This window comes from Escherichia sp. S10b, from assembly GCF_028421345.1.
Taxonomy (GTDB): Bacteria; Pseudomonadota; Gammaproteobacteria; order Enterobacterales; family Enterobacteriaceae; genus ECMA0423.
Map to the genome: position 1 here is coordinate 1 of NZ_JAHZSO010000036.1, position 57,671 is coordinate 57,671.

Genomic DNA, 57,671 nt, shown 5'->3' on the forward strand with positions numbered 1-57,671 from the left:
GCGCCTGACGGCGCTGTGTCTGGCATGCCTGCAATCCGGGAAACCGGACCAGGAAAAAACTTGCAGGCCATAACAGTATCTACGAAAGCTAATCATCACGCGCTGGTAATGTCGTAATCCATTTGGCGCAGTGCGTCTAATGTGGCTTTGGCTTCATCTTCGTCGATGATGCTCATGGCAAATCCGACGTGTACCAGCACCCACTGGCCCAGTAGATCGGCAGGGTTACCTTCACAAATCAGGGCGATATTCACATCGCGCTTGATACCACATACTTCAACCTGCGCAAGCTGGTGAATATCTTCACCGACAGCCAGCACCTGGCCTGGAACGCCAATACACATTATTAACTCCGGTTATTCAACTTCAATACTTTTGACGATCAGCGAATCGCCGGTATCGACACGCAACCGCTCGCCGTGACAGAGCGGACACTGCGCATCGTGCTGATGAATCTCCACCACCTGGCTGCAATCCCAGCACCAAGCCTGGGCGGGTTTATAGACGATATGTAAATCGCACCCTTGCGCCACCGTTCCGTGGCAGACAATTTCAAAACTAAAACGGACGGCGCTCTCCTCAACGCAGGAGAGCGCGCCAATTTCCAGCCACACGGCGGTGACGCGCTTAACATCGTGCTGCTCCGCCTGCCGTTGGATAATTTCAACGGCGCTCTGGCAAAGCGACAACTCATGCATTTTCGCCACTCCTGCGACCAAACAGCAGGGCGCGACGCCCTGCGTGTGGTACATCCGGATTCGTGACTGGCAGCGAAAGGATCATTCGTGCGCAGTCATCCGTCAGACGTTGGCCCTCTTCAATCGACATACTGTGCGAAAGCGGTGACATCAGCGAACAGGAGAGGTATTGCGAAACACCGTCCAGTTCGCCAACGGTAAAGGTCATGGTGCCATACGGCAGTTGCAGACCAATTTTTTCACTCACTTTGCGCAGCGGCCAGAGTTGATCCGGGCCGGGGAAGATAACTGCACTCAGCATCCACGGGGTGATCACACACCCCGTCCACTGACCTTCGAACAGCGTAAAATCAGAAACATACACCGGCATTGAAGGATGCAGAAAAGAGAGATCGTGCATCGAACGCCGGGCAATTTCTTCAAACGCTGCCTGTACTTGCGCCTTCGGGGAGGTCTGGAAACCTGCTATCTCTTCAGTCATGAATCGCCTCCCGTGGGATGGCTTCCACGCCTGATTCGCGCAGCGCAGCCAGAACCTGCTCAAGCGCAGGTTCAATCATTGCTTCAACCGTCGGCGTTAAGCCGATGTGTGGCTCCAGCGATTCCGGGATCACGCCGACCAGGGTCAGCTTTTTCGGAAACTCGCCGGTGAAGCGCAGGGCCGACAAGACGTCGGCCAGGCCAAGCTGATGCGGAGAGATTTTGTTGGTAAACAACGCCGGAACTTCTTCATCCCGCAGGATCATCATCGTTCCCGGCGCGCTCTTCTTCGACACAATGGCATCCGCAATAATCAGATGATCGCGATTTGCCATGTCGCCAAGCAGCTCCATTCCCGCCGTGCCGCCATCGAGGATCTCAACATAATCCGGCAGAATGTATCGTTGCTCTAACGCTTCGACAATCCGCACACCGATGGCTTCATCGGTCAGCAAAATATTGCCGACCCCTAAGACTAAAATACGCATTACAGAACCTTCACTGAAACCACTTCGTTGCCGTCGGCATCCACTACGTGTACCGCACAGGCCATGCACGGGTCGAAGGAGTGAATGGTACGCACCACTTCCAGCGGTTTATTCGGATCAGCAACCGGTGTACCCACCAGCGACTGCTCGTAAGGACCGACGTCATCATTGAAGTTACGCGGACCAGAGTTCCAGGTTGATGGAACAACTGCCTGGTAGTTGCTGATGATACCGTCTTTGATCACCATCCAGTGAGAGAGCATACCGCGCGGCGCTTCGAGGAAGCCAACACCTTTGAACTCACCCGTTGCCGGAATGTTCGGCTTCACAAAGGTGGTATGATCGCCTTTACCGATATTGGTGATCAGTGCACTGTATTGATTTTGCAGGATATCCTGCAATTCGCAGCAGTGAACGGTACGACCAATAATACGGCCCAGCGTAGAGTGCAGCTGTGCCACTTCAAGCGTGTTACCAGTCAGTTTCTGATAAATCGCAACGATTTCATTCAGTTTGTTCTGGGTAGACTCGCGTCCTGCCGCCAGTTTCACCAGCATGTTAGCCAGCGGACCCACTTCTACCGTTTTGCCGTAGAAAGTCGGTGATTTCACCCAGGAATATTTCCCGTCGTCAGACCAACCATCATAAGCCGGAATGGTGGTACCTTCCCACGGCGCCTGTGGCGCTTCGTCTTTATACCAGGAGTGCTTCGCGCTTTCCTGAATGCCTTTGATCAGGTATTCATCGGAATGAGAAGTGATCGGACGATACGAGGACAGATCCGCATTCTCAATGTAGCCGCCCGGGAACAGGAAGCTGCCGTTTTTGCTGTCGGTCGGGAATTCCGGCACGCTCAGGTAGTTCACCGCACCTTTACCGCGCGTCAGCCATTCCGGGTAGAACGCGGCGATAACCGCGGTATCAACCTTATAAACCTGCTCAACAAAGTCGCTCAGTTTGTCGATGAAAGACTTGATGTACATCAGGCGCTCAAGGTTCAACACGCCCAACCCGTCGAGGTTGATTGGGTTCGCGACACCACCCACTGCCAGGTTCTGAATGTGCGGCGTTTTACCGCCCAGCAGCGCCACGACGCGGTTAGCGTCACGCTGGCACTCCAGCGCCTGCAGGTAGTGCGCTACCGCAATCAGGTTCACTTCCGGCGGCAGTTTCATCGCTGGGTGACCCCAGTAGCCATTAGCGAAAATACCCAACTGACCGCTGGCAACCAGATCTTTGATCTTGTTCTGAACTTTGGTGAACTCTTCCGGGCTGTTCAGATGCCAGGTCGAAACGCCTTTCAGCATTTCGGAGGCTTTGGTTGGGTCAGCTTGCAGTGCAGAAGTGATATCCACCCAGTCCAGCGCCGAAAGCTGATAGAAATGAACGATATGGTCATGCGTGGTGTGCGCAGCCAGAATGATGTTACGGATGTATTGCGCGTTAACCGGAACGTCGATATTCAGCGCACTTTCTGCCGCACGAACGGAAGACAGCGCGTGAGTGGTAGTACATACGCCACAGATACGTTGCACAATCATCCATGCATCGCGCGGATCGCGGTTTTTCACGATCTCTTCCATGCCGCGCCACATGGTACCGGAAGCCCATGCTTTCGAAACGACGCCATTTTCGATTTCGCAATCGATGCGTAAATGCCCCTCAATACGGGTTACCGGATCAATAGTAATTCTCTGGCTCATGCTTTGCTCGCCTCATGACGATTATGATCGTTTTGTTTTAAAGGAGGAAGTATCGGCAGTAGACGAATGAGTACGATGTAAGCGCAAATCTCAATAGCCACAAAACCAATAGAAATCAACAGTTCTTCCCAGGTCGGGAAGTAGGCGTAACCGCCGCCCGGGTTGAATGCCACCAGCGAATAGGTCAGACGCCAGGTTGCACAACCTAACAGTGCGCTCAGTGCTGACAGGAACAGCATGCGGGAATCATTACGCAGCTTCGCCACACGCAGAACCACCAGCGGGAAGAGCATCAGCAGGACTTCAATCCAGAACATCACGGAGTAGAAGTCACCGGCAAACGCTAACGACAGCTTGTCGCGATAGATAAGCTCGCCAAAGCGCAGCACGATGAAAATCGCCAGCAACACACTGATGGTGTTGGTCAGCTTGACGAACAGACTCTTTTCATCCGGACCGTTGCCACGCAGACCCGCCTGCACCAGCGAACCTTCAAAGATGACAATCGAGAAGCCCATGATGAACGCCGTCAGCAGCGAGAACAGCGGCAACATTTCATAGCTCTGCCACAACGGATGCACCTTGTAGCCCGCCGAGATCATCAGTGACCCCATTGAAGACTGGTGCATGGTCGGCAACAGCGCGCCAAGTGCAATGATGAAGAACATCACCTTGTTCAGACGCTTGAGAGAAACCTTCCAGCCCAGACGTTCAAACAGTGCCGGAGCAAACTCCAGTGCCATCACGCCGATATAGATGGTCATACAGACCGCCGTCTCGAACAGTACCGAGTTCACGTTGAAGTGACCCGGAATGTAGAAGTACGGCAGGTTCCAGTAGCGACCCACGTCGATAGTGATCGACAAGCCCCCCAGTGAGTAACCAAACAGACTCGCCAACAGCGCCGGACGCACCAGCGGATGGTATTGCCCACGGTTAAAGACGTATACCGCCCACGCCAGCGCCCAGCCGCCACAGGCAAAGCCGGTACCAATCAGCAGGTCAAACGCGATCCACACGCCCCACGGGAAGCCGCCGTTCAGGTCAGAGACAGAGCCCAGACCGAACACCAGACGCTTCACAATCAGGAGCATACAGATGACGATTAACGGTCCAAAAATCATGACCGGTTTACTGATGATTTTGCCGCCCAGCGGTTGTGGATCATGACTCATGATCGTCTCCTCCGTCGTGATGGTCGTTTTTGGTGTTGCGACGAACCAGCACGGTTAAGCCCGCCAGCACAGCCAGTGGTAGCATCATGCCTTTATACAGGGTGTGTTGAATATTTTCGGAACGCGCACCGGTAGAAAGATCGTCCAGTTTCGGCAGGTCGAGATTTTCATAAGGCACACCCGTCAGTACCAGAACCTGAGTACCGCCGCCCTCTTTCTCGCCGTACAGATGCGGATAATATTTCGGCACCGTATGCAGGTAAGTGTCGCCAGATTTCAGCGTCTGACGCGGATAGTGGTATTCGCTGCCAGGCTTCAGCGCCAGACGTTTTTTCGCCTCCGCCATCAGCTCTTCACGCGTACCAAAAATTACCGCGCCCGCCGGGCACACTTCTACGCAGCCAGGCAAACCGCCTTTATCGAGACGTTCCACACCTTTCTGGTTGCACAACTCGCACTTATGCAGCGCACCAAACGGGTTGTTGTAGTCGTACTTCGGCACGTTGTATGGGCAGGCGACCATGCAGTAACGGCAACCGGTGCACACATCTTTGTCGTAATGGACAATGCCGGTTTTCGGATCTTTTTTCAGCGCAGAGACCGGGCACACAGAGACACAGTTCGGATCGACGCAGTGCATACACTGTTTCTTAATGTACGCGTAGCCGTTCTCCTCCTGGTCTTTGTTGACCCCTGTGCCGCTGGTCCACACCTGAATGATGTTATTGGTATACGGCGACAGTTTGTCGTTGTTCGACCAGGTCTGTTCCCCTTGCGGGTTACGTTCAGGGAAGTTGATATCCTGACACTTGGTGACGCAAGCCTGGCAGCCTACGCACAAGGTCGAGTCGTACAACATCCCCAGCGATCCCGGAATTGGCGGGCGGTTTTCAGCAGCCGCATGACTGACAGACGGCAGCGCGCCCGTCAGCAATGCCCCGCAGGAGGCTGCTTTAATAAAATTACGTCTGTTCACGGTTATTCTCCCCGTGAGTCAGCGTTATCTTTCTTTTGCTGACGACCCAGTTCACGCACCGCCATCACGCTGACACCGGCAACCAGCCCAACCACACCGCCGAGCAAACCAATAGCGCCTGCAGAGACGTTGCCGCCCTCTTTAGCGTTAACATCCGGTTTCTGTGAACGCGGAGTCTGATTTTCGACGTTGGCAAGCTGATGGATGCCTTTATGGAAGCCGATACCTTCTTCGTTACAGCCATAGCATGGGTGACCAATCGCTACCGGCCACACGCCGCCAACATCGCAGAATTGCAGCGTTGAGCAGTTGCCGTAAGTTTCTGGCCCTTTACAGCCGAGGTGGTACAGGCACCAGCCTTCACGGTGGCCTTCATCACCGAACTCTTTGGCAAAACGACCAGCATCGAAGTGCGGGCGACGTTCGCAGTGTTCGTGAATCAGACGGCCATAGGCGAAGGTCGGACGATTTTTGTCATCCAGTTTCGGCGGTTTGCCGTAAGTGATGATGTGCGCAACGGTCGCGAGGAAGTTGTGCGGGTTCGGCGGGCAGCCCGGAATATTGATAACGGTTTTGCCTGGCAGAACTTCTTGCAGGCTGACTGCGCCAGTTGGGTTAACTCCAGCTGCGGCAACACCGCCCCACGCAGAGCAGGAACCGATAGCGATAATCGCTGCTGCGCCTTCTGCCGCTTTGCGGATGTGATCCACAATCGGCTCACCAGCAACCATGCAATAAATACCGTTATCTTTTAATGGGATGGAACCATCCACAACCAACACATACTGCCCTTTGTACTTCTCAAGTGCGTTATGTTTGTTCTCTTCGACCTGATGACCGAAGGCGGCGGAAAGCACTTCGTGATACTCCAGAGAGATAGTCTCCAGCACGAGGTTTTCTACCGTTGGATGCGTTGCACGAAGCAGAGATTCCGTACAACCGGTGCACTCCTGCGCGCCAATCCAGATAACTGGCGGACGCTGCGGGTTAGTAACCGATTCGGCCATCTCTGCAGCGGCTTTGCTACTTAACCCCATGGTGGCGGCTAATGCTGCACAAAGCTTCATGAAATCACGACGGTTAATGCCGTGAGAATGGATGAGGGTGTTATCTCCAGTCATTTATAGTTATTCCGTTGCGAAGACCTGGCATATATTTTGCCTCAATCGCAAAATCAATAATGCGATCGATGCGCCATTTACCACACATTTATTATGGTTATCGATATCATGATACTGCGGCGGGGCGCTAAAACGAAGGGAAGAAGCATTAGTGTAATTAATTAAAGCAAGATAATACGTATGTTTGATCAATTTTCGAGGCGATAACCGGCCATAAAAAAGCGCAACGTAGAACAGGAATTATTCTCACGAAAGAAATCCATTACCATCTCTTTATCCAGTCCATAGCGGCGCGTCAGAATACCCGCTTCCCAGGCGCTAAGCTGGCGATCTCCGGTCTTTTCGTACATCCGGTGTGAGTAGCCTAATACAAAACCGCGTTTATAATCGGCACAGAATTTTGTCACATTAACCGCACTGTCGGCATGCGTTGCTTTTAATCCCGCCATTAAGCCTTTACCAAAATGGTTATTCATCGTTCACCTCACTCGTTATATATCGCCATATATAGCGATATTTTAGGCAAAGAACGACTTTTGCGCACGCTATTTTTTCATGCTTGTTTAAGACGTAATCCAGTAAGAGATAAACCTATCAGGAGAGATATTTATCGAACCATTTCAGTGTCCTTTGCCAGGCAAGATCGGCGGCAGATTTGTCATAACGGGGCGTGGAATCATTATGGAATCCGTGATTAACCCCCGGATAGATATACGCCTCATAAACCTTATTATTGGCTTTCAACGCCGCCTCGTAAGCAGGCCAGCCCTCGTTGATTCGGGTGTCCAGTTCCGCGAAGTGGAGTAGTAAAGGCGCTTCAATCTTCGCCACATCGGCAGTGGGTGCCTGACGACCATAAAACGGCACCGCGCAGGCCAGTTCCGGATACGCGACAGCCGCCGCGTTCGATACGCCACCGCCATAGCAAAATCCGGTAATACCCACTTTGCCTGCCGCTTGCGGATAGCGTTGCATAAACTCAATTGCGGCAAAGAAATCATTCATCAGTTTGGTTGGATCAACCTGCTGTTGCAGCTCACGACCTTTATCATCATTTCCCGGATAACCTCCAACGGAACTTAAGCCGTCAGGTGCCAGGGCGATATACCCCGCCTTCGCCACTCGCCGTGCCACATCTTCGATATACGGATTCAGTCCACGATTCTCATGCACCACTACCACGGCTGGCGTTTTGCCGCTCATTTTTGCGGGTTTCACCAGATAACCCCGTACCTCGCCGTGACCATTTGGCGAAGGATACGTGATGTACTCAGCAACAATCTCCGGGTCGGTAAACTCTACCTGAGTCGCCAGCGCATAATTTGGCTTGAGCAAATCAAACAACGCTAATGCCGTCATCCCGCCCACCGCATACTTCGCCGCAAGGTTGAGGAACTCACGTTTCGAGATTTTCCCGTGAGCGTAATAGTCGTAGTAATCCAGCAACTCTTGTGGGAAATCTTTGGCGGTTAAACGCGGCATCGTTGCACTCCTCAATTGGTGTTTTTTTAAGCAAAGCATAAGCGCGTGTTTTTGCCCAGTTTTTCGTCACTCTGTGAGCCAGACTACGGGATACGCGCTGGCGAATCGCTAAACTAGAAACATTGTTTCGAAATTGAACGGTGGAAAGGAGAGGTCATGGTCTGGTTAGCGAATCCCGAACGTTACGGGCAGATGCAATACCGCTATTGCGGAAAAAGCGGTTTACGCCTGCCCGCGTTATCGCTCGGTTTATGGCACAATTTCGGTCACGTTAACGCGCTGGAATCACAGCGTGCGATCCTGCGTAAAGCGTTTGATTTGGGCATTACGCACTTTGATTTAGCCAACAATTACGGGCCACCTCCAGGAAGCGCAGAAGAGAACTTTGGTCGCCTGCTGCGCGAGGATTTTGCCGCTTATCGCGATGAACTGATTATCTCTACCAAAGCCGGATACGATATGTGGCCCGGCCCGTACGGCTCTGGCGGCTCACGTAAATACCTGCTCGCCAGCCTCGACCAAAGCCTGAAGCGTATGGGGCTTGAGTATGTCGATATCTTTTACTCTCATCGCGTCGATGAAAATACGCCGATGGAAGAAACCGCCTCTGCGCTGGCTCATGCGGTACAAAGCGGTAAGGCGCTGTATGTCGGGATCTCCTCTTACTCGCCAGAGCGGACGCAAAAAATGGTCGAGTTGCTGCACGAGTGGAAAATTCCGCTGTTAATTCATCAACCTTCGTACAATTTACTAAACCGCTGGGTGGATAAAAGCGGCCTGCTGGATACCCTGCAAAATAACGGCGTGGGCTGTATTGCCTTTACTCCTCTGGCTCAGGGATTGCTGACCGGAAAATATCTCAACGGCATTCCGCAAGATTCACGGATGCATCGTGAAGGGAATAAAGTTCGTGGTCTGACGCCGAAAATGCTTACCGAAGCCAACCTCAACAGCCTGCGCTTATTGAATGAAATGGCACAGCAGCGTGGACAATCAATGGCGCAAATGGCGTTAAGCTGGTTGCTGAAAGATGATCGCGTGACGTCGGTATTGATTGGTGCCAGCCGCGCGGAGCAACTAGAGGAGAACGTGCAGGCGCTGAATAATCTGACATTTAGCACCAAGGAGCTGGCGCAGATTGATCAGCATATCGCCGATGGCGAGCTGAATCTGTGGCAGGCGTCGTCCGATAAATGACCTGTTAATAACGGGCGCGCGAACCGCGCCCGAATCAGATCAGTGATTATGACGAGTCAGTCGGTCAAGATAGCCCATCACAAATGCAGAAAGCACAAACGTCAGATGGATAATGACGTACCACATCAGTTTGTTATCCGGGACATTTTTCGCATCCATAAAGACGCGCAGTAGGTGAATGGAAGAAATTGCCACAATCGACGCTGCTACTTTGTTTTTCAGCGACGTTGCGTCCATTTTCCCCAGCCAGTTCAGCTTCTCTTTGTTCTCGGAGATATCCAGCTGTGAGACGAAATTCTCATAACCGGAAAACATCACCATCACCAGCAAACCGCCAACCAGCGTCATATCCACCAGCGACAGCAACACGAGGATCAAATCTGATTCCGCCATCGAGAAGATATTCGGCAGTACGTGAATAATCTCCTGGAAGAACTTCAGCGCCAGGGCAACTAACGCCAGCGAAAGGCCAAAGTACACGGGGGCAAGCAGCCAGCGAGAAGCATACATTGCATTTTCAAGAAAACGTTCCATACATTCCTGTCGTGTAGTTAAAACGGGCAACAGTATATCGCAATTGAGTAAACAGCACGCAACAGCAAATCAACATATACGTTAAACCTTTGTCGCATAATTCTGAGGTTTAGGGATCTTCCTGGTTCCCTTATCAACGCATCGAGAGCGTCTACCCTTAAAGGACGTTGAACCTGAAGGGAGAAAAACGATGTCTCATTTAAAAGACCCGACCACGCAGTATTACACTGGTGAATATCCCAAACAGAAACAACCGACGCCAGGCATCCAGGCGAAGATGACACCGGTACCGGATTGCGGCGAGAAAACCTATGTTGGTAGCGGTCGCCTGAAAGATCGTAAAGCACTGGTGACAGGGGGCGATTCCGGAATAGGTCGCGCTGCCGCCATCGCTTACGCGCGTGAAGGGGCTGACGTGGCGATCAGTTATCTTCCCGTGGAAGAAGAAGACGCTCAGGATGTGAAAAAGATCATTGAAGAATGCGGACGCAAAGCCGTTCTGCTGCCAGGCGATTTAAGCGATGAGAAATTCGCCCGTTCGCTGGTTCACGAAGCGCACAAGGCGTTAGGCGGGCTGGATATTATGGCGCTGGTCGCCGGGAAACAGGTTGCCATTCCGGATATTGCAGACCTCACCAGCGAACAGTTTCAAAAGACCTTTGCCATTAACGTTTTCGCGCTGTTCTGGCTAACCCAGGAAGCGATCCCCCTGCTACCGAAAGGTGCAAGTATCATCACCACTTCGTCAATCCAGGCATACCAGCCAAGTCCGCATTTACTGGACTATGCGGCTACGAAGGCGGCGATTCTGAACTACAGCCGTGGCCTGGCAAAACAGGTCGCGGAGAAAGGTATTCGGGTGAATATTGTCGCGCCAGGCCCTATCTGGACGGCACTGCAAATTTCCGGCGGACAAACGCAGGATAAGATCCCGCAGTTTGGTCAGAAAACGCCGATGAAGCGTGCGGGGCAACCGGCGGAACTGGCCCCTGTATATGTTTATCTGGCAAGTCAGGAGTCGAGCTACGTCACCGCAGAAGTGCACGGTGTGTGCGGCGGCGAGCATTTAGGTTAAAAAAATGCCCGGTTGTGAAAAGCAACCGGGCATCATTGTGAATTCACTCTTACCTGATGTGGCGAAAACGCCTTATCCGCCTACAAACGCATGAAGATTCAACATGTTGCAATAGATTTTATAGGCCTGATAAGCGTAGCGCATCAGGCATTGAGCACCTAATGCCGGATGCGGCGTGAACGCCTTATCCGGCCTACAAACGCACGAAGATTCAACATGTTGCAATAGATATTGTAGGCCTGATGAGCGTAGCGCATCAGGCAATTCTACTTTACTTCGCTTTGGCGGTTTCTTCGCCGACCAGACCTATCTTCAGGTAACCCGCCTGATGCAGCGTATCCATTACCTTCATCAACGTCTCGTAATCGACGGTTTTATCCGCTCGGAAGAAGATGGTGGTGTCTTTCTTGCCTTCGGTTAACGCATTCAACGCCGTAATCATTGTTTCATCGGTGACCGGATCGTTACCGATAAACATCGAGTTGTCTGCCTTCACCGACAGATAAACCGGTTTTTCCGGGCGCGGCTGCGGCGTGCTGGTAGAAGCAGGCAAGTTCACCTTCACATCTACCGTCGCTAACGGTGCCGCCACCATAAAGATAATCAGCAGAACCAACATCACGTCGATAAACGGCGTCACGTTGATATCATGCATTTCGCCGTTATCGTCGAGGTTTTCGTTAAGATGCATTGCCATCGGATATTATCCTGCGCGTAATTTTTGTGCGACACGAACCGGATGCGCAGCGGCGCTGGCTTCCAGATCCAGGTCACGGCTTTGCAGCAACAATACCTGCGCTGCAACATCACCCAGCATCGCTTTAAAGCCGCCAATCTGGCGTGCAAATACGTTATAGATAACGACCGCAGGAATCGCTGCCACGAGGCCGATTGCCGTTGCTAACAGAGCTTCTGCGATACCCGGCGCAACGACTGCCAGGTTAGTGGTCTGCGTTTGCGCGATACCAATAAAGCTGTTCATGATGCCCCAGACCGTACCAAACAGACCAACGAACGGAGAAATCGCGCCGATGGTTGCCAGATAGCCGTTACCGCGGCCCATTTGACGACCCACTGCGGCGACCCGACGCTCCAGACGGAAGCTGGTACGTTCTTTAATACCTTCGTTATCGTCGCTGCCTTCTGACAGTTCCAGCTCATTCTGCGCTTCATTGAGCAAATGCAGGCTTAAGCTTTTGCTACCAAAATCAGCGGCGATATCGTTGGCCTGGTTTAAGGAACGCGCTTCAGCCAGCAGTTGCTGCTCGCGCTTAAGGCGACGCTTCTGATTGAAGAACTCTACGCTCTTACTGAAGAAGATTGCCCAAGTGACTACGGAGGCCAAAATAAGCCCAATCATCACGCACTTAACGACAATATCGGCGTGCTGATACATACCCCAGACGGAAAGGTCCGTCTGCATTAAATTATTACCCACTGTGTATCTCCAGGACGCAAGTCACAAAATCTGCGCATAATAATATCAAAATGACGTCGAATTGATAGTCGTTCTCATTACTATTTGCATACTGCCGTACCTTTGCTTTCTTTTCCTTGCGTTTACGCAGTAAAAAAGTCACCAGCACGCCATTTGCGAAAATTTTCTGCTTTATGCCAATTCTTCAGGATGCGCCCGCGAATATTCATGCTAGTTTAGACATCCAGACGTATAAAAACAGGAATCCCGACATGGCGGACAAAAAGCTTGATACTCAACTGGTGAATGCAGGACGCAGCAAAAAATACACTCTCGGCGCGGTAAATAGCGTGATTCAGCGCGCTTCTTCGCTGGTCTTTGACAGTGTGGAAGCCAAAAAGCACGCGACGCGCAATCGCGCCAATGGCGAGTTGTTCTATGGACGGCGCGGAACGTTAACCCATTTCTCCTTACAACAAGCGATGTGTGAACTGGAAGGTGGCGCAGGCTGCGTGCTATTTCCCTGCGGGGCGGCAGCGGTTGCTAATTCCATTCTTGCTTTTGTCGAACAGGGCGATCATGTGTTGATGACCAACACCGCCTATGAACCGAGTCAGGATTTCTGTAGCAAAATCCTCAGCAAACTGGGCGTAACGACATCGTGGTTTGATCCGCTGATTGGTGCCGATATCGTTAAGCATTTGCAGCCAAACACTAAAATCGTGTTTCTGGAATCGCCAGGCTCCATCACCATGGAAGTCCACGACGTTCCGGCGATTGTTGCCGCCGTACGCAGTGTGGTGCCGGATGCCATCATTATGATCGACAACACCTGGGCAGCCGGTGTGCTGTTTAAGGCGCTGGATTTTGGCATCGATGTTTCCATTCAGGCCGCTACCAAATATCTGGTTGGGCATTCAGATGCGATGATTGGCACTGCCGTGTGCAATGCCCGTTGCTGGGAGCAGCTGCGGGAGAATGCCTATCTGATGGGCCAGATGGTCGATGCCGATACCGCCTATATAACCAGCCGTGGCCTGCGCACATTAGGTGTGCGTTTGCGTCAACATCATGAAAGCAGTCTGAAAGTGGCTGAATGGCTGGCAGAACATCCGCAAGTTGCGCGAGTTAACCACCCTGCTCTGCCTGGCAGTAAAGGCCACGAATTCTGGAAACGAGACTTTACAGGCAGCAGCGGGCTATTTTCCTTTGTGCTTAAGAAAAAACTCAGTAATGAAGAGCTGGCGAACTATCTGGATAACTTCAGTTTATTCAGCATGGCCTACTCGTGGGGCGGGTATGAATCGTTGATCCTGGCAAATCAACCAGAACATATCGCCGCCATTCGCCCACAAGGCGAGATCGATTTTAGCGGGACCTTGATTCGCCTGCATATTGGTCTGGAAGATGTCGACGATCTGATTGCCGATCTGGACGCCGGTTTTGCGCGGATTGTATAACATTGCCACTTTTGGACAATTTTGCAGACATTTTATTGTGAAAAGTCTTAAATTGTTGCGTCCGGGATCAAGGCGTCCCGGACGATTCAGGAGTACAATAGGCAAATAAAGGCTTAAACGCTGTTCCACAGGAAAGTCCATGGCTGTTATTCAAGATATCATCGCTGCGCTCTGGCAACACGACTTTGCCGCGCTGGCGGATCCTCATATTGTTAGCGTTGTTTACTTTGTCATGTTTGCCACGCTGTTTTTAGAAAACGGCCTGCTGCCCGCCTCATTTTTGCCAGGCGACAGCTTGTTGATACTGGCAGGCGCATTGATTGCCCAGGGGGTTATGGATTTTCTGCCTACGATTGCGATTCTGACCGCCGCAGCAAGTCTGGGCTGCTGGCTAAGTTATATTCAGGGGCGCTGGTTAGGGAATACCAAAACGGTGAAAGGCTGGCTGGCACAGCTTCCTGCTAAATATCACCAGCGCGCCACCTGCATGTTTGACCGCCACGGTCTGCTGGCGCTGCTGGCTGGACGTTTTCTTGCATTTGTCCGTACGCTGCTGCCAACCATGGCGGGAATTTCCGGTCTGCCAAACCGCCGTTTCCAGTTTTTCAACTGGTTAAGCGGATTGCTGTGGGTCAGCGTGGTAACCAGTTTCGGCTATGCCTTAAGTATGATTCCGTTCGTTAAACGCCATGAAGATCAGGTAATGACGTTCCTGATGATCCTGCCAATTGCCTTGTTAACCGCTGGCTTGTTAGGCACGCTGTTTGTGGTGATTAAAAAAAAATACTGTAACGCCTGACGATTTTCCCTGTTCCCGGTTGCTGTACCGGGAACGTATTTAATTCCCCTGCATCGCCCGCATTCTTGCCGCATCTTCCCCCGGCGTCACACCGAAGTAACGTTTAAACTCACGGCTAAATTGCGATGCGCTTTCATAGCCGACGCGCATCGCTGCTGCGCTGGCCTTCATGCCGTCATGGATGATCATCATCCGCGCCTTATGCAGACGGTAATTCTTCAAATACTGCAACGGCGAGGTACTGGTGACAGACTTAAAATTATGGTGGAACGCCGATACGCTCATGTTGGCTTCTGCCGCCAGTTGCTCGACGCTCAGGTTTTCGGTGTATTTATTCTCAATCCGTTTCAGCACGCGGCTAATCAGACTGAAGTGAGTCTGGCGACTGACCAGCGCCAGTAACGCGCCGCCGCAAGGTCCGGTCAGCACGTAGTACAGAATTTCGCGGATGATCTGTTTGCCGAGAATACGCGCATCCAGTGGTCGCTCCATCACGTCGAGTAACCGCTCCGCCGCGCATAAAATCTCTTCTGATAACGTGGCGGAGTTAATCCCGCTGGCTGCCATCGACGGCTGGAAATGCTCATCTTCGCCAATGTCCATCAACAGTTCCTGTAACTGCAAAATATCGACATTGAGACGCAACCCTGCCAGCGGCACCTCTGACGTGGCATAGGTTTCGCACTCAAACGGCAACGGCACCGTCAGCAGCAGGTATTCATTGGCATCATAACGAAACACGCGTTCATTGATATAACCGATTTTATGCCCGGAAAAGAGAATTATGATGCCAGGCTCGTACATCACCGGTGTACGTGCGAAAGGCGTCTCGCCATACAACAAACGCACATCGGGCAACAGTTCTGACAAACTATTTTCTTTAATTTTCAGTTTATTAACTTTATCCGCCAGCAAGCGGCAAATCTCTTCACGTTTCATATCGCGTAATTTCTTAGGAATAATGCGGCAATTTGATTGTGCGCAATTTTGTAGCATTTCTCCAGCACTCTGGAGGAATAGGCAAGACATTGGCAGAAATGAGCATTGAGAGCCAGGGCGCTGGCGATCACAATGAAAAACATCAGGCAGATCGTTCTCTGCCCTCATATTGGCCCAGCAAAGGGAGCAAGTAATGAACAACTTTAATCTGCACACCCCAACCCGCATTCTGTTTGGTAAAGGCGCAATCGCTGGTTTACGCGAACAAATTCCTCACGATGCTCGCGTATTGATTACCTACGGTGGCGGCAGCGTGAAAAAAACCGGCGTTCTCGATCAAGTTCTGGATGCCCTGAAAGGCATGGACGTGCTGGAATTTGGCGGTATTGAGCCAAACCCGGCTTATGAAACGCTGATGAACGCCGTGAAACTGGTTCGCGAACAGAAAGTGACTTTCCTGCTGGCGGTTGGCGGCGGTTCTGTACTGGACGGCACCAAATTTATCGCCGCAGCGGCTAACTATCCGGAAAATATCGATCCGTGGCACATTCTGCAAACGGGCGGTAAAGAGATTAAAAGCGCCATCCCGATGGGCTGTGTGCTGACGCTGCCAGCAACCGGTTCAGAATCCAACGCAGGCGCGGTGATCTCCCGTAAAACCACAGGCGACAAGCAGGCGTTCCATTCTGCCCATGTTCAGCCGGTATTTGCCGTGCTCGATCCGGTTTATACCTACACCCTGCCGCCGCGTCAGGTGGCTAACGGCGTAGTGGACGCCTTTGTACACACCGTGGAACAGTATGTTACCAAACCGGTTGATGCCAAAATTCAGGACCGTTTCGCAGAAGGCATTTTGCTGACGCTAATCGAAGATGGTCCGAAAGCCCTGAAAGAGCCAGAAAACTACGATGTGCGCGCCAACGTCATGTGGGCGGCGACTCAGGCGCTGAACGGTTTGATTGGCGCTGGCGTACCGCAGGACTGGGCAACGCATATGCTGGGCCACGAACTGACTGCGATGCACGGTCTGGATCACGCACAAACACTGGCTATCGTCCTGCCTGCACTGTGGAATGAAAAACGCGAGACCAAGCGCGCTAAGCTGCTGCAATATGCTGAACGCGTCTGGAACATCACTGAAGGTTCCGACGATGAGCGTATTGACGCCGCGATTGCCGCAACCCGCAATTTCTTTGAGCAATTAGGCGTGCCGACCCACCTCTCCGACTACGGTCTGGACGGCAGCTCCATCCCGGCTTTGCTGAAAAAACTGGAAGAGCACGGCATGACCCAACTGGGCGAAAATCATGACATTACGCTGGATGTCAGCCGCCGTATATACGAAGCCGCCCGCTAAGCTTTTTACGCCTCAAACTTTCGTTTTCGGGCATTTCGTCCAGACTTAAGTTCACAACACCTCACCGGAGCCTGCTCCGGTGAGTTCATATAAAGGAGGAACGTATGGCTAATCCAACCGTTATTAAGCTACAGGATGGCAATGTCATGCCCCAGTTGGGACTGGGCGTCTGGCAAGCAAGTAATGAGGAAGTAATCACCGCCATTCAAAAAGCGTTAGAAGTGGGTTATCGCTCGATTGATACCGCCGCGGCCTACAAGAACGAAGAAGGTGTCGGCAAAGCCCTGAAAAATGCCTCAGTCAACAGAGAAGAACTGTTCATCACCACTAAGCTGTGGAACGACGACCACAAGCGCCCCCGCGAAGCCCTGCTCGACAGCCTGAAAAAACTCCAGCTTGATTATATCGACCTCTACTTAATGCACTGGCCCGTTCCCGCTATCGACCATTATGTCGAAGCATGGAAAGGCATGATCGAATTGCAAAAAGAGGGATTAATCAAAAGCATCGGCGTGTGCAACTTCCAGATCCATCACCTGCAACGCCTGATTGATGAAACTGGCGTGACGCCTGTGATAAACCAGATCGAACTTCATCCGCTGATGCAACAACGCCAGCTACACGCCTGGAACGCGACACACAAAATCCAGACCGAATCCTGGAGCCCATTAGCGCAAGGAGGGAAAGGCGTTTTCGATCAGAAAGTCATTCGCGATCTGGCAGATAAATACGGCAAAACCCCGGCGCAGATTGTTATCCGCTGGCATCTGGATAGCGGCCTGGTGGTGATCCCGAAATCGGTCACACCTTCACGTATTGCCGAAAACTTTGATGTCTGGGATTTCCGTCTCGACAAAGACGAACTCGGCGAAATTGCAAAACTCGATCAGGGCAAGCGTCTCGGTCCCGATCCTGACCAGTTCGGCGGCTAACATGCAAATTCTCCCGGTGGCGGTAATGTTCCGCTACCGGACTTTTCAGAAATCATTTATTCCCCTCGCGTCCCGCCCGTTGTTACTCTTCCTTGTTCAGGAATGCCAAATATAAGGACATCATCATGCAGAGCCGGAAGCTCTTAAAAGAACAACTCATCTATATCCGGGATAAACGCAACGGAGAGGTGAAAAACAGATGAAAATAATACTTCTGTTTTTAGCAGCCCTGGCAAGTTTTACCGTACACGCACAGCCCCCCTCACTGACCGTAGAACAAACAGTCCGGCATATTTATCAGAACTATAAATCAGATGCCACTGCCCCTTATTTTGGTGAAACCGGAGAGCGGGCGATAACTTCTGCGCGTATTCAACAGGCGCTTACCCTGAACGACAATCTTACGCTGCCGGGCAATATTGGCTGGCTGGATTATGATCCGGTTTGTGATTGTCAGGATTTTGGCGATCTGGTGCTAGAAAGCGTTGCGATAACCCAAACTGACGCCGATCATGCCGATGCCGTTGTGCGCTTTCGTATCTTTAAAGATGATAAAGAAAAGACCACGCAGACACTGAAAATGGTGGCGGAAAATGGTCGTTGGGTCATTGACGATATTGTCAGCAATCATGGCAGCGTCTTACAAGCAGTTAATAGCGAGAATGAAAAAACGCTGGCCGCTTTAGCTTCGTTGCAAAAAGAACAGCCGGAAGCCTTTGTTGCCGAACTCTTTGAACATATTGCTGATTATAGCTGGCCGTGGACGTGGGTGGTTTCCGACTCTTACCGCCAGGCGGTTAATGCCTTCTATAAAACCACCTTCAAGACGGCCAATAATCCCGATGAAGATATGCAAATAGAACGGCAATTTATTTACGACAATCCGATCTGTTTTGGCGAAGAGTCGCTATTTTCACGCGTTGATGAAATTCGAGTCCTGGAGAAAACCGCCGATTCCGCCCGCATTCATGTTCGTTTTACGCTGACCAATGGCAACAACGAAGAGCAAGAACTGGTTTTACAGCGGCGCGAAGGCAAGTGGGAAATCGCTGATTTTATCCGCCCGAACAGCGGCAGCCTACTTAAGCAGATTGAGGCAAAAACCGCCGCCAGATTAAAGCAATGAGCTGAATTAAATAACAATTAGCCGGAACAATAAATAAAAGGGAACACTATATGAAAACGATTTTCACCGTGGGAGCTGTTGTTCTGGCAACCTGCTTGCTCAGTGGCTGCGTCAATGAGCAAAAGGTCAATCAGCTGGCGAGCAATGTGCAAACATTAAATGCCAAAATCGCCCGGCTTGAGCAGGATATGAAAGCACTACGCCCACAAATCTATGCTGCCAAATCCGAAGCTAACAGAGCCAATACGCGTCTTGATGCTCAGGACTATTTTGATTGCCTGCGCTGCTTGCGTATGTACGCAGAATGATAAAAAAATCCCCGGCAGCATGTCAGTTGCCGGGGATTTTTTTTAACGTCCAACCGCCGCTTTAGGGCGTTTCTTCGCACCAGCATTCACCGGACGAGATTGCGTAGACGACGCTTTTTTTGCCGTAGCAGGCGTCTGACGCTGGGTCGCCATCGGCGTATGTTTCGTCAACGCCGGACGGGTATTGCGGTTCTGGCGACGAGCTTCACGCATCTCTTCAATGGTTGGCGCAGGCACTAAGCAATCGCGACGGCTGCCAATCAGATGCTTTTTGCCCATCGCTTCCAGCGCCTGGCGGATTAACGGCCAGTTTGCCGGATCGTGGTAACGCAACAACGCTTTATGCAAACGACGCTGTTTGTCGCCCTTCGGTACGAAGACGTCTTCGCTCTTATAACCAATCTTCGCCAGCGGGTTTTTCCCGGTGTAATACATGGTGGTTGAGTTCGCCAGCGGCGATGGGTAGAAGTTCTGTACCTGGTCGAGACGGAAACGATGCTTTTTCAGCCACAGCGCCAGATTCACCATATCTTCATCACGCGTACCGGGGTGCGCGGAGATGAAATAGGGGATCAGATACTGCTCTTTACCTGCCTGTTTTGAGTAAGTATCGAACAGCTCTTTAAAGCGGTCATAGCTGCCCATGCCCGGCTTCATCATCTTCGATAACGGCCCTTCTTCGGTATGTTCCGGGGCAATCTTCAGATAACCGCCGACGTGATGGGTCGCCAACTCTTTGATATAGCGCGGATCTTCCACGGCGATGTCATAACGTACGCCTGAGGCGATGAGGATTTTTTTAATGCCTTTCAGATCACGCGCACGGCGATAGAGGTTGATCGTCGGTTCGTGGTTAGTGTCCATGTGCGGACAAATATCCGGATAAACGCACGACAAACGGCGACAAGTTTGTTCAGCGCGTGGCGATTTGCAGCGCAACATATACATGTTGGCAGTTGGCCCACCGAGATCGGAAATCACGCCCGTAAAACCTGGAACGGTGTCGCGGATCGCTTCGATCTCATTAATGATCGAATCTTCCGAACGGCTCTGAATAATGCGCCCTTCGTGCTCGGTAATAGAACAGAAAGAACAGCCGCCAAAGCAGCCGCGCATAATGTTGACCGAAAAACGGATCATTTCGTAAGCCGGAATACGGGCATTGCCATAGGCCGGATGTGGCACGCGCTTGTACGGCAGCGCAAAAACGCTGTCCATCTCTTCGGTAGAAAGCGGGATAGCAGGCGGGTTGATCCACACATAGCGGTCACCGTGTTTTTGCATCAATGCGCGGGCGCAGCCTGGGTTGGTTTCGTGGTGCAGAATGCGCGAAGCATGGGCGTACAGCACTTTATCGCCCTTCACTTTCTCGAAAGAAGGCAGCAACACGTAGGTTTTTTCCCACGGTTTCGGGCGCGGTGGCTGCACGGTTACGGCTTTGGCTTCCTGCTTTTTCGGTGCCACCGGTTTGTTATCCGCGCACGGCAAATCTTCACCATACGGATGCGGGATTGGGTCGATTTTTCCAGGGGTATCAAGACGGGTGGAATCCACGCCGCTCCAGCCAGGCAGCGCCTCTTTCACGATAATCGCGGTATTACGCACATCGCGGATTTCACTAATCGGCTCGCCCATCGCCAGACGGTGCGCCACCTCCACCAGCGGACGCTCACCGTTACCAAACATCAGCATGTCGGCTTTCGAATCCACCAGCACGGAACGGCGCACGGTATCGGACCAGTAATCATAATGTGCGGTACGGCGCAGACTAGCCTCAATACCGCCGAGGATCACCGGTACATCTTTCCACGCCTCTTTACAACGCTGGGTATAAACCAGTGTGGCGCGATCCGGGCGCTTACCCGCGACGTTATCCGGCGTGTAGGCATCGTCATGACGTAAACGGCGATCGGCGGTATAACGGTTGATCATCGAATCCATGTTGCCAGCAGTAACACCGAAAAACAGATTCGGTTTACCCAGACGCATGAAATCGTCTTTGCTGCTCCAGTCTGGCTGGGCGATGATCCCGACGCGAAAGCCCTGTGCTTCCAGCATACGACCGCAAATCGCCATCCCGAAGCTTGGGTGATCGACATACGCGTCGCCAGTAACCAAAATGATGTCGCAGCTATCCCAGCCAAGTTGATCCATCTCTTCACGAGACATCGGCAAAAACGGTGCCGGTCCAAAACAGGCGGCCCAGTACTGCGGCCAGGAGAACAGGTCGCGATCCGGTTGGATCAGGGAGATAGAGCTCATTTTGCTTCCAGAAATGATAAAAAAATAATCAAAGGCCGGGGATTATAAGCCGGAACGAAAGAGAAATCGAAAGGTATTCCATACTCGCCCTCCTCGGGCGAGTATGAAGATTACGGTACCGGATTGACCAACAGTTGCCCAATCGAGCCACGGTCCGCCATTTCCAGCGTCTGACTGTTGAAGTAGAACGGGAAGTGCGCCCAGGAAGGCTGACCGAAATAAACAAGCAGCTCCACTTGTCCGTCAACCCAAACGGTATCTTTCCAGCCTCTGTCTTCCGGGAACGGCATCGCGCCATTCACGTTACGGATCTGGAACATCACGCCTTCAATATGGAACGCTTGCGGCTCGTCCGCGCGTACCGTCCAGCGTTCCCACGTTCCTTGCTGCGCGGTGACATCAATACGGTTGACGTCCCACAGCTGTCCATTAATACCCGGGTCATCGCCCAGACTGATATCGCGACTGCGAATTGGCGAACCAGCCATGATTTCAGTTGGCAGCAAGCGCATCGGAAGACTGTCTGTGACCAGCGGCAGAAGGCCGGTTGGGCGCAGCGTTAGCACCAGGGTAGAAACCAGAATACTGGATGGCTCAAAGAAGCCGCGAATACGATCAACAATGCTCGCCGCTTCGCCACAGGTGATCGACACTTCATCGCCGTTGCTCATATCCACCAGAATCTCGCGGCGCTCGCCCGGTGCCAGCGAAAGTTGCTTCACCGATACAGGAGCAGGCAGGAATCCCTGATCGCCAGAAATCACATGTAACGGGCGACCATCGCTCATCTGTAGTTGATAGCGACGAGAGTTCGACGCGTTCAGCAGTCGCAAGCGCACCCAGCCACGCGAGACTTCAACGTACGGGCTTTGTACACCGTTAACCAGCAGCGTATCACCAACAAAGCCGCCGCTTCCCGGTTCGTTGTATTCTGGCGTACCAAAGTTATCCAGCCGTTTATCCTGGATAATGACCGGAAAATCATCCACACCATAATGGTTGGGGATAGGCAGCGACTTGCTGACTTCATCTTCCACCAGCCACATTCCGGCAAGGCCGTTATAGACCTGCTGAGCCGTGCGGTTGGGAGTATTGGCGTGATACCACAGAGTAGCTGCGTTCTGGCGAATGGGCAGTACGGGTGCCCAGTCAGCGTTTGGCGACATCATCCGTGCCGGACCGCCCATCAGCGGGCCTGGTACCTGTAGCCCGGCCACCGTCATTGAGACATTTTCTGTCAGGCGGTTGCTGTAAATAAGCTTAACATCGTCGCCCTTCCAGACGCGGATAGTCGGCCCCAGGTAACGACCATTGATTCCCCAGACCGACGCGCGTGTCCCTGGCGTAAATGACCAGTGCGCACGTTGTACAGTCATAAACAGCGGTTGCCCACGGCGAGATTCAAGTAGCGGCGGAACGGGTAGCGGTTGCTGTTGCCCGGCTGCGCTGGCCTTCAGGGGAACAGCGCCTGCACAAAGTGCAATCCCCGATGCCTGAATGAACTGACGCCGACTGAGTGACATATTTGCTCCATGTAAAACTGGCTAAAGTAATACCGTGCAGGAAAGTGTTCCCCGCAAAAATACAGATTGCCGACTTAAACTTTTCCGGCGGCTTCGCGTTCTGCGACTTCTTTATCGAGCTCGGCGATTTTTTGTTCCATTATCGAACGACAATGGGCAGCCAGCTCACGAACCTGATCTTTGCCATACTGACTGACGTCAATTGGCGGCAGCATTTCGACAATCACCAGACCGTTGTGCAGTCGATTAAGATTAATCTTATTCGAAGTTGTAGAGACGCACACGGGAATAATCGGGACGCCCGCCGCAATTGCCGCGTGAAATGCTCCAGTCTTGAACGGTAGCAGGCCGCGACCACGGCTGCGGGTTCCTTCCGGGAACATCCAGATGGAAATACGGCGTTTTTTGAAATGATTCACGACTTCCGCAATGGTGCCGTGAGCTTTAGTGCGATTGTTTCTGTCGATCAATAAGTTGCCGGTTAACCAGTACAACTGCCCGAAGAAGGGGATCCACAGCAAGCTCTTTTTACCTACCGTCACCGTCGGCGGTTGCACAATGTTCGATGCTGTCACCATGTCATAGTTGTTCTGGTGGTTAGCGATATAGATAGCATTGCCGTAGCTTTCAGCATCTGCAGGTTTGCGGCACTCAACTTTCAGGCCGAACAGCGGCGCAAGACGGCCAAACATATGCCCAAAGGTGGCCACATGTTTCGGGTTACGCGGGCTGAAAAGGCAGTAAATGGAGCCGAATACACAGACTAAGATGCTGTAAATCACGGTAATAATAAGACGAAAGATATATAGCATAACACCCTCTGAAGGTCTGAGAGACTGGCATTGTACGTCACCTGAAATCAGGTTAGGGCATTGTTAAAAGCCGCTCTCTGGAAAAGCGTATTGTTAATCGCAACGCATGAATAAACAACGGTTTCAAGGGAATTTTTATCGTTTCCGGGGGTTGAATACGCTGCCGGATGACGACTTAACGTTTCATCCGGCGTTCCTTGCAAGCGGGAGGAAACAGCGCCCTCCCCGGCATATTACTCTTCGCTATCACCGCTGCTGGCACGGCGAGGAGAGTCGATCTCAACACGATCGATACGCTGCAAACCGCGCATCAACGTACCGCGGCGTCCACGTTCGCCAGTGACTTTCTGTAGCTCTTCCGGACGCAGTTTAATTTTGCGTTTCCCAACATGAATGGTCAGCGTGCTTTGCGGCGGCAGAACGTACAGTTGCGCCAGACCATCCTCGCCACGCGCGGCTTCTGCCGATGGAATGTTGATAATCTTGTTGCCTTTGCCCTTCGACAGCTGCGGCAGATCGCTTACCGGGAACATCAACATACGGCCTGCCTGAGTGATTGCCAGCAGCATGTCGGAAGCATCTTCAATCACCACCGGCGGCATAACATGGGCATTTTCCGGTAAGGTTATCAAAGCTTTACCTGCACGGTTACGCGCCACCAGATCGTTAAAGGTGCAGACGAAACCGTAACCCGCATCGGAAGCCATCAGCAGTTTCTGATCGTCGCTTTCCATCAGCATATGGTCAACGGTCGCCCCAGGCGGCAACGTTAATTTGCCGGTGAGCGGCTCGCCCTGACCACGCGCCGACGGCAGCGTAATCGGGTCGATGGCATAGCTACGACCGGTGGAATCAACAAACACTACCGGTTGGTTGCTCTTACCTTTCACCGCAGCTTTGAAGCTATCACCCGCTTTATAATTCAGGCCCGGCGCGTCGATATCATGGCCTTTAGCGCTGCGTACCCAGCCCATCTGCGACAGCACAATGGTGACAGGTTCAGACGGCAGCATGTCGTGCTCGCTCATCGCTTTCGCTTCTTCGCGTTCCTGCAACGGCGAACGACGATCGTCACCGTAGGCTTGCGCGTCTGCCTGCAGTTCTTTCTTCAGCAGGTTATTCATTTTACGCTCGGAAGCCAAAATGCCCTGCAACTGGTCGCGCTCTTTTTCCCGCTCACTCTGCTCACCGCGAATCTTCATCTCTTCCAGTTTGGCAAGATGACGCAGTTTCAGTTCGAGGATCGCTTCCGCCTGGGTTTCCGTAAGGCCAAACCGCGACATCAGCGCCGGTTTCGGTTCATCTTCGTTACGAATGATCTCAATCACTTCGTCGATGTTGAGAAACGCCACCAGCAAACCTTCCAGGATATGCAGGCGCTTGAGGACTTTCTCCAGACGATAGTTCAGTCGGCGGCGCACGGTATCGCGACGGAACACCAGCCATTCGGAGAGGATTTCCAGCAGGTTTTTCACCGCCGGACGACCATCCAGACCGATCATATTGAGGTTAATGCGATAGCTCTTTTCCAGATCGGTGGTAGCGAAGAGGTGGTTCATCACCTGATCCATATCCACGCGGTTGGAACGCGGCACAATCACCAGACGGGTCGGGTTCTCGTGGTCAGATTCATCGCGCAGATCGTCAACCATCGGCAGCTTTTTGTTGCGCATTTGCGCAGCAATTTGCTCCAGTACGCGCGCACCTGAAACCTGATGCGGTAATGCGCTGATAACCACCGCGCCATCTTCTTTCTTCCACACCGCGCGCATACGCACTGAACCACGTCCGTTCTCGTAGATTTTACGGATCTCGGCGCGCGAAGTGATAATTTCCGCTTCAGTCGGATAATCCGGCCCCTGCACGATATCCAGCAGCTGATCGAGCGTGGTTTTCGGCTGGTCGATTAATGCGATTGCCGCCTGAGCTACTTCACGCAGGTTATGCGGTGGAATATCGGTCGCCATGCCGACGGCAATACCGGTGGTGCCGTTAAGCAAAATGTTTGGCAGACGGGCAGGCAGCATTTTCGGCTCCTGCAAAGTGCCGTCGAAGTTTGGCACCCAGTCAGCCGTCCCCTGCCCCAGCTCGCTCAATAGCAGCTCGGAATATTTCGACAACCGGGATTCGGTGTAACGCATTGCCGCGAACGATTTCGGATCGTCCGGCGCGCCCCAGTTCCCCTGACCATCAACCAGCGGATAACGGTAAGAGAACGGCTGCGCCATCAGGACCATCGCTTCATAACAGGCGATATCGCCGTGCGGATGGTATTTACCCAGTACGTCACCGACGGTACGGGCCGATTTTTTAAATTTGGCGCTGGCATTCAGGCCCAGTTCAGACATCGCATACACAATGCGGCGCTGAACAGGTTTAAGACCATCGCCAATAAACGGCAACGCACGGTCCATGATCACGTACATGGAGTAGTTTAAGTAGGCGTTTTCCGTAAATTCATGTAGCGCAAGGCGCTCTGCCATATCGCTCATTAATTCTGATTCCTCAACTTATTCGCCAGCCTTCAAAGGGGCAATATTGCCGGAGATACTACATTATCTGCCGCGTCGAGTCACAGGAGATCAGCGTGAATAGCGCCGCCGGACGTGCTCCGACGGCGATAAAGGCATCAATGTGCCTTGATATACAACTCTTTGCTGTAGACTTGATCGGCATAGAGGGCAGCACAAGTTTGCGCCCATGCCACACCACTCGGCATGGGGGTCCGCTCCGGGCGATTCGAGAAGTTGAGGTTATGCGAGTCCAGGGAAGCCTAAAGCATCAAAGTAGTCGACTGTAAGTATACGGTTCAGCCCAGTTTAGCTGTGTCTCCACCAGTGCCCCGCGCCTCCTGCCATAAGTGCGGCTTGCTCATGGATACCCCCGAGACGGCTTACGGCGCACCGGATAATAAATTTCGCGTATACATGGTATTCCTTACCGGAGAAATTATAAGCCCAACAACAATACGCCTGTGGCATTGTTCGCTCAAACTTATCGCGAGTGATTTGGCTCACACTCCGGTAAAGATTCCCCATCACGCCAACGGCACATAAACATCCGTTTCCAGTCGCTGCTCTGTCACCCCTTCGGCAAGATTGGTGTAGTGAAACAGAATCGGTGCTTTACGCATTTTCTCGCCGCTTGCAGGCAGCCAGTGGCGAATAATGCCCCATATCGTGTGTGAAATATCGTCCAGCTCGCCAACGTGGCGGGCCACGGCATAACGTCCACCGGTAAGTTCACCATTGCTCACACCATAACGATTATCGGGAATCGGTTCGCTAACGCTGCCGCAGATATCAAAGCGAAACGCTTCCGGTGCGGTGGTGGCAGGGTCGTCCCAGGCGACGCCAAAAGTCTGGCTTTGGTTAACAGGAGAAAGCCCCGTCTCTTTACGCCACATGATAAATTTCGCCACACTGTAGTTGAGCAACTCAGGGCTACAGCGGTGCGGCAACATCGCCACAGGGATTGATGGGAAATCGATAATGTTTACATCCAGTGTCAGGTTTGTCATTTTGCCTCCCTGCGAAATTATTCCCGGGAACGCGTCCCGGGAGCGGTAACAATTACGGATTTACTTTGCGGATCTGTTTGACGTCAATTTCAACAGAATTCCAGTCTTTATCGACTTCACCCTGAATCTCAACCGTATCTTTCGGCGTCACCGTCACACCGTTCCAGCGTTTGTGGTCGATATCAACATTGATAGTACCGCTGGCATCTTTAAACACGTAGAGATCGTCAGAGATGCGTTCAACGATATTGCCGCGCAGGGTTACCCAGGTGTCGTCACGCAGGGATTTTGCGCTTTCTACGGTCGTTACGCTGCCGTTCGGCCCCTGGAATCCTCCGGCCTGACTTTGCGTTGCCGATGGGCCAGAAAAACCGCCCTGCTCTGCTGCCATCACCGGTGCGCTGCACAGGGCCATTACTGCGATTACTGCTGCGAATTTTTTCATGTTTATTACTCCCTTTAATGTCTGTTTCCGAGCATTTAACAAGATAGTCCTTAACAACTTCTTAAGGGAAAAAAATAAAATTTAGTGCTGTACAGAGCGCGTTACAACACGGTTTACTGGCAGCAAATACGGTTATCGCAGGGATGAAAAAATGCGAATTTTACTGATAGAAGATGACATGCTGATTGGCGACGGCATCAAAACGGGCCTTAGTAAAATGGGTTTTAGCGTCGACTGGTTTACACAAGGTCGTCAGGGAAAAGAGGCGCTTTATAGCGCGCCTTATGATGCGGTGATCCTGGATTTAACCTTACCAGGCATGGATGGTCGCGATATTTTGCGCGAATGGCGAGAAAAAGGTCAGCGTGAGCCGGTACTGATCCTGACCGCGCGCGATGCGCTGGAGGAACGTGTAGAAGGGCTGCGTCTGGGAGCTGACGATTATCTGTGTAAACCTTTTGCGTTGATAGAAGTCGCCGCCAGGCTGGAAGCTCTGATGCGCCGAACCAACGGCCAGGCCAGCAACGAGCTGCGCCACGGTAACGTCATGCTCGACCCCGGCAAACGTATCGCCACGCTGGCTGGCGAACCCTTAACACTGAAACCAAAAGAATTTGCCCTGCTGGAATTACTGATGCGTAACGCTGGTCGGGTACTGCCGCGCAAACTGATTGAAGAGAAACTGTATACCTGGGACGAAGAGGTCACCAGTAATGCCGTTGAAGTGCATGTGCATCATCTGCGACGCAAACTCGGTAGTGATTTTATTCGTACCGTGCATGGTATTGGCTACACATTAGGTGAGAAATGAAATTTACCCAACGTCTTAGTCTGCGCGTCAGGCTGACGCTAATCTTTTTAATTCTGGCCTCGGTGACCTGGCTGCTTTCCAGCTTTGTCGCCTGGAAACAAACAACGGATAACGTCGATGAATTGTTCGACACCCAACTGATGCTGTTTGCCAAGCGGTTAAGTACGCTCGATCTCAACGAAATCAACGCGGCGGATCGCATGGCACAGACGCCAAATAAATTAAAACACGGTCATGTTGATGACGATGCGCTGACCTTTGCCATCTTTACCCACGACGGCAGAATGGTCCTTAACGATGGCGATAACGGAGAAGATATTCCTTATAGCTATCAACGGGAAGGTTTTGCTGACGGGCAACTGGTGGGCGATAAAGATCAATGGCGTTTTGTCTGGATGACCTCACCTGATGGCAAATATCGCATCGTTGTTGGTCAGGAATGGGAATACCGTGAAGACATGGCGCTGGCGATTGTTGCCGGGCAATTGATCCCGTGGCTGGTCGCACTGCCGATTATGTTAATCATCATGATGGTACTATTGGGTCGTGAACTCGCGCCGCTGAACAAACTGGCGCTGGCGCTGCGTATGCGTGACCCTGACTCGGAAAAACCACTAAACGCGACTGGCGTACCCAGCGAAGTGCGTCCGTTGGTTGAGTCGCTAAATCAACTGTTCGCCCGCACACATGCGATGATGGTTCGTGAACGACGCTTTACCTCCGACGCAGCTCACGAACTACGTAGCCCGTTAACGGCGCTGAAAGTGCAAACCGAAGTTGCGCAGCTTTCTGACGATGATCCGCAAGCGCGGAAAAAAGCGCTGCTTCAATTACATTACGGGATCGATCGCGCTACTCGTCTGGTTGATCAACTGCTCACTCTATCGCGGCTGGACTCACTGGATAACCTTCAGGACGTCGCGGAGATCCCGCTTGAAGATCTCCTGCAATCGTCGGTGATGGATATTTACCACACGGCGCAGCAGGCGAAAATTGACGTGCGACTGACACTCAATGCCCACGGCATCAAACGCACCGGACAACCGCTATTGCTAAGTTTGTTGGTGCGAAATTTGCTGGATAACGCCGTGCGCTACAGTCCACAGGGCAGCGTGATAGACGTCACGCTGAATGCTGATAATTTCATCGTGAGGGATAACGGCCCCGGTGTGACGCCAGAGGCTCTGGCGCGAATTGGCGAACGCTTCTATCGCCCCCCCGGACAAACCGCTACCGGCAGTGGACTTGGGCTATCGATTGTCCAGCGAATCGCCAAATTGCATGGCATGAATGTTGAGTTTGGGAATGCGGAACAAGGTGGATTTGAGGCGAAGGTAAGCTGGTAACTTCTCTGTCTATGAGAGCCGTTAAAACGACTCTCATAGATTTTACTAATAGCAAAATATAAACCGTCCCCAAAAAAGCCACCAACCACAAACCAGACAAATACCGAGCGAGAATACATATACCCAAAACTCGAACATTTCCCGCATAAAGAGTTTTCTTAAGATAAGAATAATAAGTGGCGTAAGAAGAAAAAATGCTGCAATCATTGCTTGCAATATACGATCTTCGCCTGAAACGGAAGGTATACTGCAAATATTGTCTCCCGACTCAAGCATCCAGTCATACTTATTGAAAGCAAAAAAAGCATCTATTAACCAATAAGTAAGCATTATGTATAACAGAGCTTCAAATATTGTTTGAATTTTATGCTTTAACATATATCAGTACGCTCATAAAAATCCATTTATAATTATCAACATGACACGTTGATATTTTCATCTTTTACTTATTCAAAGCCATATTTTCAATCCCAAAAAAAACCGAACCAAACGTGTAAATTATTCCGGTGCGAGTAAGAATTATGAGGAATGGCTATCAGTATTGTCATTTTCAGAAAATATTTATCCTGCATCGGTGAGTCAGAGCAAGATCAGACTTTTGCTAAATTCGCAAAAGACTTTGCACATTTTGCTAATTTCACCGTACCGCTCTGTGACGTACTATAGTCGGCAAACGTCTCACCTTGAGGTTAAAAAATGAGCAACATCCTGATTATCAACGGCGCGAAAAAATTCGCCCACTCCAATGGTCAACTGAACGACACCCTGACCGAAGTCGCGGATGGCACACTGCGCGACCTCGGGCATGATGTCCGCATCGTTCGCGCCGACAGCGACTACGATGTCAAAGCGGAAGTACAAAACTTTCTCTGGGCTGATGTGGTGATCTGGCAGATGCCAGGCTGGTGGATGGGCGCGCCGTGGACAGTGAAAAAATATATTGATGATGTATTCACCGAAGGTCATGGAACGCTGTATGCCAGCGATGGCCGTACCCGCAAAGATCCGTCAAAAAAATACGGTTCCGGCGGCCTGGTACAGGGCAAAAAATATATGCTTTCTCTGACCTGGAACGCACCAATGGAAGCCTTCACCGAAAAAGATCAATTCTTCCACGGCGTTGGCGTCGACGGTGTGTATCTGCCGTTCCATAAAGCAAACCAATTCCTTGGCATGGAACCGCTGCCGACATTTATCGCTAATGACGTGATAAAAATGCCTGATGTTCCCCGCTATACTGAAGAATATCGCAAGCATCTTGTGGAAATTTTTGGTTAACTAGAGCTCAGGCTTTAGAAGGAGTTAACCATGCTTACCGTAATCGCAGAAATCCGTACTCGTCCTGGTCAACATCACCGTCAGGCGGTATTGGATCAGTTTGCTAAAATCGTTCCAACCGTACTGAAAGAAGAAGGTTGCCACGGCTATGCGCCAATGGTGGATTGCGCTGCTGGCGTGAGTTTCCAGTCTATGGCACCGGATTCTATCGTGATGATTGAGCAGTGGGAAAGCATCGCGCATCTTGAAGCGCATCTGCAAACCCCGCACATGAAGGCGTACAGCGAAGCCGTAAAAGGCGACGTGCTGGAGATGAATATCCGCATCCTGCAACCTGGGATTTAAACCTGCCTTGTTTGCCCGGCCATCCTGACCGGGCAATGTTCTTTCCTTTAAACCTCAATCTCCGCCATGTCGCCTTTCTCTTGCAACCAGTTGCGGCGATCTTCCGAGCGTTTCTTCGCCAGCAGCATATCCATCATCGCGTCAGTACGCTGATCGTCTTCATCATCGATAGTCAACTGCACCAGACGGCGAGTGTTCGGATCAAGCGTGGTTTCACGCAATTGCATCGGGTTCATTTCCCCCAGACCTTTAAAACGCTGGACGTTCGGCTTGCCTTTCTTGCGTTTTAATTGCTCAAGTACGCCCTCTTTCTCTTCTTCCGTCAGCGCGTAATAAACCTCTTTCCCGAGATCAATACGGTAGAGCGGTGGCAGTGCGACGTAAACGTGACCGTGTTTCACCAACGCGCGGAAGTGTTTTACGAACAAAGCGCAGAGCAGCGTGGCAATGTGCAGACCATCAGAGTCCGCATCCGCGAGGATACAGATTTTGCCATAACGAAGCTGGCTCAGATCGTCGCTGTCAGGATCGATACCGATCGCTACCGAAATATCATGCACTTCCTGCGCGGCCAGCACTTCGTCGGAAGAGACTTCCCAGGTGTTAAGGATCTTACCTTTCAGTGGCATGATCGCCTGATATTCGCGATCGCGCGCCTGCTTGGCAGATCCGCCTGCGGAGTCACCTTCCACGAGGAACAGTTCGGTACGGTTAAGGTCCTGCGCGGTACAGTCAGCCAGTTTGCCAGGCAGCGCCGGGCCGCTGGTCAGCTTTTTACGCACCACTTTTTTAGCCGCACGCATACGACGCTGGGCGCTGGAAATCGCCATCTCTGCCAGCAACTCCGCCGCCTGAACGTTCTGGTTCAGCCACAGGATAAAGGCATCTTTCACCACGCCTGAAACGAATGCCGCGCATTGACGCGAAGAGAGACGCTCTTTGGTCTGCCCGGCAAACTGCGGATCCTGCATTTTCACCGACAGAACATAGGCGCAGCGATCCCAGATATCTTCCGCCGACAGCTTCACGCCGCGCGGCAGAATGTTGCGGTATTCACAGAACTCACGCATCGCGTCCAACAGGCCCTGACGCAGACCATTAACATGGGTACCGCCCTGCATCGTTGGGATAAGGTTGACGTAGCTTTCGGTCAGCAGTTCACCGCCTTCCGGCAGCCACAGTAGCGCCCAGTCCACAGCTTCAGTATCACCAGCGAAATTACCGATAAACGGTTTTTCCGGCAGCGTCGGCAGACCATTTACCGCTTCCGCCAGGTAATCATTCAGACCGTCCTGATAGCACCAGCGTTGTTCGGTATTGTTGATCTCATCTTTAAAAGTGATCTCAACGCCAGGGCACAATACCGCTTTGGCTTTCAGCACATGTGTCAGGCGTGAAACAGAAAAACGCGGGCTGTCAAAGAAGGTTTCATCCGGCCAGAAGTGCACGCTGGTACCAGTATTGCGTTTACCGCAAGTGCCGACAACCTGTAAATCCTGCACCTTTTCGCCATTTTCAAAGGCGATGTTATAAACCTGACCATCGCGGCGCACGTTAACTTCTACGCGCTTCGACAGGGCGTTAACCACCGAAATCCCCACGCCATGCAGGCCGCCAGAGAACTGGTAATTTTTGTTAGAGAATTTACCGCCTGCATGCAGACGGCAAAGAATCAGTTCAACCGCCGGTACACCCTCTTCCGGGTGAATATCCACCGGCATCCCGCGCCCATCGTCAATAACTTCTAACGACTGGTCAGCATGTAAGATTACATCCACGCGTTTTGCGTGACCCGCCAGTGCTTCATCGACACTGTTATCAATAACTTCTTGCCCCAAATGGTTAGGGCGAGTGGTATCGGTATACATCCCCGGACGGCGGCGAACCGGCTCAAGCCCGGTGAGTACCTCAATGGCATCAGCGTTATAAGTTTGCGTCATGGTTTAAGTTAGTAATTCGAGTTGATCGTCAGAGATGGTGCAGACCAAGAAAATCGACGATCGGGTTGAAATAATCTTCGAAGCCCGTGAATGCGTGGTTGCCGCCTTCTATGACAGTCTGGCGGCAGGAAGCGTAGTACGCCACCGCCTGGCGGTAATCCAGCACTTCATCTCCCGTCTGTTGCAGCAGCCAGATCAAATCCGGCGCTTCCAGCGGGTCAATCTGCATGACTTTGAGATCGTAAATATGGCGTGACTCTAGCACATATTGCTGCCCGGTGTAGGGGTTCTCGTTCTGACCGAGATAGTCCGTCAGCAGTTCAAACGGGCGTACCGCCGGGTTTACCACCACTGCGGGCAGCATAAAACATTGCGACAACCAGGTGGCGTAATATCCCCCCAGTGACGAACCGACAATACCCAGCGAATCGCCGCCATGTTCCAGGACAATGGATTCCAACAGCTCTGCCGCGTCGGAAGGATACGGCGGCAACTGCGGAATGATCATCTCAACGTCAGGGTGATGTTCCGCCAGCCAGTTTTTTAACAAGCTCGCTTTTGCAGAGCGCGGCGAGCTGTTGAAACCGTGTAAATAAAGAAGCGTAGACATCAGTAGCCTTCTGAAGCGGTATCAGGTTGGAAACGTGTGTCCGCCAGGCGATGCACCTCGGTGGTCAGCGTGCCATCAGCATGTAACTCGAGAGTACGCCAGCCGGGCGCGATGGTGTCCAGCGTAAAGTTGGAACAGTGCGGCTTAAACTGCACACAGGTCGACGGCGTTGCCAGCAGGCGGCGACCGTTCCAGTCGAGATCCAGCTCCTGATGAATATGACCGCACAGCAAGTATTTGACGTGCGGAAACTTCGCCAGCACGGTATCCAGTTCGCCCGCGTTACGCAGACTGTGTTGATCGAGCCAACTACAACCCGCAGGTAGCGGATGATGATGCAGCAGCAGCAACGTATGGCGTTCTGGCGCATCGGCCAGTTTACGTTCCAGCCACTCAAGCTGAAACTCGCTCAGCTCACCGTGCGGCACGCCAAACACCTGGCTATCCAGCAACAGGATTTGCCATTGCTCACCAATAAACACGCGCTTCGCCGGGGAGATACCCGCATCCTGTAACGCGCTGTACATCGCGGGCTGGAAATCGTGGTTGCCCGGCAGCCAGACGCAGGGCGCACGAAAACTTGCGATGCCTTCAGCGAAATGCTGATAGGCCGCAGAGGATTGATCCTGCGCTAAATCACCTGTCGCGACAATCAGGTCGAATTCGTGCTGATGTGGACGAATCGCCTCCAGCACCGCCTGGTAGCTTTCCCAGGTGTTTACCCCTAACAGGGCTTCGTGCTTTTGTGCAAACAGGTGAGTATCGGTAATTTGTAAAATCCTGACTCTGGCCTCACCAGCCAGAGGAAGGGTTAACAGGCTTTCCAAATGGTGTCCTTAGGTTTCACGACGCTAGTAAACCGGAATCGCCATCGCTCCATGTGCTAAACAGTATCGCAACCAGTCCGCTAAAAACTGGTTAATTTGATGCTTTTCGTCGCGTTGATGCAACTTTTTATTAGGATAATCATACCGCGCTTTGAAGCGAAAAATCTGCTGGCTTGAACACACTTCAGCCACCATCGCGTCATGATACAGACGCACCGTCATTGACGGAAGGCTCCAGTAACTGATCGCGGGCGCAGTCTGTTCTATTGTCACCAGGGTAGTGTATCGGGTCGATTCCACAATCGTCAGCCGATATTGTGCGTTTGCCACCTGATAGCTTACAGTTTCGCCGGGTGCGTCATTGCGCGGTAACAAACGGCGCAATTGTGAAAAGTTCATCTCGCACAGGCGCATCATTTCAGGAAAGTCAGGTGTGTAACGCTTCATTTATGCCCACTCATTTTTTAACGCTTGATGATGCAGCTGCAGCCATTGCAAAGCGATGACCGACGCTGCGTTGTCGATTTTCCCCTCTTCTACCCACTGGTATGCCTGTTCCCGGCTTACCACATGAACGCGAATATCTTCGTTTTCATCAGCCAGACCATGAATACCGCTTGCGGTCGTGGCGTCCACTTCGCCCACCATAATTGACGAACGCTCACTGGTGCCCCCCGGGCTTGCCAGGAAACTTAACACCGGTTTGGTCCGTTTGACTATCAGTCCCGCCTCTTCAATCGCTTCGCGACGGGCAACATCTTCCACACTTTCACCCTCTTCTATCATCCCGGCAACCATCTCCAGTAGCCAGGGGGTTTCACTGGTGTCGTATGCGGCAATCCGAATCTGCTCAATCAGCACAACTTCATCACGCACTGGGTCAAAGGGTAGCAAGACTGCGGCGTGACCGCGCTCAAAAATTTCCCTCCGTACCTCATGACTCATTTGCCCGTTGAATAAACGATGACGAAATCTATAAAGATCTAATGAAAAAAAGCCGCGATAAAGTGTTTCTCGTGCAATAATTTCTACATCGTTTTTGCCAAATGTAACGGGCAGGTTGTCTGGCTTAAGCATTGTTAATGTCCTGGCACTAATAGTGAATTAAATGTGAATTTCAGCGACGTTTGACTGCCGTTTGAGCAGTCATGTGTTAAATTGAGGCACATTAACGCCCTATGGCACGTAACGCCAACCTTTTGCGGTAGCGGCTTCTGCTAGAATCCGCAATAATTTTACAGTTTGATCGCGCTAAATACTGCTTCACCACAAGGAATGCAAATGAAGAAATTGCTCCCCATTCTTATCGGCCTGAGCCTTTCTGGGTTCAGTTCGTTGAGCCAGGCCGAGAACCTGATGCAAGTTTATCAGCAAGCACGCCTTAGTAACCCGGAATTGCGTAAGTCTGCCGCCGATCGTGATGCTGCCTTTGAAAAAATTAATGAAGCGCGCAGTCCATTACTGCCACAGCTAGGTTTAGGTGCAGATTACACCTATAGCAACGGCTACCGCGACGCGAACGGCATCAACTCTAACGCGACCAGTGCGTCCCTGCAGTTAACTCAATCCATTTTTGATATGTCGAAATGGCGTGCGTTAACGCTGCAGGAAAAAGCAGCAGGGATTCAGGACGTCACATATCAGACCGATCAGCAAACCTTGATCCTCAACACCGCGACCGCTTATTTTAACGTGTTGAATGCTATTGACGTTCTTTCCTATACACAGGCACAAAAAGAAGCGATCTACCGTCAATTAGATCAAACCACCCAACGTTTTAACGTGGGCCTGGTAGCGATAACCGACGTGCAGAACGCCCGCGCGCAGTACGATACCGTGCTGGCGAACGAAGTGACCGCACGTAATAACCTTGATAACGCGGTAGAGCAGCTGCGCCAGATCACCGGTAACTACTATCCAGAACTGGCAGCGCTGAATGTCGAAAACTTTAAAACCGACAAACCACAGCCGGTTAACGCGCTGCTGAAAGAAGCCGAAAAACGCAACCTGTCGCTGTTACAGGCACGCTTGAGCCAGGACCTGGCGCGCGAGCAAATTCGCCAGGCGCAGGATGGTCACTTACCGACGCTGGATTTAACGGCTTCTACCGGGATTTCTGACACCTCTTATAGCGGTTCGAAAACTCGTGGTGCCGCTGGTACCCAGTATGACGACAGCAATATGGGCCAGAACAAAGTGGGCCTGAGCTTCTCGCTGCCGATTTATCAGGGCGGAATGGTTAACTCGCAGGTGAAACAGGCCCAGTACAACTTTGTTGGTGCCAGCGAGCAACTGGAAAGCGCGCATCGTAGCGTCGTGCAAACCGTACGTTCCTCCTTCAACAACATTAATGCATCTATCAGTAGCATTAACGCCTACAAACAAGCCGTAGTTTCCGCTCAAAGCTCATTAGACGCGATGGAAGCGGGCTACTCGGTCGGTACGCGTACCATTGTTGATGTGTTGGATGCAACCACCACGCTGTACAACGCTAAGCAAGAGCTGGCAAATGCGCGTTATAACTACCTGATTAATCAGCTGAATATTAAGTCAGCCCTGGGTACGTTGAACGAGCAGGATCTGCTGGCACTGAACAATGCGCTGAGCAAACCGGTTTCCACTAATCCGGAAAACGTTGCCCCGCAAACGCCGGAACAGAATGCTATTGCTGATGGTTATGCGCCTGATAGCCCGGCACCCGTCGTTCAGCAAACATCCGCACGCACTACCACCAGTAACGGTCATAACCCTTTCCGTAACTGATGACGACGACGGGGCTTCGGCCCCGTCTGAACGTAAGGCAACGTAAAGATACGGGTTATCTGCCGCATTCTTCCCCCTTCTCGCTTCAATTTCGACCAGCCATCCTCTATTCTGATGGGTATTTACCACTGGTCCCGGAAGACAAAAATGAAACGGACAAAATCCATACGCCACGCATCGTTCCGCAAAAACTGGAGCGCGCGCCATCTGACACCAGTCGCTCTCGCGGTTGCCACTGTTTTTATGCTGGCTGGCTGTGAAAAGAGTGATGAAACAGTGTCTCTCTATCAAAATGCTGACGACTGTTCAGCTGCAAACCCAGGCAAAAGCGCCGAATGTACCACCGCGTACAACAATGCGCTGAAAGAAGCCGAACGTACTGCGCCGAAATACGCCACCCGTGAAGACTGTGTTGCTGAATTTGGTGAAGGTCAGTGCCAGCAGGCACCAGCCCAGGCTGGCATGGCACCAGAAAACCAGGCGCAGGCCCAGCAATCCAGCGGGAGTTTCTGGATGCCGCTGATGGCCGGTTACATGATGGGGCGTCTGATGGGCGGCGGCGCGGGATTTGCACAGCAGCCGCTGTTCTCCTCGAAAAACCCAGCCAGCCCGGCTTACGGTAAATATACCGACGCGACGGGTAAAAACTATGGCGCAGCCCAGCCAGGCCGCACCATGACCGTACCGAAGACAGCCATGGCACCAAAACCGGCGACCACCACTACCGTTACCCGTGGCGGTTTTGGTGAATCTGTTGCCAAACAAAGCACTATGCAGCGTAGCGCAACTGGCACCTCTTCTCGTTCAATGGGTGGCTGATACCGATGGAAAGAGTCAGTATTACCGAGCGCCCGGACTGGCGTGAGAAAGCCCACGAATACGGTTTCAATTTTCACACCATGTACGGCGAGCCGTACTGGTGTGAAGATGCTTACTACAAGTTGACCCTCGCCCAGGTTGAAAAGCTGGAAGAAGTCACCGCCGAACTGCACCAGATGTGCCTGAAAGTGGTGGAAAAAGTGATCGCCAGCGATGAGCTGATGACCAAATTCCGCATTCCAAAACACACCTGGAGTTTTGTGCGCCAGTCATGGCTGACGCACCAGCCATCGCTTTATTCGCGTCTTGATCTGGCGTGGGATGGCACTGGCGAACCTAAACTTCTGGAAAATAACGCCGATACGCCAACGTCACTATACGAGGCGGCGTTCTTTCAGTGGATCTGGCTGGAAGATCAGCTTAACGCCGGTAACTTGCCGGAGGGCAGCGACCAGTTTAACAGTCTGCAAGAAAAACTGATCGATCGCTTCGTTGAGCTGCGTGAACAGTATGGCTTCCAGTTGCTGCATCTCACCTGCTGTCGCGACACGGTGGAAGATCGCGGAACCATTCAGTATTTGCAGGACTGCGCAACGGAAGCTGAAATTGCTACTGAGTTCCTCTACATCGATGATATCGGGTTAGGTGAAAAAGGTCAGTTCACGGATTTACAGGATCAGGTAATTTCCAACCTGTTCAAGCTGTATCCGTGGGAATTTATGTTGCGTGAGATGTTTTCCACCAAGCTGGAGGATGCAGGCGTACGCTGGCTGGAACCGGCGTGGAAGAGCATTATCTCCAACAAGGCACTTCTACCGCTACTGTGGGAGATGTTCCCGAATCACCCGAACCTGCTGCCCGCTTATTTTGCGGAAGATGATCATCCGCAAATGGAAAAATATGTGGTTAAACCGATCTTCTCCCGTGAAGGCGCAAACGTGTCGATCATTGAAAACGGCAAAACCATTGAAGCAGCGGAAGGTCCGTATGGCGAAGAAGGGATGATTGTTCAGCAATTCCACCCGTTACCGAAATTCGGCGACAGCTATATGCTGATTGGTAGCTGGCTGGTGAACGATCAACCCGCCGGAATTGGCATTCGTGAAGACCGTGCATTGATCACCCAGGATATGTCTCGGTTTTATCCACATATTTTTGTTGAGTAATCAATGATGCCGGATGGCATTCGCCATCCGGTAATTGTTAACCTATCTGCACCGACAGCATACTCAGGCTGCCCATTTCTATACCATCGACCGGAATGGTAATTGGCTCCTGCCCATCCCACGCACCTAAGACATACAACAACGGCAGATAGTGCTCCGGCGTTGGGTTCGATAACGCGCCACCTTCATGGTCGAGGTAATTCACCAGAGGATGCTGCTCTACCGCCCCTTGCCACGTCAGATTCGCTTTCACATACTCATTAAACGACATCGCCCAAGGATATGGTGAACTATCACCGTGCCACTTCACTGTACGCAGGTTATGCACCACGTTGCCACTGGCGACCAACATTATTCCTTCATCTCGCAGCGCTGCCAGTTTGCGCCCCATTTCGAAATGCCAGGCGGCAGGTTTGCTACTGTCGATACTCAACTGCACCATCGGGATATCGGCGTCAGGATACATCTTAATCAGCACGCCCCAGGAACCGTGGTCAAAGCCCCAGGCTTCTTTATCCAGCGTCACCGGGACCGGCGCTAACAGCTCAACCAGATGCTGTGCCAGCACAGGCGAACCCGGAGCAGGATAATGCGTATCGTACAGCGCCTGCGGGAAGCCACCAAAGTCATGAATCGTGGGCGGCGTCTCCATCGCGGTCACTCCTGTTCCACGGGTAAACCAGTGAGCCGAAACCACCACAATCGCTTGCGGGCGTGGCAATGTCATCCCCAACTTCTGCCAGCTGCGGGTATACAAATTATCTTCCAGCACGTTCATCGGACTACCGTGACCTAAAAACAATGCTGGCATACGTGTTGAAGACATGATGATATCCTTAACTAAAGGTGTCATTTTGATATCCTCACAATACGCTTGTTCGGCGGAGTAAGAACCCGGATAACAATGATGATGATCATCAGTTATTTTGACGATCTGCCTGAAGGTGAAGATTTATAAGGAGTTGTCGATGTCAGTACCTCTCATTCTGACCATACTGGCGGGGGCAGCCACGTTTATTGGCGCGTTTCTCGGCGTTCTCGGGCAAAAACCCTCGAACCGCTTACTGGCGTTTTCGCTAGGATTTGCGGCGGGGATCATGTTGCTCATCTCATTAATGGAAATGCTTCCTGCCGCACTAGCAGCTGAAGGAATGTCGCCTGTGTTGGGTTATGGAATGTTTATCTTCGGTCTGCTTGGCTATTTTGGCCTGGACCGCATGTTGCCACATGCGCATCCGCAGGATTTAATGCAAAAATCGGTGCAGCCGTTGCCAAAATCGATCAAGCGCACAGCCATTCTGCTCACTCTCGGCATCAGTCTGCATAACTTCCCGGAAGGGATTGCCACCTTTGTCACGGCGAGCAGCAACCTGGAGCTGGGATTTGGCATCGCACTGGCCGTCGCTTTGCACAATATCCCTGAAGGTCTGGCAGTGGCAGGCCCGGTTTATGCGGCAACGGGGTCTAAACGCACCGCGATTCTGTGGGCGGGGATTTCTGGACTAGCAGAAATTCTTGGTGGTGTGCTGGCGTGGTTAATCCTCGGTAGCATGATTTCCCCGGTGGTCATGGCGGCAATCATGGCGGCGGTTGCAGGAATTATGGTGGCGCTCTCGGTTGATGAATTAATGCCGCTCGCCAAAGAGATTGACCCTAATAATAACCCCAGCTATGGCGTACTATGTGGAATGTCAGTGATGGGATTCAGTTTAGTGCTGCTACAAACGGCGGGAATTGGTTAAAAACAACATCAGAAGTTGTCCAGCACATGGACAACTTCTGCCAGCTTCACGAAAGCCTTATTCTACCTTTTCGGCTGTCTCTTCTCTCGTACTGTTTAAGTATTTGTTCCGCGCTTCAAGCAGTGCGTCTCTGTCCTGGCGAAACGCCCGACAATAACGTTTCAAATGCAGGAAATAACCCACCACAACCAGAGCAATCAATACAATCCAGTACCAGGCGATAAACATCCTTTTACCCTTAATATTTAACAATACTAAACATTTAGCGCATAAATTTCACATATCCTTTTTCGGATATATTCATATGGTCGCATAATAACGGAACAATTATATGATTTTGATCATAATGAAAAAGAATGCCTGATATTAATGAAATTTTCTCATAGAAAGAGAAGCGGAATTAACATCTTGCATAGCGGGGCAAAATAAAAACCGAAGCCAGCTACAACTTCGGTTTCTTGATTAAGGCAGTAATTAAGCAGCGGTTTTCAGCTGGCTTTACGCTCATGTGCCTGACGGTATGCCACCAGGTCTTCAATAGTCACGAGCGCCATATTGTGTTTATTGGCAAACTCAATGCACTCTGGTGCACGCGCCATCGTGCCATCGTCATTAGTCAGCTCACACAGCACACCAGCCGGTTTAAAGCCTGCCAGCGTCATCAAATCAATAGTCGCTTCAGTATGACCGCCACGCGTCAGTACACCACCTGCCTGCGCGCGAAGTGGGAAAACGTGGCCCGGGCGATTCAGATCAGAAGGTTTTGCGCCATCGGCAATCGCTGCGCGAACGGTCGTAATACGATCAGCGGCAGAAACACCGGTAGTCACACCTTCAGCCGCTTCAATGGTCACGGTAAAACCGGTGCCATAGGCGCTGGTGTTATTTTCTACCATCATTGGCAGATCAAGTTGTTTACGGCGATCTTCAGTGATGCACAGGCAAACAATACCGCTACCGTGGCGAATGGTCAGCGCCATCTGCTCAACGGTCATGGTTTCTGCCGGGAAGATCATATCGCCTTCGTTTTCACGGTCTTCATCATCAAGCACCATTACACCGCGTCCTTCACGCAGCGCAGCCAGTGCATTTTCAACACGTTCGAAAGGCGTACCAAAAGAGGAAAGTAGCGTCTGATTCATGGTAAAAAAACCTCACTAAAATTATGGTTACCAGAATCAGGGCAGTCTTAGGAGTGGCGGCATATAGCCAAAATAACGTGAGCGGGTCCATGCCCGACAGAATCGTTACTCTCTCCCATCCGGACTCTAACCGTCGGCCCCGGAATTACACCGGATCTGCTGTCCTTTGAGTTCGCACCCAAAGCGCTCGCGGGCTTTCAACTGAGTTGATTTACCGCCGGTGGGGAATTTCGCCCCGCCCTGAGAATAAGCGGATTCACTATAACGCTAATGATTAGCGGCAGCAACGCATAGCTTCACATAATTCTGGTTTATGACTTACCCTTATCGCACTACAATGGTACTCAACACCTATCAGTACAGGGAAACTACAATGATTGACCCGAAAAAAATTGAGCAAATCGCTCGCCAGGTTCACGAATCAATGCCTAAAGGAATCAGGGAGTTCGGGGAAGATGTGGAGAAAAAAATCCGCCAAACCCTACAAGCTCAGCTGACGCGCCTCGACCTTGTAAGCCGTGAAGAGTTCGACGTCCAAACGCAAGTCCTGTTACGGACTCGTGAGAAACTGGCGCTGCTTGAACAAAGAATGAGCGAACTGGAAAATCGCAGTACTGAGATTAAAAAGCAGCCAGATCCAGAGACTCTCCCCCCAACGCTGTAAACATTTGTCTTTAATGCACTGTAAATTATGAATTAATCCTCTAATTTACAGTGCTTTCTATTACCTTATCGCTTAACTCCATTCAGAATATCATCACAAAAATGAATGAGTGCAATTGAAAATATAATTGTTATGTATTTTTTAAGTTTTACTTAATCCATATTTAGATAAACTAATTTCATAAAACCCGAAAAGTAAAATATAATATTTGAATGATTAGCAATCCTTAAATAACAGTTACTAATCATTCATTTTCTACTTATATTTATATAAAGGAATATTATGTCTGCTTTTAAAAAGTCACTTCTTGTTGCTGGCGTAGCAATGATTCTTTCCAATAACGTATTTGCTGACGAAGGTCACGGCATTGTTAAATTTAAAGGTGAAGTTATCTCTGCTCCATGTTCAATTAAACCAGGTGACGAAGACTTAACTGTAAATCTGGGTGAAGTAGCAGATACCGTTCTGAAAAGCGACCAGAAATCTTTGGCTGAGCCTTTCACTATTCACCTGCAAGACTGCATGTTGAGCCAGGGTGGAACCACTTATTCAAAAGCGAAGGTTACTTTCACCACAGCGAATACTATGACGGGTCAGACTGACCTGCTGAAAAACACCAAAGAAACTGAAATCGGTGGTGCCACAGGCGTTGGCGTACGTATTCTGGATAGCCAGAGCGGCGAAGTGACTTTAGGTACTCCGGTAGTAATTACATTCAACAATACTAACAGCTATCAGGAACTGAACTTCAAAGCTCGTATGGAATCCCCAAGCAAAGATGCTACCCCGGGCAACGTTTACGCTCAGGCTGACTATAAGATTGCTTACGAGTAATCACATTAGGCCGGGTTCGCCCGGCCACATCATTAACGGATTAATGATAAGTGGAACAGATGTATAAAAAATTAAAATTAACCACAATAAGCGAATTGATTAAAAATATTTATTGTTCATTATCCGTTCTCATCATTGGTTGTGCGTCAGCTTATGCCGTTGAATTCAACAAAGATTTAATCGAAGCCGAAGATCGTGAAAACGTTAACCTTTCCCAATTTGAAACTGATGGCCAATTACCCGTAGGTAAATACTCATTAAACGCTCTTATTAATAATAAAAGGACGCCAATCCATCTGGACCTGCAATGGGTATTAATTGATAACCAAACTGCAGTTTGTCTGACTCCAGAGCAATTAACATTATTAGGCTTTACTGATGAGATTATTGAAGTGGCTCAGCAAAACCTGATCGATGGTTGTTACCCTATCGAAAAAGAAAAACAAATTACAACTTATCTCGATAAAGGGAAAATGCAATTATCCATATCTGCACCTCAGGCATGGTTAAAATACAAAGATGCAAACTGGACGCCTCCTGAACTTTGGGATCATGGTATTGCTGGGGCATTTCTTGACTACAATTTATATGCCTCTCATTATGCACCACATCAGGGCGATAATTCACAAAATATAAGTTCCTATGGGCAGGCTGGGGTTAATCTTGGGGCCTGGCGCCTGCGTACTGATTACCAGTACGATCAGTCATTTAACAATGGCAAAAGCCAGGCGAACAACCTGGATTTTCCGCGTATTTATTTGTTTCGCCCAATCCCAGCAATTAATGCAAAACTAACTATAGGTCAATACGATACTGAATCCTCTATTTTCGACTCTTTCCATTTTTCTGGCGTTTCGTTGAAAAGCGATGAGAATATGTTGCCGCCTGATCTACGTGGTTACGCACCGCAAATCACGGGTGTTGCACAAACGAATGCAAAGGTCACTGTCTCACAGAACAACCGTATTATTTATCAAGAAAATGTTCCTCCTGGCCCATTTGCTATTACTAATTTATTCAATACATTACAGGGGCAACTGGACGTCAAGGTTGAAGAAGAGGACGGGCAAGTCACGCAATGGCAAGTTGCATCTAATAGTATTCCTTATCTGACGCGTAAAGGGCAGATTCGCTACACCACTGCTATGGGTAAACCGACCAGCGTTGGTGGTGATTCCTTACAACAACCCTTCTTCTGGACTGGTGAATTCTCATGGGGTTGGCTGAACAATGTATCCCTGTATGGTGGTTCAGTTTTAACAAACCGTGATTATCAATCTCTGGCTGCCGGCGTTGGCTTTAACCTTAACTCATTGGGTTCATTATCTTTTGATGTCACACGATCTGATGCTCAGTTGCATAATCAGGATAAAGAAACGGGTTATAGCTACCGCGCTAACTATTCAAAACGTTTTGAATCTACCGGTAGCCAGCTCACTTTCGCTGGTTACCGTTTCTCTGATAAAAACTTTGTGACAATGAATGAATATATCAATGACACTAACCATTACACGAATTATCAGAATGAAAAAGAGAGTTATATTGTCACGTTTAACCAGTATCTTGAATCATTAAGGTTAAATACATACGTAAGTTTGGCTCGTAATACTTACTGGGACGCCAGCAGTAATGTGAATTATTCATTATCACTTAGCCGCGATTTTGATATCGGGCCATTAAAAAACGTCTCCACTTCTCTAACATTTAGCCGAATAAACTGGGAAGAAGACAACCAGGATCAACTGTACCTAAATATTTCGATTCCCTGGGGAACCAGTAGAACATTGAGCTATGGTATGCAACGAAATCAGGATAACAAGATTTCGCATACTGCTTCGTGGTATGACTCTTCCGATCGAAATAATTCCTGGAGCGTTTCTGCTTCAGGCGACAATGATGAATTCAAAGATATGAAAGCGTCACTACGCGCCAGTTATCAGCATAATACCGAGAACGGTCGTCTCTATCTCTCCGGGACATCACAGCGAGACAGTTATTATTCTCTGAATGCCAGTTGGAATGGTTCATTCACGGCGACTCGTCACGGAGCCGCTTTCCATGACTATAGTGGTAGTGCTGACTCGCGTTTTATGATCGACGCAGATGGTGCAGAAGATATTCCGTTGAACAATAAACGCGCGGTAACTAATCGGTATGGCATCGGAGTTATTCCATCAGTCAGCAGTTACATAACAACATCATTAAGCGTTGATACCCGAAATCTTCCAGAAAATGTGGATATCGAAAACTCGGTTATCACCACCACCTTAACCGAAGGTGCTATTGGCTACGCCAAACTTGATACCCGCAAGGGCTATCAAATCATGGGGGTTATTCGCCTGGCAGATGGTAGTCACCCACCACTGGGGATTAGCGTAAAAGATAAAACCAGCCATAAAGAATTAGGACTGGTTGCTGATGGCGGCTTTGTATACCTCAACGGCATTCAGGATGACAGCAAACTTACTTTACGCTGGGGTGATAAATCCTGTTTTATTCAACCACCCAATAGCAGCAACTTAACCACCGGAACGGTTATTTTACCGTGTATTAGCCAAAATTAATTCAGGATGAAACTAATGCGCTACTTAAACACAAAGAATCTCATTGCAGCAGGAGTATTACTCGCCTGCATGAGCAGCATTGCCTGGGGTGCCATCATCCCGGACCGTACCCGTATCATAATGAATGAGTCAGATAAAGGGGAAGCATTAAAACTTACTAATCAAAGCAAAAATCTACCCTATCTGGCGCAAACATGGATAGAAGATACGAAAGGCAATAAATCACGTGACTTTATTGTCACGGTTCCCCCTATGGTACGTTTAAATCCCAGTGAGCAAATTCAAATAAGAATGATAAGTCAGGAAAAAATTGCTCAACTGCCTAATGACAGAGAAACGCTCTTCTATTTTAACGTGCGAGAAATACCGCCAAAAACAGATAAAAAAAATGTGATGCAAGTCACTATGCAGCACGCATTGAAACTATTCTGGCGACCAAAAGCTATTGAATTAGAAGATGATGGGGTAATGTCTTACGAAAAAGTTGAAATCATCCGTAGAAATGATGGTTCGATCCGCTTTAACAATAAGATGCCTTATCACGTTACGCTGGGTTATATCGGAACAAACGGAATCACAATGTTGCCACAAACGCAAAGTTTAATGGTAACCCCTTATAGCCATGCAGATACGCAGTTTAAAAATGTTCCGTCAGCTTTTCAGGTTGGTTATATCAATGATTTTGGTGGATTAAGTTTTTATGAAATAAACTGCCCGACGGTTAATAACTCTTGTAATGTTTCCGTAGCCAAACGAGATAAATAATATGCGCTACTTATTAATTGTAATTATATTTATTATAGGTTTTAGTGCATTACCTGTATGGGCAATGGACTGCTATGCTGAACATGAAGGGGGAAATACCGTAGTCATTGGTTACGTACCAAGAATTTCTATCCCCAGTAATGGTAAAAAAGGTGATAAGATCTGGCAAAGCAGTGAGTATTTTATGAATGTCTTCTGTAATAATGCATTACCTGCCCCATCACCTGGAGAAGAATACCCATCAGCCTAGACTAATATAATGATGTTTTTACCAGGCGGTCAGGACTTTTATAATCAGAACTCCTATATTTTTGGCGTAACATACAATGGAGTTGATTATGATTCGACTGCCCCTAATGCTATCGCAGCACCAGAATGCATTGATATAAAAGGAGCGGGTACCTTTAATAATCACTATAAAAACCCCGCTGTCTGTAGTGGAGGTCCTGAGCCTCAATTATCAGTAACCTTTCCAGCTCGCGTACAACTCTATATTAAATTAGCAAAAAATGCCAATAGAGTTAATAAAAACCTGGTGTTACCTGATGAATATATCGCTCTAGAGTTTAAAGGTATGAGTGGCGCAGGAGCTATAGAAGTAGACAAAAATTTGACCTTCAGGATTCGTGGATTAAATAATATTCATGTCCTTGACTGCTTTGTTAATGTCGCACTGGAACCAGCTGATGGCGTTGTTGACTTTGGTAAAATAAATTCCCGAACAATTAAAAATACCAGCGTTAGTGAGACGTTTAGTGTAGTCATGACAAAAGATCCTGGTGCGGCCTGTACTGAGCAATTCAATATTTTAGGGAGCTTTTTCACTACGGATATTTTGAGTGATTATAGCCATCTGGATATGGGTAATGGACTGCTATTGAAGATATTTCATAAAGATGGAACAGCAACGGAATTTAACCGCTTCTCACAATTTGCTTCTTTTTCATCGTCTAGTGCACCTTCGGTCACCGCACCATTCAGGGCAGAACTTAGTGCGAATCCGGCAGAGACTGTTGTTGAGGGACCGTTTAGTAAAGACGTCATCCTCAAAATCACCTATAACTAGCATCTAATACAAACACTAAAACGGGCCATCAGGCCCGTTATATCAGTGCTCTAACTCCAGCTCTCTTGCCTGCATCATCTGTTGACAATACCAGGCATAACGTGCGCAAAACCAGGTTCTATGTTCTTCATCCATGTTACCAGTAACGGCAAGAATATCGACCGGGCGACCTTCTGCGTGCATTCTGGCAAAACTACGCGCCAGGAAATCGAAATTATTTAAAGAATTAAGACTATGATCCATAAGCACATCCTCCGGTTATCGCATACCTTTTAAGGCCATATGCTTTTTCTGATTTCAGTATTCCCCAATCAGTGTAGTGCCTTTAAACATAACGTGCGTAAATATATTGTCCCCGATCACACTTTTTAGTGAAAAATAAAAAACCATATTAAAAAACTTTCTCTTCCAGAACTTCTCTAACATGTGTTATTATTAACAAAGATAAATGTAAGCAAGGAAACTATCCCAAAGTAAATATTGCGTCACTAAATGGACATTGGAGTGACATATGATTTTATTCGCCGACTATAATACCCCTTATCTTTTCACTATTTCCTTTGTACTGTTGATCGGCCTTTTAGAAATTTTAGCGCTTATCTGCGGTCACATGCTCTCCGGTGCTCTTGATGCACATCTTGACCATTATGATTCCATAACCACAGGTCATATTAGCCAGGCACTTCATTATCTCAATATCGGAAGATTGCCAGCTCTCGTCGTTCTCTGCTTGCTGGCTGGTTTTTTTGGTCTTATTGGCATCCTGTTGCAGCATGCCTGCATCATGGTCTGGCAATCACCACTGTCGAACCTGTTCGTGGTTCCTGTCAGTTTACTGTTTACGATTATTGCGGTGCATTATACCGGTAAAATAGTTGCGCCCTGGATTCCACGCGACCATAGTTCAGCTATTACAGAAGAAGAATATATTGGTAGCATGGCATTAATTACCGGTCATCAAGCCACTTCAGGTAATCCCTGCGAAGGAAAACTCACCGATCAATTTGGCCAAATACATTATTTACTACTGGAGCCTGAAGAAGGAAAATTTTTCACTAAAGGAGACAAAGTGTTAATTATTTGCCGACTTTCTGCAACGCGATATTTGGCGGAAAACAATCCCTGGCCACAAATATTGTAATTTATTAATCAAAAGGAAATTTAATAATGGATGATATTGTTAATTCTGTGCCCTCCTGGATGTTTACCGCGATTATTGCCGTATGCATTCTGTTTATTATTGGAATTATTTTCGCCAGGCTCTATCGTCGCGCTTCGGCAGAGCAAGCTTTTGTTCGTACTGGTTTAGGTGGGCAAAAAGTGGTGATGAGCGGTGGCGCAATCGTGATGCCGATCTTTCATGAAATAATCCCCATCAATATGAATACTCTGAAGCTGGAAGTCAGCCGCTCAACCATTGATAGCCTGATTACGAAAGATCGTATGCGTGTCGATGTAGTAGTCGCTTTCTTTGTACGGGTAAAACCGTCTGTAGAAGGCATCGCCACTGCGGCGCAGACGTTGGGGCAACGCACGCTATCACCAGAAGACTTACGTATGTTGGTTGAAGATAAATTTGTCGATGCCCTCCGTGCAACAGCTGCACAAATGACCATGCATGAGTTACAGGATACCCGCGAGAACTTCGTGCAGGGAGTACAAAATACTGTCGCAGAAGACCTGTCGAAAAACGGTCTTGAGCTGGAAAGCGTTTCACTTACCAACTTTAACCAGACCTCGAAAGAACATTTCAATCCGAACAATGCCTTTGACGCCGAAGGTTTAACCAAACTGACTCAGGAGACGGAGCGCCGTCGTCGCGAACGTAACGAAGTTGAACAGGATGTAGAAGTTGCGGTGCGTGAGAAAAACCGTGATGCACTTTCGCGCAAGTTGGAGATTGAACAACAAGAAGCGTTTATGACGCTTGAGCAGGAGCAGCAGGTTAAAACCCGTACTGCCGAACAGAATGCACGTATTGCGGCTTTTGAAGCTGAACGTCGTCGTGAAGCAGAGCAGACGCGAATTCTGGCTGAACGACAAATTCAGGAAACGGAGATCGAGCGCGAGCAGGCCGTCCGCTCAAGAAAGGTTGAGGCTGAACGTGAAGTTCGTATTAAAGAGATCGAACAACAGCAGGTCACCGAAATCGCCAACCAGACGAAATCGATCGCTATTGCCGCCAAATCGGAACAACAGTCCCAGGCAGAAGCGCGTGCTAACCTTGCACTCGCAGAAGCAGTAAGTGCGCAACAAAACGTAGAAACCACTCGCCAGACCGCAGAAGCCGATCGTGCTAAACAAGTTGCCCTAATCGCTGCCGCGCAGGATGCAGAAACCAAAGCGGTTGAACTGACCGTGCGGGCGAAAGCAGAAAAAGAAGCCGCAGAGATGCAGGCGGCGGCTATCGTTGAGTTAGCCGAAGCTACACGTAAAAAGGGTCTGGCGGAAGCAGAAGCACAACGTGCGCTGAACGATGCTATCAACGTACTTTCTGATGAACAAACCAGCCTTAAATTCAAACTGGCCTTGTTGCAGGCGCTACCTGCGGTAATAGAAAAATCCGTTGAGCCGATGAAATCTATTGACGGTATCAAGATTATTCAGGTCGATGGTCTGAATCGTGGCAGCGCTGCGGGTGATGCAAACACGGGTAATGTGGGGGGCGGAAACCTGGCGGAACAAGCATTATCAGCCGCTCTCTCTTACCGCACACAGGCACCGCTGATTGACTCCTTGCTCAATGAAATTGGCGTTTCAGACGGCTCACTGGCGGCATTGACTTCACCCTTAACCTCAACAACTCCCGTCGCCGAAAACGTAGAATAAATTTTCAGCTATGAACGTCCCTGGCACAAAAAGCCGGGGATTTTTTATATCTGCGTTCCGCTAAAAACTGCAAATGATCAGGTCGTTGCAACGTTTTGCGTGACCGCTCGGGGAAGGCAAAACTGCCTCTGGGAAAGCGTTGCGCGAGGTCCGGCGCTCATCAACAATCGGGGAGTCAGCAAAGGGCTGAAACGGGAAAGCCCCTCCCGAGGAAGGGGCCTTACAGAAGGAAAGGGTTATGATGAAGCTCGTCATCATACTGATTGTGTTGTTACTCGTAAGTTTCGCAGCTTATTAACAGCCAATCAGAGGGGGGAGAAATCCTCCCTCACCCTTGTTCCTTTACTTTAGGTTGAAAAAAAATCAGCGTCAAGAAGGTTTCATTAACACATATCCCTGGCCCAAAAAGCCGGGGATTTTTTATATCTGCGTTCCGCTAAAAGGTGCAAATGCTCAGGACGTTGCAGCGTTTTGCGTGACCGCTCGGGGAAGGCAAAACTGCTTCAGGGAAAGCGTTGCGCGGGGTCCGGCGCTCATCAACAATCGGGGAGTCAGCAAGGGGCTGAAACGGGAAAGCCCCTCCCGAGGAAGGGGCCTTATAGAAGGAAAGGGTTATGATGAAGTTCGTCATCATACTGGTTGTGTTGTTACTGTTAAGTTTCCCGACTTACTAACAACTGATCAGAGGGGGGAGAAATCCTCCCTTACCCTTGTTCCTTTACTTTAGGTTGAAAAAACAACAGCGTCAATAGGCCTGCCTGCTACGAAGCGAGATCTGTGAACCGCTTTCCGGTTAGCCTTTTTTATCCTGTTGGATCTTCTTGATGATGTTAGTGGTCGAGCAACCGTCTTCGAAGTTGAGCACCAGCACTTCGCCGCCGTTGGCCCAGACTTCTTTACTCCCGGCAATTTCTTCTGGTTTATAGTCGCCGCCTTTCACCAGCAGATCTGGCAGGATCCCGGCGATCAGACGCTGCGGCGTGTCTTCTTCAAACGACACTACCCAGTCGACCGCTTCCAGTGCGCCCAGCACAATCATACGCTGCTCGAGTGGGTTTACCGGGCGGGAATCCCCTTTCAGCCGTTTGGTGGAGGCATCGCTGTTCACAGCGACAATCAGACGGTCACCCAGTTTGCGAGCATTTGCCAGATAGGAGACGTGCCCGGCGTGCAGGATGTCAAAGACACCGTTGGTCATTACCACCTTTTCGCCGCGTTTACGCGCTGCCGCTACAGCAAGCTTCAGTTCCTCTTCGGTCATCACACCAAAGCCGGTATCTGCGCGCCCACGCACTGCATTTTCCAGCTCGATCGGCGAAACCGTGGAGGTTCCCAGTTTGCCGACCACCACGCCAGCCGCCGCATTGGCAAAGAAGCAGGCTTCTTCCAGCGAATTACCCGCTGCCAGCGTTGCCGCCAGGACGCCAATCACCGTGTCGCCCGCACCGGTAACGTCATACACTTCCTGCGCCTGGGTTGGCATATGCAGCGGCGCTTTACCCGGTTGCAGCAGCGACATACCCTGTTCGGAACGGGTCACTAACAGAGCCGAGAGTTCGTAATCGGCAATCAGTTTCATGCCGCGCTCAACAATCTCTTCTTCGGTCTTACATTTACCGACAACAGCTTCAAATTCCGAGAGATTCGGCGTTAACAGCGTAGCGCCGCGGTAGCGCTCAAAATCGGTACCTTTTGGATCAATCAGCACCGGAACGCCCGCTTTACGCGCCAGTTGGATCATCTGCTGTACGCTTGCCAGCGCACCTTTGGCGTAGTCAGAAAGCACCAGCGCGCCAATCGAACTCAGCGCCTGATTAATCCGCTCGTGCAGCGGCTGCGGATCAACACCTTCGAAACCTTCTTCAAAATCCAGGCGGATCAGCTGTTGGTTGCGGGAAAGTACCCGTAATTTGGTGATAGTCGGATGCGTCGGTACAGAAACGAAGTCGCATTTGACGTTGACGTCGGCCAGAGATTTACTCAGCGCACGCGCCGCATCGTCAATGCCCGTCAGCCCGACCAGGCGAGCATTGGCACCGAGAGAAGCGATGTTCATTGCCACGTTAGCCGCGCCGCCCGGACGTTCTTCGATGGTATTGACTTTAACCACGGGCACCGGCGCTTCCGGCGAGATACGGCTGGTGGGACCGTACCAGTAACGATCCAGCATCACATCACCAACCACCATCACTCCTGCACGTTCAAACTCTGGCAGCGTTACTTTCATTCCTGTCTCCTGAGAGATTCAAAATTTGCGCGCGATAATACCATACTTCATTCTTCCACCAGCCACTTCTGCCAGCTTGCCCGCACCAGTTCACGCTCTGCGGTGAAGCAATCCTCCGGCACATGGCCCGGCAATTCCTGTAATGCCAGATGATGAAGTTCATCGCGCAGCGTAGTATAAGCACGGGTCAGCGCCATCGCTTCCTGCTCTTCCATAATGTCGTTTTGCGCCAGTAGTTCCAGAATGCGCACGTTGTCTGACCAGCGCGTTAACTTCGGTTTTTCATGAGCGTAGCGCAACACCAGATATTGGGTAATAAATTCGATATCGGTAATTCCGCCTTCATCAGCTTTGATATCAAAGCGATCGCGATGTTTATTGCCGAGATGAGCGCGCATTTTCTCGCGCATTTCCCGCACTTCCGTTTGCAGAGTTTTACCTTCACGCGGCAGCGTCATAATCTCGCGACGCACCGCGTCAAAGTGCGCGGTGAGCTGCGGATCGCCGTACACTACCCGCGCACGCACCAGCGCCTGATGTTCCCACGTCCAGGCCTCGTTTTTCTGATAATCGGCAAATGCTTCTGCGGATGTCACCAGCATTCCCGCGGCCCCGGACGGGCGTAGCCGTGCATCCACTTCATACAAAATGCCGGAAGAGGTACGCGTACTGAACAGATGCATAATGCGTTGCGCCAGACGCAGATAAAACTGTCGCCCGTCGATTTCCCGCTCGCCGTCAGTCATCGCATCCATTGGGCAATCATGGAGGAAGATCAGGTCAAGATCGGAACTGTAGCCTAACTCCCAGCCGCCCAGCTTGCCGTAGCCGACCACCGCAAAACCACGGCCTTCGCGATCGTTGAGGTGATTTGGCTTACCGTAGCGGGCCACCATTTGAACCCACGCCTGCTGAACGACGGCATCTATCATAGCCTCTGCCAGCCAGGTTAAGTGATCGCTCACTTTCATCACCGGTAGCGTACCAGCGATATCCGCTGCGGCGATGCGTAACAGCTGCGCCTGTTTGAACTGACGCAGCGCCTCAAGCTGTTGCTCTTCGTCATCTTCCGGCACGCGCAGCAAATACTGGCGCAACTCATCGCGGTAGGCATCGGTCGCCGTCGGCTGGTAAAGAGTGTTTGGATCGAGCAATTCATCCAGCAATAATGGATAACGCGCCAGCTGGCTGGCAATCATCGGCGATGCGGCACACAGAGAAATCAAATGTTTAAGCGCCGCACGGAATTCACTGAGCAATTCTAAATAGGTGGTGCGGGTAACAATCCCCACCAGCAAGGCGGTAATGCGCGACAGCGTAACGGCAGCGTCTTCACGCGCACAGACATCACTTAGCAGATGTGGCATCAGATGGTCGAGCACCTGACGTCCTCGCGGCCCGATAGTACGCTTATCCAGCTCTTTGCGGAAATCAGCAATCAGCGTTAGGACCTGTTTGCGATCATCCTCGCTAAGATGCGCCAGCACTGGCGTAGTGTCATCTTCCTGCAACGCATCCTGCCACAGCTCACGCCACTGTTCCGACAGCGACTCTTCCTGAGTTTCACTTTCGTCGTCGCCAATCAATTCATTAAACACCCGGCGCACATTGGTCATATGTGCGGTCAGCGCCCCGGTCAGTTGCGGCCAGTCAGCAAAGTCCATCGCCCACGCCAGCCGCGCACGGTTAAGCTCATCAGAAGGAAGCGTTTGGGTTTGTTCGTCGTTAATGCTTTGCAGCAGGTTTTCCAGACGCCGCAGGAACAGATATGCCACTCGCAATTGTTCAGCATCGTTTTCAGAAAGCAGATGCAGCGCGGCAATGGCGCTGAGCGTTGGCAGTAAAGAGCGCGACTGCAGCGACGGTTCGCGCCCACCGCGAATGAGCTGGAACACCTGAACGATAAATTCAATTTCGCGAATGCCGCCTGCGCCGAGTTTGATATTGTCGGTCAAACCACGTCGACGCACTTCACGGGCAATCATCCCTTTCATGTTGCGCAGCGACTGAATCACGCTGAAATCGATGTAACGACGGAAAACAAACGGGCGCAGCATCGCACGCAACTCGTTAGCATAGACGCCTTCGCTATCGCCCATAATCCGCGCCTTGACCATCGCGTAACGCTCCCAGTCGCGCCCCTGCTCCTGGTAATAATCCTCCAACGCGGCAAAGCTCAGCACCAGCGGGCCACTTTCGCCAAACGGACGCAGCCGCATATCCACGCGATAGACGAAGCCATCCTGCGTTGGTTGATCCAACACTTTAATCAGCCGCTGCCCCATGCGGGTAAAAAACTGCGCGTTATCCAGTTCCCGGCGTCCGCCCTGCGTACAACCATGTTCCGGCCAGGCAAAAATCAGATCGATATCTGAGGAGAAATTCAGTTCCCCACCGCCCAGCTTACCCATGCCTAAAATCAGCAGCGGTTGCGCTTCGCCCTGCGCATTGCACGGCGTTCCCCATTCGCGGCAGCAAGCGTCATACAGCCAGTCACGCGCGGCGACAATCAGCGTCTCCGCCAGATGGCTGAGCTGCTGCAATATGCTCTCTTCAGTAACCAAAGCCAGCGTTTGCGCCCAGGCGATGCGCACCATAATGCGCCGCCGGAATAGCCGCAGCTCGCGCATTAACCCGGCTTCGTCACTCACATTGCTGAGCGCCTCCTGCAACCATGCCGCGTAATGCTGCCATTCATCAGCCTGCGGCGATTGGCTTTCCAGTTCCGTCAGCCACTCTGGATGCGCAATCACGCTGTCCTGCACAAAATCACTGAAAGTAAGTACTGACTTCGCCTGTGCGCTAAGTGATTTCTCGGCTAAAGGCTCTGGCAGCCGCTCAACAACGGTCTGCCAGTACTGCTGTAACGGTGAAGAGAGCGGCTTCATAAGCGATTTTATCCTTGCCTGATTAACGTTTTCCGCTGTGCAACCAGAACGGTTCCTGATTGTTTGCCTCATTACGGAAATGTTCAATTTCAATGCGTTGCCCGGTCGCAATAGCGTGACGCAGCCCCTGCCAGTTCTCCAGCCAGGCTTGCGCGACGACAGGATCATAGTAACCCGCCAGCAACAGTATTGAGTCAATATCACGCGTCAGACGTGGCAACTGGTCACGGTAGCGATCGCCCAACGGCTGGCAGAAAACGCTTTTCAGTTCAGCGGCATGGCGGGAAAGATGGATATCGGCAAAGCGTTTGAAGGAATCGCTCATTTTACTCTGCGCTTTGGCATCTAAAAACGGCTGCCAGGCTTTGCTTACCAACCATTCGGTCAACGCCAGCTTTGCCATTGCCGTTTCGGTAGAGTAGACCGCCGTCACGGCAGAAACCGCAGAAGCGATGGTCGCTTCGCATTGAGTCAGCAAATCACGTAAGTGAGTGCTCGCTTTACGCGGCACAATGCCACCGAACAGCATCAGTGCATGGCGAACAAGGCCAATGGCTGCCAGCACCTGCTCTTTCGCCGCATCGTTGCCGCGTACCCACAGTTCTTCATGATACTGCCATTGCGCTAACGCCAGCTCGAGCGCCGCTTCCAGCCCCTGTTCCACATCGGCTTTTGCCGCAACATGCAAAATGGTGGTCGGTTTGATTTCACGCGCCGGATTGCCCTGCGCCAGATGATAGCCACGCGCCGCTTTGCTCAGGCTGCCCTGGCGTAATCCGGTTTGCGATACCAGTTGGTTCGCCAGTTTCAGCACCGCGCGCGTGTCGCCGCTAAGCAGTTCCAGTTCCAGCTCACAGATAGGTTCAGCAAATTCCCCCGCTTTCACCTCCCCCTGATCGAGAGCGATTTCAATTCGGCTGTCATCGACCGCCACCAGCCATTTTTCGCGATAAAAATCGGTGCTGAACAGCGGTTGTACGCGGGAAGCGAGATCGGCGGGCAATTCGCCGTTCGGCCAGACTTCCGTCGGTAACTGCGCCAGGTCGAGCGTCGGTTCGCTCAACGCCACGTTATATTCCGGGCGCTGGTGTAAGCCGCCTGTCACTCTTCCTGCAACTTTCATGGTCATCTCATAGCGACCGTTTTCGCCACGAATACGTAAGCCCATATCGTGCCCACGCAGCCAGTTATCCGGCGTTTCGTAGTAAATATTCAG

Annotated in this window: 57 protein-coding genes, 1 pseudogene and 1 riboswitch (1 of these 59 running past the window's edge); of the genes and pseudogenes, 25 read left to right on the plus strand and 33 right to left on the minus strand. The window is 50.8% G+C overall.

Annotated features, from left to right (window positions below; genetic code table 11):
• Nucleotides 1-95: 95 nt before the first annotated feature.
• The 10 genes from hybG to yghX form a co-directional block, all read right to left on the minus strand.
• Nucleotides 96-344 (minus strand): hydrogenase maturation factor HybG, encoded by a 249-nt coding sequence (gene hybG, locus FTE26_RS02960; RefSeq protein ID WP_000334896.1) that lies wholly within the window; start codon nt 342-344, stop codon nt 96-98.
• Nucleotides 345-356: 12 nt separating this feature from the next.
• The gene (gene hypA / locus FTE26_RS02965; protein ID WP_000544953.1) at nt 357-698 is read right to left on the minus strand and encodes a hydrogenase maturation nickel metallochaperone HypA; all 342 of its coding nucleotides are present in this window, start codon (nt 696-698) and stop codon (nt 357-359) included.
• Entirely contained in the window at nt 691-1,179 is a 489-nt protein-coding gene (hybE, locus tag FTE26_RS02970; RefSeq protein ID WP_000134014.1) for a hydrogenase-2 assembly chaperone, read from the minus strand. The genes hypA and hybE overlap by 8 nt, the downstream gene beginning before the upstream one ends.
• The gene (locus FTE26_RS02975; protein ID WP_001221953.1) at nt 1,172-1,666 is read right to left on the minus strand and encodes a HyaD/HybD family hydrogenase maturation endopeptidase; all 495 of its coding nucleotides are present in this window, start codon (nt 1,664-1,666) and stop codon (nt 1,172-1,174) included. The genes hybE and FTE26_RS02975 overlap by 8 nt, the downstream gene beginning before the upstream one ends.
• Nucleotides 1,666-3,369, minus strand: coding sequence for a hydrogenase 2 large subunit (gene hybC / locus FTE26_RS02980; protein ID WP_000083065.1), 1,704 nt, complete (start codon nt 3,367-3,369; stop codon nt 1,666-1,668). Before hybC ends, FTE26_RS02975 begins: the two co-directional genes overlap by 1 nt.
• Nucleotides 3,366-4,544, minus strand: a complete 1,179-nt coding sequence (gene hybB, locus FTE26_RS02985) for a Ni/Fe-hydrogenase cytochrome b subunit (RefSeq protein WP_000017694.1) — start codon at nt 4,542-4,544, stop codon at nt 3,366-3,368. Before hybB ends, hybC begins: the two co-directional genes overlap by 4 nt.
• A complete protein-coding gene (gene hybA, locus FTE26_RS02990; RefSeq protein ID WP_001081870.1) occupies nt 4,534-5,520 on the minus strand; it encodes a hydrogenase 2 operon protein HybA in 987 nt (328 codons plus the stop codon). Before hybA ends, hybB begins: the two co-directional genes overlap by 11 nt.
• Nucleotides 5,521-5,522: 2 nt before the next feature.
• Complete coding sequence (gene hybO, locus FTE26_RS02995; RefSeq protein ID WP_000145410.1) at nt 5,523-6,641, minus strand: hydrogenase 2 small subunit; 1,119 nt, start codon at nt 6,639-6,641, stop codon at nt 5,523-5,525.
• Nucleotides 6,642-6,829: 188 nt separating this feature from the next.
• Nucleotides 6,830-7,117, minus strand: coding sequence for a DUF2623 family protein YghW (gene yghW / locus FTE26_RS03000; protein WP_001059136.1), 288 nt, complete (start codon nt 7,115-7,117; stop codon nt 6,830-6,832).
• A gap of 118 nt (nt 7,118-7,235) precedes the next feature.
• Complete coding sequence (gene yghX / locus FTE26_RS03005) at nt 7,236-8,123, minus strand: YghX family hydrolase (RefSeq protein WP_001297303.1); 888 nt, start codon at nt 8,121-8,123, stop codon at nt 7,236-7,238.
• Nucleotides 8,124-8,279: 156 nt separating this feature from the next.
• On the opposite strand from yghX, the gene gpr reads away from it, so the two are divergent.
• Nucleotides 8,280-9,320, plus strand: coding sequence for an L-glyceraldehyde 3-phosphate reductase (gpr, locus tag FTE26_RS03010; protein WP_000262151.1), 1,041 nt, complete (start codon nt 8,280-8,282; stop codon nt 9,318-9,320).
• Between the two features lie 39 nt (nt 9,321-9,359).
• Here gpr and FTE26_RS03015 read toward each other — a convergent pair whose 3' ends face one another.
• A complete protein-coding gene (locus FTE26_RS03015; protein WP_000439331.1) occupies nt 9,360-9,854 on the minus strand; it encodes a TIGR00645 family protein in 495 nt (164 codons plus the stop codon).
• A 190-nt stretch (nt 9,855-10,044) separates the two neighbouring features.
• On the opposite strand from FTE26_RS03015, the gene yghA reads away from it, so the two are divergent.
• Complete coding sequence (yghA, locus tag FTE26_RS03020; RefSeq protein WP_000018758.1) at nt 10,045-10,929, plus strand: NADP(+)-dependent aldehyde reductase; 885 nt, start codon at nt 10,045-10,047, stop codon at nt 10,927-10,929.
• A gap of 271 nt (nt 10,930-11,200) precedes the next feature.
• On the opposite strand, the gene exbD is transcribed toward yghA, so the two are convergent.
• Both exbD and exbB read right to left on the minus strand, forming a co-directional pair.
• Entirely contained in the window at nt 11,201-11,626 is a 426-nt protein-coding gene (exbD, locus tag FTE26_RS03025) for a TonB system transport protein ExbD (RefSeq protein WP_001240712.1), read from the minus strand.
• Between the two features lie 6 nt (nt 11,627-11,632).
• Nucleotides 11,633-12,367: a tol-pal system-associated acyl-CoA thioesterase gene (gene exbB / locus FTE26_RS03030; RefSeq protein WP_000527844.1), complete on the minus strand. Its 735-nt coding sequence runs from the start codon at nt 12,365-12,367 to the stop codon at nt 11,633-11,635.
• A 251-nt stretch (nt 12,368-12,618) separates the two neighbouring features.
• On the opposite strand from exbB, the gene metC reads away from it, so the two are divergent.
• The gene (gene metC / locus FTE26_RS03035) at nt 12,619-13,806 is read left to right on the plus strand and encodes a cystathionine beta-lyase (RefSeq protein WP_001295517.1); all 1,188 of its coding nucleotides are present in this window, start codon (nt 12,619-12,621) and stop codon (nt 13,804-13,806) included.
• 139 nt (nt 13,807-13,945) lie between these two features.
• Entirely contained in the window at nt 13,946-14,605 is a 660-nt protein-coding gene (yghB, locus tag FTE26_RS03040; RefSeq protein ID WP_000268419.1) for a DedA family general envelope maintenance protein YghB, read from the plus strand.
• A gap of 39 nt (nt 14,606-14,644) precedes the next feature.
• Here yghB and yqhC read toward each other — a convergent pair whose 3' ends face one another.
• Nucleotides 14,645-15,544, minus strand: a complete 900-nt coding sequence (yqhC, locus tag FTE26_RS03045; protein ID WP_000817717.1) for a DNA-binding transcriptional regulator YqhC — start codon at nt 15,542-15,544, stop codon at nt 14,645-14,647.
• 193 nt (nt 15,545-15,737) lie between these two features.
• On the opposite strand from yqhC, the gene yqhD reads away from it, so the two are divergent.
• The 4 genes from yqhD (at nt 15,738) to yqhH (ending at nt 19,267) form a co-directional block, all read left to right on the plus strand.
• On the plus strand, nt 15,738-16,901 hold the full coding sequence (gene yqhD / locus FTE26_RS03050) for an alcohol dehydrogenase (protein WP_001058807.1): 1,164 nt from the start codon (nt 15,738-15,740) through the stop codon (nt 16,899-16,901).
• A 104-nt stretch (nt 16,902-17,005) separates the two neighbouring features.
• A complete protein-coding gene (gene dkgA, locus FTE26_RS03055; protein ID WP_000013149.1) occupies nt 17,006-17,833 on the plus strand; it encodes a 2,5-didehydrogluconate reductase DkgA in 828 nt (275 codons plus the stop codon).
• Between the two features lie 199 nt (nt 17,834-18,032).
• Complete coding sequence (locus FTE26_RS03060; protein WP_000691598.1) at nt 18,033-18,959, plus strand: YbjP/YqhG family protein; 927 nt, start codon at nt 18,033-18,035, stop codon at nt 18,957-18,959.
• 50 nt (nt 18,960-19,009) lie between these two features.
• On the plus strand, nt 19,010-19,267 hold the full coding sequence (yqhH, locus tag FTE26_RS03065; protein ID WP_000848528.1) for a lipoprotein YqhH: 258 nt from the start codon (nt 19,010-19,012) through the stop codon (nt 19,265-19,267).
• A 42-nt stretch (nt 19,268-19,309) separates the two neighbouring features.
• On the opposite strand, the gene FTE26_RS03070 is transcribed toward yqhH, so the two are convergent.
• From FTE26_RS03070 to ygiW, 6 genes are all read right to left on the minus strand, one after another.
• Nucleotides 19,310-21,529: a YgiQ family radical SAM protein gene (locus FTE26_RS03070; protein WP_000095187.1), complete on the minus strand. Its 2,220-nt coding sequence runs from the start codon at nt 21,527-21,529 to the stop codon at nt 19,310-19,312.
• 110 nt (nt 21,530-21,639) lie between these two features.
• Nucleotides 21,640-23,052: a cell division protein FtsP gene (ftsP, locus tag FTE26_RS03075; protein ID WP_000059395.1), complete on the minus strand. Its 1,413-nt coding sequence runs from the start codon at nt 23,050-23,052 to the stop codon at nt 21,640-21,642.
• A 74-nt stretch (nt 23,053-23,126) separates the two neighbouring features.
• Entirely contained in the window at nt 23,127-23,864 is a 738-nt protein-coding gene (gene plsC, locus FTE26_RS03080; RefSeq protein ID WP_000965712.1) for a 1-acylglycerol-3-phosphate O-acyltransferase, read from the minus strand.
• A 233-nt stretch (nt 23,865-24,097) separates the two neighbouring features.
• On the minus strand, nt 24,098-26,356 hold the full coding sequence (gene parC / locus FTE26_RS03085; RefSeq protein WP_001281842.1) for a DNA topoisomerase IV subunit A: 2,259 nt from the start codon (nt 26,354-26,356) through the stop codon (nt 24,098-24,100).
• A 545-nt stretch (nt 26,357-26,901) separates the two neighbouring features.
• Nucleotides 26,902-27,384: an AraC family transcriptional regulator gene (locus tag FTE26_RS03090; protein WP_000183494.1), complete on the minus strand. Its 483-nt coding sequence runs from the start codon at nt 27,382-27,384 to the stop codon at nt 26,902-26,904.
• 52 nt (nt 27,385-27,436) lie between these two features.
• Nucleotides 27,437-27,829, minus strand: coding sequence for an OB fold stress tolerance protein YgiW (gene ygiW / locus FTE26_RS03095; RefSeq protein WP_000712658.1), 393 nt, complete (start codon nt 27,827-27,829; stop codon nt 27,437-27,439).
• Between the two features lie 151 nt (nt 27,830-27,980).
• Here ygiW and qseB point away from each other — a divergent pair, with 151 nt between their 5' ends.
• Both qseB and qseC read left to right on the plus strand, forming a co-directional pair.
• On the plus strand, nt 27,981-28,640 hold the full coding sequence (gene qseB, locus FTE26_RS03100) for a quorum sensing response regulator transcription factor QseB (protein WP_001221502.1): 660 nt from the start codon (nt 27,981-27,983) through the stop codon (nt 28,638-28,640).
• A complete protein-coding gene (qseC, locus tag FTE26_RS03105) occupies nt 28,637-29,986 on the plus strand; it encodes a quorum sensing histidine kinase QseC (protein ID WP_000673354.1) in 1,350 nt (449 codons plus the stop codon). The genes qseB and qseC overlap by 4 nt, the downstream gene beginning before the upstream one ends.
• A gap of 45 nt (nt 29,987-30,031) precedes the next feature.
• Here qseC and FTE26_RS03110 read toward each other — a convergent pair whose 3' ends face one another.
• Nucleotides 30,032-30,364, minus strand: coding sequence for a DUF2645 family protein (locus tag FTE26_RS03110; RefSeq protein ID WP_000912120.1), 333 nt, complete (start codon nt 30,362-30,364; stop codon nt 30,032-30,034).
• Between the two features lie 318 nt (nt 30,365-30,682).
• On the opposite strand from FTE26_RS03110, the gene mdaB reads away from it, so the two are divergent.
• Both mdaB and FTE26_RS03120 read left to right on the plus strand, forming a co-directional pair.
• On the plus strand, nt 30,683-31,264 hold the full coding sequence (gene mdaB, locus FTE26_RS03115) for an NADPH:quinone oxidoreductase MdaB (RefSeq protein WP_000065430.1): 582 nt from the start codon (nt 30,683-30,685) through the stop codon (nt 31,262-31,264).
• A 30-nt stretch (nt 31,265-31,294) separates the two neighbouring features.
• Nucleotides 31,295-31,609: a putative quinol monooxygenase gene (locus tag FTE26_RS03120; RefSeq protein WP_000958598.1), complete on the plus strand. Its 315-nt coding sequence runs from the start codon at nt 31,295-31,297 to the stop codon at nt 31,607-31,609.
• A gap of 47 nt (nt 31,610-31,656) precedes the next feature.
• Here the strand turns inward: FTE26_RS03120 and parE are convergent, their stop codons facing one another.
• From parE to nudF, 5 genes are read right to left on the minus strand one after another with little or no spacing between them, the layout of a single operon-like run.
• Entirely contained in the window at nt 31,657-33,549 is a 1,893-nt protein-coding gene (gene parE / locus FTE26_RS03125; protein ID WP_000195292.1) for a DNA topoisomerase IV subunit B, read from the minus strand.
• A 28-nt stretch (nt 33,550-33,577) separates the two neighbouring features.
• Nucleotides 33,578-34,159 carry an esterase YqiA gene (yqiA, locus tag FTE26_RS03130; RefSeq protein WP_000105733.1) on the minus strand — a complete coding sequence of 194 codons (582 nt, stop codon included), beginning with the start codon at nt 34,157-34,159 and terminating at the stop codon, nt 33,578-33,580.
• Complete coding sequence (gene cpdA / locus FTE26_RS03135; RefSeq protein ID WP_000444747.1) at nt 34,159-34,986, minus strand: 3',5'-cyclic-AMP phosphodiesterase; 828 nt, start codon at nt 34,984-34,986, stop codon at nt 34,159-34,161. The genes yqiA and cpdA overlap by 1 nt, the downstream gene beginning before the upstream one ends.
• Before the next feature lie 24 nt (nt 34,987-35,010).
• Nucleotides 35,011-35,433: a DUF1249 family protein gene (locus FTE26_RS03140; protein ID WP_000833393.1), complete on the minus strand. Its 423-nt coding sequence runs from the start codon at nt 35,431-35,433 to the stop codon at nt 35,011-35,013.
• Nucleotides 35,434-36,063, minus strand: a complete 630-nt coding sequence (gene nudF / locus FTE26_RS03145) for an ADP-ribose diphosphatase (protein WP_000917117.1) — start codon at nt 36,061-36,063, stop codon at nt 35,434-35,436.
• A gap of 204 nt (nt 36,064-36,267) precedes the next feature.
• Here nudF and tolC point away from each other — a divergent pair, with 204 nt between their 5' ends.
• The 3 genes from tolC (at nt 36,268) to FTE26_RS03160 (ending at nt 39,734) form a co-directional block, all read left to right on the plus strand.
• Nucleotides 36,268-37,749: an outer membrane channel protein TolC gene (gene tolC, locus FTE26_RS03150; protein WP_000735278.1), complete on the plus strand. Its 1,482-nt coding sequence runs from the start codon at nt 36,268-36,270 to the stop codon at nt 37,747-37,749.
• A gap of 147 nt (nt 37,750-37,896) precedes the next feature.
• The gene (locus tag FTE26_RS03155; RefSeq protein WP_000831543.1) at nt 37,897-38,568 is read left to right on the plus strand and encodes a DUF1190 family protein; all 672 of its coding nucleotides are present in this window, start codon (nt 37,897-37,899) and stop codon (nt 38,566-38,568) included.
• Between the two features lie 5 nt (nt 38,569-38,573).
• Nucleotides 38,574-39,734 carry a glutathionylspermidine synthase family protein gene (locus FTE26_RS03160; protein ID WP_000442860.1) on the plus strand — a complete coding sequence of 387 codons (1,161 nt, stop codon included), beginning with the start codon at nt 38,574-38,576 and terminating at the stop codon, nt 39,732-39,734.
• A 37-nt stretch (nt 39,735-39,771) separates the two neighbouring features.
• On the opposite strand, the gene ygiD is transcribed toward FTE26_RS03160, so the two are convergent.
• Nucleotides 39,772-40,560 carry a 4,5-DOPA dioxygenase extradiol gene (gene ygiD, locus FTE26_RS03165; protein ID WP_001299419.1) on the minus strand — a complete coding sequence of 263 codons (789 nt, stop codon included), beginning with the start codon at nt 40,558-40,560 and terminating at the stop codon, nt 39,772-39,774.
• A 142-nt stretch (nt 40,561-40,702) separates the two neighbouring features.
• On the opposite strand from ygiD, the gene zupT reads away from it, so the two are divergent.
• Entirely contained in the window at nt 40,703-41,476 is a 774-nt protein-coding gene (gene zupT, locus FTE26_RS03170) for a zinc transporter ZupT (RefSeq protein ID WP_001295627.1), read from the plus strand.
• Nucleotides 41,477-41,533: 57 nt separating this feature from the next.
• Here the strand turns inward: zupT and yqiD are convergent, their stop codons facing one another.
• Together yqiD and ribB are read right to left on the minus strand one after the other, a co-directional pair.
• A complete protein-coding gene (yqiD, locus tag FTE26_RS03175) occupies nt 41,534-41,704 on the minus strand; it encodes a protein YqiD (protein WP_000469266.1) in 171 nt (56 codons plus the stop codon).
• Between the two features lie 260 nt (nt 41,705-41,964).
• Nucleotides 41,965-42,618 (minus strand): 3,4-dihydroxy-2-butanone-4-phosphate synthase, encoded by a 654-nt coding sequence (ribB, locus tag FTE26_RS03180; RefSeq protein ID WP_001076997.1) that lies wholly within the window; start codon nt 42,616-42,618, stop codon nt 41,965-41,967.
• Between the two features lie 103 nt (nt 42,619-42,721).
• Nucleotides 42,722-42,870, minus strand: a riboswitch (FMN riboswitch).
• Nucleotides 42,871-42,991: 121 nt separating this feature from the next.
• On the opposite strand from ribB, the gene ubiK reads away from it, so the two are divergent.
• The 5 genes and pseudogenes from ubiK (at nt 42,992) to FTE26_RS03205 (ending at nt 48,511) form a co-directional block, all read left to right on the plus strand.
• On the plus strand, nt 42,992-43,282 hold the full coding sequence (gene ubiK / locus FTE26_RS03185; RefSeq protein ID WP_001297598.1) for a ubiquinone biosynthesis accessory factor UbiK: 291 nt from the start codon (nt 42,992-42,994) through the stop codon (nt 43,280-43,282).
• Between the two features lie 282 nt (nt 43,283-43,564).
• On the plus strand, nt 43,565-44,116 hold the full coding sequence (locus FTE26_RS03190) for a fimbrial-like protein (RefSeq protein WP_001272149.1): 552 nt from the start codon (nt 43,565-43,567) through the stop codon (nt 44,114-44,116).
• Between the two features lie 59 nt (nt 44,117-44,175).
• The gene (locus FTE26_RS03195; RefSeq protein ID WP_000277135.1) at nt 44,176-46,680 is read left to right on the plus strand and encodes a fimbria/pilus outer membrane usher protein; all 2,505 of its coding nucleotides are present in this window, start codon (nt 44,176-44,178) and stop codon (nt 46,678-46,680) included.
• A gap of 15 nt (nt 46,681-46,695) precedes the next feature.
• Nucleotides 46,696-47,445, plus strand: a complete 750-nt coding sequence (locus FTE26_RS03200; RefSeq protein WP_001269825.1) for a fimbrial biogenesis chaperone — start codon at nt 46,696-46,698, stop codon at nt 47,443-47,445.
• Nucleotide 47,446: 1 nt separating this feature from the next.
• Nucleotides 47,447-48,511 (plus strand): annotated as a pseudogene (locus FTE26_RS03205) (hypothetical protein).
• 42 nt (nt 48,512-48,553) lie between these two features.
• On the opposite strand, the gene glgS reads toward FTE26_RS03205, so the two are convergent.
• Entirely contained in the window at nt 48,554-48,754 is a 201-nt protein-coding gene (gene glgS / locus FTE26_RS03210) for a cell surface composition regulator GlgS (RefSeq protein ID WP_000350095.1), read from the minus strand.
• A gap of 268 nt (nt 48,755-49,022) precedes the next feature.
• On the opposite strand from glgS, the gene FTE26_RS03215 reads away from it, so the two are divergent.
• The 4 genes from FTE26_RS03215 to ibsE all read left to right on the plus strand — a co-directional run bounded on the left by FTE26_RS03215 (nt 49,023) and on the right by ibsE (nt 52,014).
• Entirely contained in the window at nt 49,023-49,652 is a 630-nt protein-coding gene (locus FTE26_RS03215; protein ID WP_000599956.1) for an OB-fold-containig protein, read from the plus strand.
• Between the two features lie 26 nt (nt 49,653-49,678).
• A complete protein-coding gene (locus FTE26_RS03220; RefSeq protein ID WP_000341045.1) occupies nt 49,679-51,340 on the plus strand; it encodes a flotillin family protein in 1,662 nt (553 codons plus the stop codon).
• A gap of 238 nt (nt 51,341-51,578) precedes the next feature.
• Nucleotides 51,579-51,638, plus strand: a complete 60-nt coding sequence (locus FTE26_RS03225) for a type I toxin-antitoxin system Ibs family toxin (protein ID WP_001387081.1) — start codon at nt 51,579-51,581, stop codon at nt 51,636-51,638.
• 316 nt (nt 51,639-51,954) lie between these two features.
• On the plus strand, nt 51,955-52,014 hold the full coding sequence (gene ibsE, locus FTE26_RS03230; protein WP_001387082.1) for a type I toxin-antitoxin system Ibs family toxin: 60 nt from the start codon (nt 51,955-51,957) through the stop codon (nt 52,012-52,014).
• 119 nt (nt 52,015-52,133) lie between these two features.
• Here the strand turns inward: ibsE and hldE are convergent, their stop codons facing one another.
• The 3 genes in view from hldE to ygiF are tightly spaced (at most 47 nt apart) and all read right to left on the minus strand, a layout consistent with a single transcriptional unit that may run on beyond the window.
• Nucleotides 52,134-53,567, minus strand: coding sequence for a bifunctional D-glycero-beta-D-manno-heptose-7-phosphate kinase/D-glycero-beta-D-manno-heptose 1-phosphate adenylyltransferase HldE (gene hldE, locus FTE26_RS03235; protein WP_000869178.1), 1,434 nt, complete (start codon nt 53,565-53,567; stop codon nt 52,134-52,136).
• A gap of 47 nt (nt 53,568-53,614) precedes the next feature.
• Entirely contained in the window at nt 53,615-56,455 is a 2,841-nt protein-coding gene (glnE, locus tag FTE26_RS03240; RefSeq protein WP_001297594.1) for a bifunctional [glutamate--ammonia ligase]-adenylyl-L-tyrosine phosphorylase/[glutamate--ammonia-ligase] adenylyltransferase, read from the minus strand.
• A 22-nt stretch (nt 56,456-56,477) separates the two neighbouring features.
• Nucleotides 56,478-57,671, minus strand: the 3' portion of a protein-coding gene (ygiF, locus tag FTE26_RS03245) for an inorganic triphosphatase (protein WP_000046270.1). The gene runs 108 nt beyond the window's last position; 1,194 of the gene's 1,302 nt are visible here — the last part of the coding sequence; its start codon lies off the right edge, out of view; the stop codon is at nt 56,478-56,480.

Coding starts and splice junctions, on each gene's coding strand:
- hybO (WP_000145410.1), bottom strand. CDS start 6,641: ATGACTGGAGATAACACCCTCATCCATTCTCACGGCATTAACCGTCGT.
- FTE26_RS03120 (WP_000958598.1), top strand. CDS start 31,295: ATGCTTACCGTAATCGCAGAAATCCGTACTCGTCCTGGTCAACATCAC.
- ubiK (WP_001297598.1), top strand. CDS start 42,992: ATGATTGACCCGAAAAAAATTGAGCAAATCGCTCGCCAGGTTCACGAA.
- hybE (WP_000134014.1), bottom strand. CDS start 1,179: ATGACTGAAGAGATAGCAGGTTTCCAGACCTCCCCGAAGGCGCAAGTA.
- yqhC (WP_000817717.1), bottom strand. CDS start 15,544: ATGAAACGTGAAGAGATTTGCCGCTTGCTGGCGGATAAAGTTAATAAA.
- FTE26_RS03215 (WP_000599956.1), top strand. CDS start 49,023: ATGATTTTATTCGCCGACTATAATACCCCTTATCTTTTCACTATTTCC.
- FTE26_RS03195 (WP_000277135.1), top strand. CDS start 44,176: ATGTATAAAAAATTAAAATTAACCACAATAAGCGAATTGATTAAAAAT.
- hybB (WP_000017694.1), bottom strand. CDS start 4,544: ATGAGTCATGATCCACAACCGCTGGGCGGCAAAATCATCAGTAAACCG.
- plsC (WP_000965712.1), bottom strand. CDS start 23,864: ATGCTATATATCTTTCGTCTTATTATTACCGTGATTTACAGCATCTTA.
- FTE26_RS03190 (WP_001272149.1), top strand. CDS start 43,565: ATGTCTGCTTTTAAAAAGTCACTTCTTGTTGCTGGCGTAGCAATGATT.
- FTE26_RS03160 (WP_000442860.1), top strand. CDS start 38,574: ATGGAAAGAGTCAGTATTACCGAGCGCCCGGACTGGCGTGAGAAAGCC.
- FTE26_RS02975 (WP_001221953.1), bottom strand. CDS start 1,666: ATGCGTATTTTAGTCTTAGGGGTCGGCAATATTTTGCTGACCGATGAA.
- nudF (WP_000917117.1), bottom strand. CDS start 36,063: ATGCTTAAGCCAGACAACCTGCCCGTTACATTTGGCAAAAACGATGTA.
- qseB (WP_001221502.1), top strand. CDS start 27,981: ATGCGAATTTTACTGATAGAAGATGACATGCTGATTGGCGACGGCATC.
- dkgA (WP_000013149.1), top strand. CDS start 17,006: ATGGCTAATCCAACCGTTATTAAGCTACAGGATGGCAATGTCATGCCC.
- yghB (WP_000268419.1), top strand. CDS start 13,946: ATGGCTGTTATTCAAGATATCATCGCTGCGCTCTGGCAACACGACTTT.
- yqiA (WP_000105733.1), bottom strand. CDS start 34,159: ATGTCTACGCTTCTTTATTTACACGGTTTCAACAGCTCGCCGCGCTCT.
- ygiW (WP_000712658.1), bottom strand. CDS start 27,829: ATGAAAAAATTCGCAGCAGTAATCGCAGTAATGGCCCTGTGCAGCGCA.
- FTE26_RS03140 (WP_000833393.1), bottom strand. CDS start 35,433: ATGAAGCGTTACACACCTGACTTTCCTGAAATGATGCGCCTGTGCGAG.
- tolC (WP_000735278.1), top strand. CDS start 36,268: ATGAAGAAATTGCTCCCCATTCTTATCGGCCTGAGCCTTTCTGGGTTC.
- FTE26_RS03090 (WP_000183494.1), bottom strand. CDS start 27,384: ATGACAAACCTGACACTGGATGTAAACATTATCGATTTCCCATCAATC.
- zupT (WP_001295627.1), top strand. CDS start 40,703: ATGTCAGTACCTCTCATTCTGACCATACTGGCGGGGGCAGCCACGTTT.
- hybG (WP_000334896.1), bottom strand. CDS start 344: ATGTGTATTGGCGTTCCAGGCCAGGTGCTGGCTGTCGGTGAAGATATT.
- yghA (WP_000018758.1), top strand. CDS start 10,045: ATGTCTCATTTAAAAGACCCGACCACGCAGTATTACACTGGTGAATAT.
- FTE26_RS03015 (WP_000439331.1), bottom strand. CDS start 9,854: ATGGAACGTTTTCTTGAAAATGCAATGTATGCTTCTCGCTGGCTGCTT.
- ribB (WP_001076997.1), bottom strand. CDS start 42,618: ATGAATCAGACGCTACTTTCCTCTTTTGGTACGCCTTTCGAACGTGTT.
- FTE26_RS03070 (WP_000095187.1), bottom strand. CDS start 21,529: ATGAGCTCTATCTCCCTGATCCAACCGGATCGCGACCTGTTCTCCTGG.
- FTE26_RS03155 (WP_000831543.1), top strand. CDS start 37,897: ATGAAACGGACAAAATCCATACGCCACGCATCGTTCCGCAAAAACTGG.
- yghW (WP_001059136.1), bottom strand. CDS start 7,117: ATGAATAACCATTTTGGTAAAGGCTTAATGGCGGGATTAAAAGCAACG.
- yqhH (WP_000848528.1), top strand. CDS start 19,010: ATGAAAACGATTTTCACCGTGGGAGCTGTTGTTCTGGCAACCTGCTTG.
- exbD (WP_001240712.1), bottom strand. CDS start 11,626: ATGGCAATGCATCTTAACGAAAACCTCGACGATAACGGCGAAATGCAT.
- gpr (WP_000262151.1), top strand. CDS start 8,280: ATGGTCTGGTTAGCGAATCCCGAACGTTACGGGCAGATGCAATACCGC.
- yqiD (WP_000469266.1), bottom strand. CDS start 41,704: ATGTTTATCGCCTGGTACTGGATTGTATTGATTGCTCTGGTTGTGGTG.
- hybC (WP_000083065.1), bottom strand. CDS start 3,369: ATGAGCCAGAGAATTACTATTGATCCGGTAACCCGTATTGAGGGGCAT.
- hypA (WP_000544953.1), bottom strand. CDS start 698: ATGCATGAGTTGTCGCTTTGCCAGAGCGCCGTTGAAATTATCCAACGG.
- FTE26_RS03220 (WP_000341045.1), top strand. CDS start 49,679: ATGGATGATATTGTTAATTCTGTGCCCTCCTGGATGTTTACCGCGATT.
- glgS (WP_000350095.1), bottom strand. CDS start 48,754: ATGGATCATAGTCTTAATTCTTTAAATAATTTCGATTTCCTGGCGCGT.
- ygiD (WP_001299419.1), bottom strand. CDS start 40,560: ATGTCTTCAACACGTATGCCAGCATTGTTTTTAGGTCACGGTAGTCCG.
- hldE (WP_000869178.1), bottom strand. CDS start 53,567: ATGAAAGTAACGCTGCCAGAGTTTGAACGTGCAGGAGTGATGGTGGTT.
- FTE26_RS03110 (WP_000912120.1), bottom strand. CDS start 30,364: ATGTTAAAGCATAAAATTCAAACAATATTTGAAGCTCTGTTATACATA.
- mdaB (WP_000065430.1), top strand. CDS start 30,683: ATGAGCAACATCCTGATTATCAACGGCGCGAAAAAATTCGCCCACTCC.
- metC (WP_001295517.1), top strand. CDS start 12,619: ATGGCGGACAAAAAGCTTGATACTCAACTGGTGAATGCAGGACGCAGC.
- FTE26_RS03060 (WP_000691598.1), top strand. CDS start 18,033: ATGAAAATAATACTTCTGTTTTTAGCAGCCCTGGCAAGTTTTACCGTA.
- yghX (WP_001297303.1), bottom strand. CDS start 8,123: ATGCCGCGTTTAACCGCCAAAGATTTCCCACAAGAGTTGCTGGATTAC.
- FTE26_RS03200 (WP_001269825.1), top strand. CDS start 46,696: ATGCGCTACTTAAACACAAAGAATCTCATTGCAGCAGGAGTATTACTC.
- qseC (WP_000673354.1), top strand. CDS start 28,637: ATGAAATTTACCCAACGTCTTAGTCTGCGCGTCAGGCTGACGCTAATC.
- glnE (WP_001297594.1), bottom strand. CDS start 56,455: ATGAAGCCGCTCTCTTCACCGTTACAGCAGTACTGGCAGACCGTTGTT.
- yqhD (WP_001058807.1), top strand. CDS start 15,738: ATGAACAACTTTAATCTGCACACCCCAACCCGCATTCTGTTTGGTAAA.
- ftsP (WP_000059395.1), bottom strand. CDS start 23,052: ATGTCACTCAGTCGGCGTCAGTTCATTCAGGCATCGGGGATTGCACTT.
- parE (WP_000195292.1), bottom strand. CDS start 33,549: ATGACGCAAACTTATAACGCTGATGCCATTGAGGTACTCACCGGGCTT.
- parC (WP_001281842.1), bottom strand. CDS start 26,356: ATGAGCGATATGGCAGAGCGCCTTGCGCTACATGAATTTACGGAAAAC.